This window comes from Rossellomorea sp. QJM3NY_18 (assembly GCF_056173145.1).
The window spans coordinates 2,220,100-2,277,615 of the sequence record NZ_CM149659.1 but is presented as its reverse complement, the minus strand read 5'-3'; the positions used below and the strand labels follow the sequence as shown (position 1 = coordinate 2,277,615).

Below are 57,516 nucleotides of genomic sequence, written 5' to 3'. Positions count from 1 at the left end.
GTACGAATTAAACGGAATACAGATGAAAGGGAAAAAGATCCCCCAAGATTGTGCGTTTGTTTTTCAAAATCCAGAATTACAGTTTGTCACTCATAGCGTTTATGACGAATTGGCCTATAGTTACCGGCTAAAGAACTTGAATGAAGAGAGTGTGGAGAGAAAGGTTTATGAGCTACTCCAGCGATTCAACCTTCGTTCATTTAAGGAACATCATCCTTATTCTTTATCTGTGGGTCAAAAACGCAGGTTAAGTGTTGCAGCATCCATCGTTCCGAATAAGAAGATTCTGTTATTGGATGAACCGACTTTCGGACAGGACGCTCATAATACGTTTGAACTGATCGAATTGCTTCTGGAGTTACAGCGTGAAGGCGTAACCATATTGATGGTGACTCATGATGTTAGAATCATCCGACACTTCGCAACCAGGATATGGACAATTGAAAAAGGAAGACTGGTTCAAGATGTGGATGTAGAAGTAGTGAGGAGTGAAGCATTATGAATATGGAAATGGTTCATAAACACACCTGGCTCCATCAGATTAACCCGAGTATGAAATTGATTGTGATGATCACACTTTTTCTATTTTTATTATTCGTTCATTACCTGAATTGGCTAGTGTATTTGACGTTGTTCACTTTCCTCTTATTGGGGTCATTCTCTGGATATTCAATGAGGTTAGTACTATTGATGGCCCTGCCATTCTTTCTTGTCTTTCTCTCTACGGCATCCTCGATGATCATGTTTGGAAAAGGAGAGACGAAGTGGCTTACTTGGGGGATGATTCAAGTAACGGAGGAAAGTTTTTACAGGGGGATTCATATAGGGTTGAGGGCATTCCTATTCGCTCTTTTAGGTCTCTTATTTGCTCTGACGACAAGACCTGTCCTGCTGTTTTATTCACTTATGCAGCAATTGGGACTTAAGCCGAAGTATGCTTATAGTTTTATGGCCGGGATAAGGCTGATCCCCATCATGCTGGAAGAATTCAATATCATTCGGAATGCACGGAAAGTCAGGGGTACACGGGAACGAAAAGGTATTAAGAGACTAATCCATATCATCCAGTCCTATTCCATCCCCTTAATCGCACAAAGCATCAGAAGGGCTCACAGAATTGCAGTTGCCATGGAAACAAAAGGATTTGAGGGCGATGGGGAGAGAACCTATTTCTACAAAGTAGGATTTTCAAAATGGGATGGCTATTTTATTGGGACTATTATCCTCATGATTTCAGTAAGTTACGTACTTTCTATATATCTACCAATTTTTCCGACGGGAGATGTTCGCTATGGAAATTGAAAAGAGAAGAGTACTACATGTCATTTCCACTGGTCAGCAATCAAGGGAAGAATTGGTGAAAATCTCGAGAACCATCCACCCCTACATCGATATGCTTCATATTCGTGAAAAAAGCTGGACAGGTGCGGAGCTGGCTGAAGCCGTTGATGAATTAACAGCTGCGGGTGTTCCAGTAAGGAAGCTCTACATCAATGACCGGGTAGACATCGCTTATATAAAACACGTGAGAGGGGTCCAACTTGGGCATCATAGTGCTCCTGTTGGCTTAGTGAAGGAAAGCTTTCCATCTTTGCAAATCGGATCATCGGTGCACAGCATGCAGCAAGCACTTCTGGCATATGAACAAGGGGCAGATTTCCTTCTTTTTGGGAATGTTTATGAAACAATGTCGAAACCCGGAAAACAAGGCACAGGGATTGTCAATTTGGAAGACGTTGTTCAGAACATCTCCCTTCCCATTATTGCCATCGGGGGCATTACACCTGGACGAGTGGATGACATTATAAGAACAGGTGTAAAGGGTATAGCGATATTATCAGGTATATTCCTTTCTGAAGACCCTCTTGAAGCAGCAAGGGCTTATTATGAGGCAATCCATAAGGAGGTGAAACAACTTGGTGAAACAATATGATGTGATGATCGTAGGCGGAGGAGTAATCGGCTGCTCCATTCTGTATCAGCTTTCGAAAAGAGGGAAGAAAGTATTGTTGATTGAGAAGAATCAATTGGCATCCAGAGCCTCGGGAGCAGCAGCGGGAATGCTTGGGGTTCAAACGGAATTAAAGGGAGGAAGCCCTCTCTATCGACTCGCGCAGAAAAGCCGCAATATGTACCCGGTTCTTGCACAGGAATTAAAAGAAGTAACCGGTATGGATATAGAGTATGTGGAAAATGGAATGATCAAGTTGGCAAGGACAGAGGAAGAGGCACAGACTTTAGTAAGGGTTGCTTCCCAATCGGATGAGAGTGAAGAAGTAGAGTGGTTATCCCCTCTAAAGCTATCAGCCTTCGAACCTCATCTTTCGAAACAGGCGAGAGGTGGTTTATTCATTCCACGGGATGGGAACGTATCGGCACCCAAGCTGACAGAAGCGTTGGGGCTCGCGTCAGTGAGATTAGGGGCTGATGTCAAGGAGTATACGGATGTATATGACTTTAATGTGGAAGGAAGCAGGATATCGGGAGTTCAAACGTCTGTCGGTCCCATTTATGCATCTGAAATAATCGTTGCAGGCGGTGCGTGGAGTCAATCTCTATTGGAGAGAATCGGTGTGACAATTCACTCTTATCCTGTCAAAGGGGAATGCTTTTCGGTGAAATATTCCCGGAAACTGGTGGAGAGGACCATTTTCACTGAAGGATGCTACATTGTTCCAAAGGTGGGTGGTCGATTTCTAATAGGAGCTACAGAACATGCTTATACCTTCGATGAAACCATTTCCGTAAGTGGAATGATGAATTTGATGAATAAAGCTACAGACATTCTTCCTGACCTGATACATGCTGATTGGGATAAAGCCTGGTCGGGGATACGGCCTCAAACACAAGGAGGACTTCCTATTATCGGAAGGAGCGAAAGGTGGGAAGGTCTCTCCATTGCAACGGGCCACTACCGGAATGGCATTCTCCTTGCTCCCATAACAGGACTCATGATGGCAGAGCTGATGGAAGGCAAAAAGAATCCATTACTACATTCACACATGGGGAGTTTTAGAAAATGGAATTAAGGATAAATGGACAGCTCGTGACAGTGCCGGAAACAATCGCTACAATAGAAGATCTTTTAGATCATTTCAAACTGAAGAAGCGAACGATTATGGTTGAACAGAATCACACTATATTAAGAAAAGAAGAACATGAGAAGGCACCAGTTGAAAATGGAGATTCCATTGAACTGGTCCAATTTGTAGGAGGCGGTTGACATGTTAAAAATCGGAAACTATTCATTTCATTCCAGATTACTGTTAGGAACGGGTAAATATCCTGATTTTGATATTCAGAAGAAAGCGGTCGAGGTTTCTGGTGCAGAAATTCTTACGTTTACGGTAAGGAGAATGAATATATTCGAGCCCTCTCAACCCAACTTTTTAGAAAAACTGGACTTGGAAAGCTACTCGTTATTACCGAACACTGCAGGTGCAAAAACGGCGGGCGAAGCGGTGCGGCATGCTCGGTTAGCCAGAGCCTCAGGACTTTGTGACATGATTAAGGTGGAAGTCATCGGTTGTGATAAAACATTATTGCCCGATCCCGTTGAAACACTTAAGGCAACAGAAGAATTGATCAAAGAAGGATTTACGGTCCTGCCTTATACCTCCGATGATGTGGTTCTTGCAAGGAAATTGGAAGAATTGGGGGCGCATGCCATAATGCCCGGTGCATCACCGATTGGATCGGGCCAGGGAATTGTAAACCCCGTAAACCTCCGTTTCATTATTGAGCAGGCAAACGTACCGGTCATCGTTGATGCTGGCATTGGATCCCCAGCTGATGCAGCATATGCTATGGAACTTGGTGCAGATGCTGTGTTGTTAAACACGGCTGTATCACAAGCGAAAGATCCGGTCAAGATGGCCAATGCCATGAGGTTTGCGATCGAAGGTGGCCGTTTTGGATATGAAGCTGGAAGAATCCCCCAAAAGCGCTATGCTTCAGCCAGCAGCCCGATGGAGGGGATGAGTGTTTGAATGAGGAGAGATATTCAAGACAAATTCTATTTTCACCTATTGGAAGGGAAGGCCAGGAAAGAATAAGGAATAAACATATCCTTATCATTGGAGCTGGAGCGCTCGGAACAGGCAACGCGGAAGTCCTCGTTCGTGCAGGCATTGGAAAGCTGACGATTGCGGACCGTGATTACGTCGAATGGAGCAATCTGCAACGACAGCAGCTCTACAATGAGGAAGATGCAAAAAGCCGGCTCCCTAAGGCGATAGCTGCCAAAAAGAGACTGGAGGAAATTAATTCAACGGTTGAGATCGAAGCACATATTTTGAATGTCATGCCTGAAGAATTATTGAACATGAGCATGGGTGTGGACCTAATCATTGATGCTACAGATAACTTTGAAACGAGGATGATCATGAATGACGTATCCCAAAAATGTTCCGTACCCTGGATCTATGGAGCATGTGTGGGGAGCTATGGAATTTCATTCACTATTCTTCCCGGTGTCACCCCGTGCCTTCACTGTTTAATCGATGAAGTTCCGATAGGAGGGCTGACCTGTGACACAGCAGGAATCATCAGTCCAGCCGTCTCACAGGTGGTGGCAAATCAAACGACAGAAGCACTAAAGATTTTGGTGGAAGACTATGAATCTCTCACCCATAGGGTCGTATCTTTTGATTTATGGAAAAATGAACATACTTCACTTGATGTGAGGAAGTTGAAAAGAGAAGACTGTCCTTCATGTGGTGTTCACAGAACGTACCCAAGTCTTCAATATAAGAATCAAACCAAAACCGCCGTCCTGTGTGGACGGGATACAGTGCAAATTCGGCCTGTTTCAGGGCACTCTGTTAACCTGATGGAAATTTCAAGAACACTTGAGAACCAAGGCAAGCGAGTGGAAAGGAATCCTTATTTAATCAGATTCAAGGTCGATTCCTTCAAGGTCGTCTTATTTTATGATGGCCGGGCGCTTGTTCATGGAACAAAAGAAATTAAGGAAGCAAAATCAATTTATCATCGTTATTTTGGTTGAAAGAGGAGTGAAGATAGATGGTGAATAAAGTGTTGACGATTGCAGGATCGGATAGCGGTGGAGGCGCGGGCATTCAAGCGGATCTAAAAACCTTTCAAGAGTGTCATGTCTATGGTATGTCTGCCATTACAGCCGTGACAGCTCAAAATACAAAAGGTGTGCAGGGTATATTTCCATTGACGGCATCAATAGTGTTGGAACAATTAACCTCAGTAGCGGAAGATTTACCTCCCCAAGCCGTAAAAACCGGAATGTTGGTGAATGATGAGATCATTGCATCTGTTGCGGATTTCGCCAGCTCCTCCGGTTGGGAGAAGCTTATAGTCGATCCTGTGATGATTGCGAAAGGGGGAGCTTCTTTGTTGGAAGACAAATCCATAGACACATTGATCAATCGTCTGATTCCGGTTGCTTACGTCATCACACCCAATTTACCTGAAGCAGAAATATTAACGGGAAGAGAGATACTGAATGTTGATGAATGCAGGAGAGCTGCGGAGGACCTATACAAGATGGGGGCCAAGCATGTAGTCATTAAAGGGGGGCACCAGCCTGATACTTTATATGCTACTGACGCTCTTTATGACGGCAAAGAATTTTATGAGTTTACGAGTCCAAGAGTCTCTACGCCCCATACGCATGGAACAGGCTGTACGTTCTCTGCAGTCCTCACTGCAGAACTGGCAAAAGGGCACACCGTTTATGATTCAGTCCGGACGGCCAAGGAGTTTATTACAGCTGCCATCAGGCATTCACTCGGGATCGGGAGTGGACATGGCCCAACAAATCATTGGGCGTATCATGAAGGAGTGAAAGTATGAATCTTAGAGACTCTTTAAAGCTATATTTGGTGATGGGCAGCCAGGATTGTAAAACGTCTCCTACCCGTGTATTGGAAGAGGCACTCTCAGGCGGAGTCACCATGTTTCAATTTCGCGAAAAGGGGATTCGTTGTCTGAAAGGGAAGCCCATGATAGAACTCGCTCTTGAACTCCAACAATTGTGTCAAAGGCACAGTGTTCCTTTTATCATCAATGACGATGTGGAGCTCGCTTTGTCATTGAACGCAGATGGTGTACATATAGGGCAGGAAGACGAATCCATCGGAGTTGTTCGTAAAAAAATCGGGGATAAAATACTTGGGGTCTCTGCCCATAATGTAAGGGAAGCCAAGCTCGCACTAGAATCAGGTGCGGATTATCTTGGAGTCGGTCCAATGTTTCATACGACAACAAAGGATGATTGTAGAATCGTCCAAGGGCCAAAAGTGATTGAATCAATGAGAGCGGAGGGGATTCGTCTCCCCTTGGTCGGTATTGGAGGAATCCACTACGGGAATCTCCAAGAGATAATGGAAGCAGGTGCAGATGGTGTAGCGATCATCTCAGCAATTTCCAAACAGCCAGAGCAAACCCACAAAATCTTTCAAAACGTCCAAAATAGTCTTTTACAATCAATGTAGATGAACTTTTATCGGACAAAGCAACATATCTTCCCCTCCCCTATCATACTATACAGTAGACCCCGGTCTAACTTGTTTCATCATCAACGATAAGAGGGAGGGTTTTGAATGAATGTCTGGTTTGTTTTATTGAACATTTTGGTGTTTCTTGTTCTCATTGGTGTACTACTTCATATGCAAAGAAAAAATGTTTCATTTTCAAAACGGGTGTTTGCCGCGCTCGGACTGGGAATTGTTTTCGGTCTCGGTTTACAGTGGGTGTATGAGGCGGGGGATGAAAATGTCACCCAATCGATTGAATGGTTCAATATTGTCGGAACAGGCTATATAAAGCTTCTGCAAATGATTGTCATGCCACTCGTGTTTGTGTCAATCCTTTCAGCTTTTACAAAATTGAAACGATCTTCTAACCTTGGAAAGATTTCTGTATTGATCATCGGTTTGCTCGTTGGAACGACTGCGGTTGCGGCTGCAGTCGGAATTGCAACAACCGCAGCATTTGATTTGGAAGCCATCCAAATCGATCAAGGAAATGCCGAAGCGGCCAGGGGTGTCCAGTTAGAGGAAAGGGCAGCGGCATTGGAAGGTCAAAGCTACCCTCAAAAGATCCTGGAGCTCTTACCCCAAAATCCTTTCCTTGATTTGACCGGTGAAAGAGCCACGTCGACAATTGCTGTCGTGATCTTTGCAGCCTTCATCGGAATCGCCTATTTAGGGGTACAGCGAAAGGAACCAGGTACGGCTGAATTCTTCAAAAAAATCGTGGATTCAATCTATGCGGTCGTGATGAGAATCGTGACCCTGGTGTTAAGGCTGACGCCATTCGGTGTGTTAGCCATCATGGCGAAAACAGTGGCACTCAGTGATTTCGATGCCATCATGAAACTTGGTGAATTTGTAGGAGCCTCCTATATTGCATTGATTATCATGTTCTTGATCCATTTGATCTTGTTGACTCTTACGGGACTCAATCCGATTACGTACGTGAAGAAAGCGCTGCCTGTATTGGTGTTTGCCTTTACGTCAAGGTCCAGTGCAGGAACTTTACCGCTTAACATTCAAACTCAGAAAAATAAACTGGGTGTATCAGAAGGGATTGCCAACTTCTCTGGATCTTTCGGATTATCCATCGGGCAAAATGGATGTGCAGGTGTGTACCCGGCAATGCTTGCCGTCATGATTGCTCCGACGGTTGGCATTGACCCATTAACCCCTTCATTTATCTTTACCCTTATTGCTGTTGTTGCCATCAGTTCCTTCGGTGTCGCCGGAGTTGGTGGCGGTGCTACATTTGCCGCTATCCTCGTCCTATCTGCCATGGATCTGCCTATTGCGCTAGCGGGTCTATTGATTTCGATCGAACCTTTAATCGACATGGGGCGGACAGCCGTTAATGTGAGTGGAGCGATGACATCGGGTATCATTACGAGTAAGGTAACGGGAGAACTGGACACGGAGACCTATAATAAAGAAATGATTGAAGCTGAAGCTTAAATGTCAGGCCGGCTCATACTCCAATGAGCCGGTTTTTCAAATGGATAACTTTATCTTTTCAAGAGTTTATGATTGAAAATTCAGACTATATTAATTACTATAGAAGTAACATACCGACCGGTTAGTATCTTTGGTGTGTGAATGACTGTATGACATAAGGAGGCAGGAATATGCATGTAAAGGACTTGTTTGATTTATCTGGTAAGGTGGCACTGGTGACTGGTGGAGGCAGGGGACTTGGGGAACAGATTGCTACCGGTTTTGCTGAAGCAGGAGCAAATATTGTCGTCTGCTCAAGAAATTTAGAAGCATGTGATGAAGTCAAAAAGGATTTAGAGGATTTGGGTGTTCAAGCTCTTTCCTTTCAATGTGATGTCACCAATCCGGAAGACGTCGTTAGGGTTGTGGATGAAACCAAAAAAGCGTTTGGCCGCATTGATATTCTGGTGAATAACAGCGGAGCTTCGTGGGGGGCACCTGCAGAAGAAATGCCACTTGAGGCATGGCATAAAGTCATCAACGTAAATGTGAATGGGACCTTCATTATGTCACAGGCTGTAGGAAAGCTAATGTTAGAACAACAGGCAGGGAAAATCATCAACATCGCGTCTGTAGCGGGTCTTCAAGGAACGGACCCAAGGTATATGGATGCCATCGGCTATAGTACAAGTAAAGCAGCAGTCATCAATTTCACCAAGGATCTTGCCGTGAAATGGGGCTCTCGCGGAGTCCATGTTAACGCGATCGCACCAGGCTTCTTTCCGACAAAAATGTCAAAGGGGATCCTCTCCCATGCCGGGGAAGCCATTTTAGAAGGTACGCCGTTAAATCGATTCGGAAGCGAAGACGATTTAAAAGGAGCGGCTCTTTTCCTTGCTTCCCGTGCCTCTGATTTTGTAACAGGTTCGGTCCTTGTGGTGGATGGCGGCTCATCAGCGATGTAACCAGATTATTTTTAATAAGGAAGGATGGATGTCATGGAGTTCTCCTATTCTCCAAAAGTACAAGAATATCAAAATAAACTCTCCCGCTTCATGGAAGAGTTCGTATACCCGAATGAATCCCTTTATGAACAGCAATTAAACAGGCAAGACACCCGATGGAGTTCAGTCCCGCCCATCATGGAAGAATTAAAAACAGAAGCAAGGAAACAAGGGTTATGGAACTTATTTCTACCAGAAAGTGAATATGGGGCGGGATTAAGTAATGTGGAATATGCACCGCTTTGCGAAATCATGGGCAGGTCTTTGATCGGACCGGAAGTATTCAACTGCAACGCACCGGATACCGGGAATATGGAAGTGTTGGAGCGTTATGGAACCCCTGCCCAAAAGGAGCGATACCTGATCCCCCTCCTGAATGGTGAGATCCGCTCCTGTTTCTCGATGACAGAGCCGGAAGTCGCCTCATCCGATGCTACAAATATCAAGGCAAGTATCGTTCGGGACGGGAATGAATACGTTGTCAATGCCAGGAAATGGTGGTCTTCCGGCGCTGGTGATCCAAGGTGCAGCTTCTCCATCTTAATGGGGAAAACAGACCCTGATGCAAGTCGCCATGAACAGCAATCCATGATCATCGTACCATTGGATGCGGTGGGTGTGAAAATCGAGCGGATGCTTCCTGTCTTTGGATACGATCACGCTCCCCATGGTCATGGAGAAATCACTTTTACCGATGTCCGGGTGCCCCTTGAAAATATGATCTGGGCGGAAGGGAAAGGGTTTGCCATTGCACAAGGGCGATTAGGTCCAGGCAGGATCCATCATTGCATGCGTTTGATCGGTGCAGCGGAAAGAGCGCTTGAAGAATTATGTAAGCGCGTTCAAAACAGGGAAGCATTTGGTAGGACACTTTCAAGTCAGGGGGTCGTCATGGAATGGATCGCAGATTCACGAATTGAAATCGAACAGGCACGCCTTCTGACCATGAAAGCCGCTTACATGATGGATACAGTAGGGAATAAATTGGCCAAACAGGAAATCGCGATGATCAAGGTAGTGGCGCCTTCCATGGCATTACGAGTCATAGACAGGGCGATTCAGGCATTTGGGGCTGCCGGGGTATCAGGGGATCATTCAATGGCTGCACAATGGGCGAATGCCCGGACATTACGTCTTGCCGACGGGCCTGATGAAGTACATCGTGCGCAACTCGCGAAATTAGAACTGAAAAAATATCAAAAAACCTCTCCGGTAGAGAGATAGGAATAGATCATGCAGCGGCATCTGAATAATTAAAACGGAAGGAATGATTTTGTGACAACTAAATCCTGGCACGTTCATTATCCTGAATCGTTCGACACTGATATACCAGCAATTGATTTCTCAATACCCCATATGCTTCAACAAACTGCTTCCAAGTACCCTGGGCATCCTTGTATAAGTTTCTATCAAAAGCGCATGACGTATCGTGACCTTCAAGGTGCCGTCACATTGTTTTCCTCGTCCCTCCAGCAAATAGGAACGAAGAAAGGTGACCGGGTGGCCATCATGCTCCCTAACTGTCCACAATATGTCATTTCTTATTATGGGATCCTTACGACTGGCGGGATTGTTACGCAGGTGAATCCAATGTCTGTTGAAAGGGAACTCATTCATTTACTAAATGACTCCGGGGCGGAGACGATCATTGTATTGGACCGCTTTTATCCCATGATTCAATCCATTCAAAAGGAAACAAAAGTGAAAACAATCATTGTCGTCAGCTTCCAAGGGGAGGACCATGCGACTGATTACACGTTTGATGAATTTTTGAAGCTTGGGGACGGTGGGGTTACTTCCATTAAAATAGAGCCGGAAGATGTTGCGGTCCTTCAATACACAGGTGGAACAACCGGCGTGTCTAAGGGTGTGATGCTCACACATAGCAATATTCTTTCAAATGTCATGCAAAGTCAGCGCTTTTTTAAAGAAAGCATTCAAACAGGGGAAGAAAGAAGTCTGAGTGTGATTCCTTTCTTTCATGTATTCGGAATGAATTCATGCATGAATCTTTCCATCTATTCTGCAAATGAAATGATCCTGCTGCCACGGTTTGAGCTCTCAGAAGTATTATCAACCATTAAGAGGGAGAAACCCACATTATTCCCTGGAGTGCCGACCATGTATGTGGCGATTACGAATCATCCCTCTGCTGAAGAGTATGGGATTCATTCGATCAAGCTTTGTAACAGCGGTAGCGCCCCCATGCCTGTTGAGCTATTAAACCAGTTCGAGAAGAAAACAGGGGCAAAGATATTGGAAGGGTATGGTTTGTCCGAAGCCTCGCCGACGACCCATTGCAACCCTGCCTTCGCAGAAAGAAAGCCTGGAACTGTAGGAATCGGCCTCCCGTCCACGGATTATAAGGTAGTGGATTTAGCGACGGGCATGAAGGAAGTGCCTCCTGGAGACATTGGAGAGCTGATCATCAAAGGTCCCCAAGTCATGAAGGGGTACTGGAATTTACCTGAAGAAACCGCTAATGCCCTTCGTGATGGATGGCTATACACAGGAGACATTGCCAGGATGGATGATGAAGGGTATGTATCAATCGTGGATCGAAAGAAGGATATGATCATTGCTTCAGGATATAACGTGTATCCCCGGGAAGTGGAAGAAGTCATCTATGAACATCCCGGCGTGCAGGAAGCGGTCGTGATCGGGGTCCCTGACTCATATCGGGGAGAAACCGTGAAAGCTGTGGTCGTGTTAAAGGCTGGGGAAAAGGTGTCAGAACAAGAATTGATCAGGTTCTGTCAGGAGAATATGTCTTCATTCAAAGTCCCAAGAATCTTCGAATTCCGGGATGAACTTCCAAAGACGAGTGTAGGGAAGATATTAAGAAGGGCCCTCCGGGAAAATGTGATATAATTCAGGTGATATTTGCAGATTGAGGGGACTTCATATGAAAGAAAAAATGACAGAGCAAGCAGTACGGTTATTTGATCAAAAAGGCTTTACCGTCACATCCATTCAGGATATCGTCGAATCGATCGGGGTGACAAAAGGAACATTCTACTACTATTTTTCCAGTAAAGAAGAGTTATTAAAGGAAATTCATATGAGATATATAGATGGCTTATTGTCCAAGCAGGAAAGAATACTCGAAGATGACAGTAAATCTTTCCGTGAGAAACTTTTTGACATCATTCATCTTTCCATCGTGGACATCAAAGAACAGGGAGCCAGTGCCAAAGTGTTTTTCCGGGAGATGAGACACTTAAGCCATGAAAGCGTGGACCAAATCGAACCTAAACGGGATATGTATCGCTATAATATTGAAAAACTCTTGAAAGAAGGAAGAAATTCTGGTGATTTCCGAAACGACTTTGACGTTTCCGTTGTAGCCTTCGGTATACTCGGCATGATGAACTGGAGCTATCAATGGTATAAGCCTGGCGGGGCGAAGACGGATAAAGAAATAGCAGGTACGTTTGTCGATATGGTCTTGAATGGGATTCAAACTGAATAGTGAGGAAGCGGCTTCAGCATTTCCTCTCTCCCTAACATACCGACTGGTTAGTATTTATAACGAAAGAAGGCGGATAAATGGATTCTATCACCGTAAGAAGTAGATTCTGCGAAACAGATGCACTGGGGCATATTAATAATACCACTTACTTTGTCTATTTAGAGGAAGCACGAATTAAATTCTTTCAAACAATCGGATTCGATATGGACGTGAAGGATTGGCGGTTTATTCTAGCTTCCACCAAATGTGATTTCGTCTCACAGGGTTATTTCAATCAAGAACTCGTGATCACCTCCTATATTTCCAGGATTGGATCAAAAAGTTTTCAGTTAGAGCATGATATTCTGTGTGCCGAGACTCATCAACTGATCGCAAGAGGAAACGCGGTCATTGTGTATTTTGACTTTCAGGAACAACTGAGTAAAGCAATCCCTGATCTGTTAAAAGCCCAGCTAAACACTCATTTCCGTTCCGAGAAAACTGAATATTCTTAAATATAGGAGGGGTAACATGACGGAACGGATGGAATATGAAACGGTTTCAGTCCGAAAAGGAGAAGAATTAAATGAAAGCAAATTACAAGACTTCCTCGTTGAGCATTTTCCTGCTCTAGAGCAAGAAGAGTTGATCATTAAACAGTTTTCTGCAGGTCACTCAAATCTAACGTATCTGCTTTCAATGGGGAAATGGGAAGGGGTTTTGAGGCGCCCGCCTTTAGGGCCCGTCGCACCGAAGGCACATGATATGAAAAGGGAATTCAGGATCCTGTCAGAGATCCACCCTTTATTCGACGTTACACCAAAACCCCATGTATTCTCTGAAGATGAAGGGATAGTCGGAAGCCCATTCTTCATCATGGAACGAAAAAGGGGGCAAGTATTTGATACATCATTTCCCCCGCATCTGGATGTGACACCTGATGTATGCAAGAGAATCTCGGAAGAAATGATTTCAAGATTGGTTGAGCTTCATTCCATTGATCATACCAAAACATCACTTCACGAAATCAGTAGACCCGAACACTTTATGGAGAGACAGGTTCACGGGTGGATCAATCGCTATGAACGTGCCAAGACAAGTGAGATCCTTGATGTAGAACATCTGACACAGTGGCTGATCAAAAATGTTCCGGAAAATGCCGAGTCCACGATCATTCATTATGACTTTAAATTAAACAATAGTATGTTTTCTAAAGACCTGACATCCATGGTGGGATTATTCGATTGGGAGATGGCGACCGTCGGAGACCCCCTGGCAGATTTGGGTGTCGCAATGGGGTATTGGATCCAGCAAGATGATCCTGAATTGTTAAAATACGGTCTCGGGAAGCCTCCAGTGACCATCATGGACGGTTTTTACAGCAGAAGAGAGTTCATCGAAGAATATGCCAATAAAAGCGGCAGGGACGTGAACCACATTCATTTCTATTTGTCTTTTGCCTACTTTAAGCTCGCGGTTATTGTGCAGCAAATTTATTACCGTTTTAAGATGGGTCAAACAAATGATGTCCGTTTTTCCGGTTTCGATCGGTTTGCCGAGTCATTAATTACCCTGGGTAATCAGGCAGCATTTGATTTCAGGGAAAAAATATAAGGGGATGAATAGGATGCAATCGCTATTAGTCGAAAAGAATGACCGGGTGTTGAATGTAACCTTGAATCGACCTGACAGCTTAAACTCATTTGATGAGAACATGCTCACGGGATTGATTGAAGCGATAGAAGAGGCTGAAGGGAATCAGGAGATCAGAGCAATCGTGATCCGAGGTGCCGGAACGTCGTTCTCTGCCGGTGGCGACGTGAAAACGATGGGAAGTGCGACGTCTGCCCAAGTCTATGAACATATCGGAATACTGAATTCATGTATCAAAGCCATCAAGGAAATAGAAAAGCCGGTCATTGCCTCCGTCCATGGTTTCGCGGCAGGTGCCGGATTTAATTTAGCACTGGCGTGTGATTTAATCATTGCATCCGAAACCAGTCAATTTGCACTGAGCTTTTCCAAAGTAGGACTCATTTCTGATGGAGGGGGTTCTTATTTTCTCCCACGGTTGATCGGTCCTCATCTTGCAAAAGAGTTCTTTTTTACGGGAGAACCTGTGACAGCCCGGAGGATGTATGAGTTAGGGGTGATTAATAGACTGGTGCCTGCTGATAGTCTCGAAGAAAAAGCAAATGAGCTGGCTGCTACATTAACTGCGGGTCCAAGCAAAGCCTACGGAATGATGAAGAAAATGATTGATCGTTCATTCACCACTTCTCTGGATGAAATGCTTGAACAGGAACGAATCACTCAAACCCTGATGATCTCAACGGAAGATCATTTCGAAGGAGTTTCAGCGTTCAAAGAAAAAAGAATTCCATCATTTTCAGGGAAGTAAGCGGAGTGTGCGTGCCTCTCCAGTCCATTTTTTCGGGTTTGGAATAAGAAAAGATCCTGCATCCATATATTCATAAATAAGGGGGAAGAAAGATGAACTTACGCTTATCAGATGAACAAAGGATGATCCAGAAAACCATTCGACGATTTGTAGAGAAAGAATTGATTCCTTTAGAAAATGAAGTGCTGCGAAATGAAAGGGAAGGAAAGCCCAGTCTTTCTCCGAAAAAAAAGGATGAGCTGCAAATGAAGGCTAAGGATGCCGGATTCTGGGGCATCAATACTCCGGAGGAATACGGAGGAGCGGATCTCGGTCAAATGATGATGGCCATCGTCTATATGGAAATCTTCAAGACCTTTGTTCCATTCTCTTTTGGTGGATATGCCGATAACATACTTTATTACGCCAACGAGGAACAGAAGAAAAATTATTTGATCCCCACTATTAATGGAGAAAAGAAATCGTGTTTTGCCATGACGGAACCCGGAGCGGGATCTGATACCCGTAATATCCAGACCACAGCCGTGAAAGACGGAAATGAATGGATTTTAAATGGTGAGAAAACGTTCATTACAGGTGGTAATGAAGCAGATTTTGTCATGGTCATGGCCGTTACGGATAAAGAAAAACATCGCCGGACCGGTCGGGAAGGAGTCACCTGCTTCATCGCTGATCGAAGCATGGGCTGGAAATCCGAATATATTCATACGATGGGCGAATGGGGACCGGCGAGTTTGATTTTTGATGATGTAAGGGTTCCCGAAGAGAATATCCTTGGTGAAATCGATGGCGGCTACGATCTCGGCCTGGAATGGATCGGCTTCGCACGCTGGATCGTAGGGGCCCAGGCGGTCGGAGCAGCCGAACGCCTTCTTCAAATGGCCATCGACTATTCGAAGGAAAGGGAAACCTTTGGAAAGCCTATCGCGGACCGGCAGGCGATTCAATGGCAGATTGCGGATTCTGCCGTGGAGATTGAAGCGGCCCGTTGGCTTGTGTTAAATGCAGCATTCACACTCGATCAAGGAGAGGACAATCGTCACGTTGCGTCGATGGCCAAGCTCTATGGGTCCAATATGGGTAATCGGGTCGTTGATCGCGTCCTCCAGATCCATGGTGGGATGGGTTATACAAGAGAGCTGCCGATCGAACGATGGTACCGGGAGGCAAGGTTATGGCGGATTTATGATGGAACCGATGAAATCCAAAAACTGATTATTTCAAGGAATTTATTAAAAGGTCATGTGAAACTTGGGCAATTTGTTTAATCAAATAAAGGAGGCAGACGAAATGGGAGAGCGATTCAGAGGAAAAGTGGCTTTGGTTACAGGTGGAAGCAGAGGGATCGGCAGGGCGATTGCGGGATTACTGGCTGAAGAAGGGGCCAAGGTGGCCATCATCGATGTGATTGAAGATGCTTTGAATGAAGCAAGTGAGGTGTTTAAACAATATGAATTGTATACAAAAGTGGCAAATGTCGTAGAATCCCAGGAAATTGAAAATGTGATGAAGGAAGTATATGAATCCTTTGGCTCCCTCGACATTGTAGTGAATAATGCAGGGGTCATCAGGGATAATCTGTTATTTAAAATGACCGAGCCTGATTGGCAGACGGTCATGGATGTGCATTTGAAGGGTTCATTCAATGTAGTGAAGGCAGCTCAACAATACATGGTCAAACAAAGGTATGGACGCATCATCAATATCTCATCCACCTCCGCACTGGGAAATCGCGGGCAGGCGAACTACGCAACGGCTAAAGCAGGTCTTCAAGGATTGACGAAAACCCTTGCTATAGAACTTGGTCCATTTGGAATCACAACAAATGCTGTAGCACCGGGTTTTATCGAAACCGACATGACGAAAGAAACGGCGAAACGGATCGGAATAACTTTCGAGCAATTGGTCGAAGCGAGTCTCCAGGGAATCCCTGTTGGAAGAAGCGGGCTTCCTGAAGATATTGCAAATGCAGTCGCTTTTTTTGCAGACGAAAAATCTTCATTCGTCAATGGGCAGGTTCTCTACGTTGCAGGAGGGCCGAAAGCCTGAATAAAGGAGAAAGGGGTGAAGAATATGTTTGAATCCTATATCGGAAAGAGGTCTATTCCCACCAGAAATACAGTGGAAAGAGGAGCGGTTCGGAAATTTGCCGAAGCCATTGGCGATCCCCATCCCCTTTTTGTGGATGAAGATACGGGGAAATCTTCCTCTTACAGGGGGAACATTGCCCCTCCCACCTTCCCGAGAGTGTTCGACTATGGTTCGATCGAAGGCTTTCATTTACCGAATGTTGGGTTGATTCACGGTGAACAATCCTTTCATTATGAAAGACCTTTGATGGTAGGAGAAAGGATTCAATGTTTCACGGTAATAAAAGACTATTATGAACGGGAAGGTACCGGGGGAAAACTGGGTTTCCTTGTCATCGAAGACGTCGGGGAAGATTCCCGTGGGGAAAGAATCTTCACTTCCCAGGCGATTGTCATTATTACAGAAGAAGTCAGAAAGAGGTTGAGTAAATGACAACACTACAATCATTCGGAGTAGGTGATACACTTCCCCCGGTTGAATTGGCTCCGGTTGTGAGGTTGGACCTGATCAAATACGCAGGTGCTTCCGGAGACTATAATCCAATACACACCATCGATGATGAAGCCTCAAAGCTGGGTCTTCCAGGAATCATCGCTCATGGAATGTGGACAATGGGCAATGTGTCCAAACTTTTCAGACCATACTATGAGGAAGGCTTTATCCAGGATTACTCGGTACGTTTTAGAGAGATGGTCATGTTACAAGATGTGGTTACTTTACGGGCAGAATTAGTGGACAATCAGGGTAACCTCCTTCATTTTAAGGTTTTAGCCACAAATCAAGCCGGGAAGAAAGTAATTGAGGGTAAGGTGGTTTTTAGGGTCCATGAATAGTTACGTAATGCCTTATGAAAAATTGTCGTAGATCTACCCCCAATCGAATAAACATGTATAGAATGATCGTTTATTAAAATAAGCCAAAAGATATAAATCCGATAGAAAAACTCGGGTTGACTTCTTCCGTAATTGTGATATTATTTAGAATATTAAAATGAATAACTCTTATCCAGAGTGGTGGAGGGATCTGGCCCTGCGAAGCCCAGCAACCTACGTATTGTAAGGTGCTAATTCCAGCAAAATGTGAAGTCATTTTGGAAGATAAGGTAACCTTACCTGAACAACTTTCCAAAATGGGAAGTTGTTTTTTTTGATCTGGATAAGATGAAAATTGGGGGTATCATGTGAAAAAAGAGAAGAATCAGCAAGTACAGTTTGACTTGGTAGCAGAGAAGATTCAGTCCATGCTTGAAACCATGAGTTTTGGTTCGATCACGATTATCGTACAGGATGGAAAAGTCATTCAATTAGAGAAAAATGAGAAAGTCCGAATTAAATAAGCTGACTAGACAACCTAGAGGCGCATAACAGAGATTAAGGTACTTCCTTTATCTTGTTATCGCCTCTTTTTTATTGGAAAAGAAAGGGGTGTATCATGCTAACCTATCAGACTTGGAAACAACCAGCCGTGAATTTTGAAGTAGATCCAGTCTACAAAGGAGCCTTGAATGTCTTGAAATGGACATATGAGCAGTATGGTGAAACGGTCGTTTATGCCTGCAGTTTCGGAATTGAAGGCATTGTGCTGATCGATCTCATTTCCAAAGTACACCCGCAGGCAGCCATCGTCTTCCTGGATACGGGTGTCCATTTTAAAGAAACCTATGAAACCATTGAAAAGGTGAAGGAAGCCTATCCGGGTCTGACCATTCATATGAAAATGCCAGAACTGACACTGAAGGAGCAGGCAGAAGCATATGGGGATAGGCTTTGGGAGAAAAATCCAAATCAATGCTGTCAAATTCGAAAGCTTGACCCTTTAAAGGAATCCTTATCCAAAGGGAATGCGTGGATATCTGGGTTAAGAAGGGAGCAATCGCCTACAAGGAGTCACATTGAGTTCATTAATAAGGATGATAAATTTCAGTCGGTTAAGATTTGTCCATTGATCCACTGGACCTGGAAAGAAATATGGCGGTATGTCCATAAGCATAATCTTACTTATAATCCCCTTCACGACCAGGGATATCCGAGTATAGGCTGTTTTCACTGCACGACACCAGCCATTGATATCAATGATCTCCGCTCCGGAAGATGGAAAGGAAAAGGGAAAACGGAATGCGGCCTTCATTAAAGCTGGTGACGATCTTTGTTTGAGCTGACGGCCCTTCTTATTAGCCTGTTTTTCGCCATGAACATCGGTGCCAGTGGAGCGGCGGCATCTATGGGGGTTGCCTATGGTGCGGGAGCGATAAACAACATCAGGGCAGCATTATGGATTTGTGCAGCAGGTGTCCTCTGTGGAGCGGTACTCGGTGGTGGAGAAGTAGTTAAAACGATCAGTTCCGGAATCATACCCCCACATCTATTGTCAATCAAAATCGTCATCATCATTTTGTTGTCTGCGACGATTTCATTATTTGTGGCCAATGTAATCGGGATCCCCCTATCAACGAGTGAAGTAACGGTAGGAGCGGTAGTAGGAGTCGGGGTGGCCTATCAGGTTCTTTACGTGAAGTCACTGGTCACCATCATGTCATTCTGGGTCATTGTCCCGGTGATTGCCTTCTGTGTTACGTGGGTTTTCGGCTTGGGATTAGTACGATTGGAAAAGCGGGGATACCACTTTGAGAAAAGGTGGCTGGCATATCTGTTGATCATCGCCGGGTTCTTTGAAGCTTTCTCGGCGGGGATGAATAACGTAGCAAACGCTGTCGGCCCATTGGTCGGTGCAGGCTTGCTCACACCTTTACGGGGGATTTGGCTGGGTGGTTTATTTGTAGCGCTGGGTGCCGTGTTACTAGGGAAAAGAGTCGTTGAAACAAACGGGAAGAAAATAACCCAGTATTCCAAAGCAGAAGGAATTCTCATCTCCTCCACTGGAGCCCTGCTTGTGATGGTAAGCTCCCTGTATGGGTTGCCAATCCCTCTCACACAGGTTACATCTTCTTCCATCATCGGACTCGGGATGTCAAAAAACGGGAAGCACATGCTGCAAAAAAAAATAGTCAAAAAAATCGTTAAAATCTGGGTCGTTTCACCCCTTATTTCACTCAGTATTTCATACTTTTTGGTAAAACTCTTGATCGACAGCGATCTGTATTCGATTGTCGTCCCTATAAGTGTCATCATTTCGACAGTGGGAGCCTTGTCCCTTATGCGGGTCATTAATGAAGAAAGAAGGTCTGTCCACGAGGATGGAGGCGGAATATAATCTTAATTCCGATTAAAACTATATGTTAAGGAGGATTTTATTAAATGAGTTTACTGCCACACGGAGGAAAATTGGTTCAATCACATCTACCACAAACAGGATATGAAAATATTCAACAAGAAATCCAATTGGATGATATCGCTTTAAGTGATTTGGAGCTCATTGCCATAGGAGCATATAGTCCAATAGATGGATTTTTGTCAGAGAAGGATTATCAGAATGTAGTTGAATCATTGCGGTTGAAGAATGGATGTGTTTGGAGCATTCCCATCACCCTGCCCATTGAGAAAGATAAGGCTGGTTACTTGAGGAAAGGGATAACGAGCAGGCTCGTATACAAAGGAGAAACATATGGCCTCATTGATGTAGAGGATATATATGAACCTGATAAACAAAAAGAGGCCCTCCTCGTTTATGGAACGACCGATACGGACCATCCCGGCGTGAAAAAATTATTCCAGCGGGGAGAGGTGTATGTGGGGGGCATGATTACCCTCCTTAAAAGAACCCCAAAAGCATTCAATGAATTTACCTTTGATCCAAGTGAAACGAGAACAAGGTTCAAAAATAAAGGCTGGAAGACAATCGTCGGTTTCCAGACAAGAAACCCGGTTCATCGGGCACACGAATATATTCAGAAGACGGCACTTGAAACGGTAGATGCCCTCTTTTTGAATCCATTGGTCGGTGAAACGAAAGCAGATGATATTTCAGCTGAAATCCGGATGAAAAGCTATGATGTTTTATTAAAGAACTATTACCCTAAAAACCGTGTATTTCTGGGGGTCTTTCCCGCAGCCATGAGATATGCGGGGCCAAGGGAAGCCATCTTCCATGCGTTAGTACGAAAAAACTATGGCTGTACTCATTTCATCGTCGGCCGTGATCATGCAGGCGTTGGTGATTATTACGGGACCTATGATGCCCAGAAGATCTTTGATCAGTTCAGCGAAGAAGAAATAGGGATCATCCCTCTCCGCTTCGAGCATAGCTTTTATTGTAAAAGGTGCGAAGGGATGGCGACCACCAAGACGTGCCCACATGAAAAAGAACAGCATGTCATTCTTTCCGGAACAAAAGTCAGGGGGATGCTTCGGAAGGGGGAAGTCCCTCCATCCACCTTCAGTCGACCGGAAGTGATTGAAGTATTGATCAATGGTCTGAAACAAGAATCCAAACCATCGTCATGAGGAGGCGCATAGATTGAGTGAACACAATCAAAACATCGTTTGGCATGATACCTCAGTAACGAAACGGGAGAGGCGGAAGCAAAATGGTCATCAAAGTTTCATCCTCTGGTTCACGGGATTATCTGCATCAGGTAAATCCACTTTAGCCAATGCAGTGGCTACTTCCCTTTTTCAACAGGGGAAGCAGGTGTATGTCCTTGATGGGGACAATATCCGTCACGGATTGAATAATGATCTGGGCTTCAATGAAGATGATCGCAAAGAAAATATCAGACGGATCGGAGAAGTTTCTAAACTTTTTATCGATAGCGGTCAAATCGTCCTCACAGCCTTTATTTCTCCCTACAGGGAAGACCGGGAACTCGTGCGTAAATTAGTCAGACCGGAAGAATTTCTGGAAGTGTTCGTCCAATGTTCTTTAGAGGAATGTGAGAAGCGCGATCCAAAAGGCCTGTACAAAAAAGCCCGTAATCAAGAGATCACTCAATTCACGGGAATCAGTGCACCATACGAAGAACCTGAAAATCCGGAGATCATTCTCAATACAGAGAAACAATCCATAGAAGGATGTGTCGAGTCTTTACTGCTTGAATTAAAACAAAAACAACTTATTTAAGGAGAGAAAATTATGGCGTATACAAAATCTTGGGAGTCAAATGAGAAACTCAATAAAACGGAAAAATGGAAGCTTGAGAAAGACGGATTGGCCATTTTTAAAGATATCCCCTATTATGCCGAAAACGGGTTCTCATCCATCCCGAAAGAAGAGTGGGATAAGTTCAAATGGGCGGGTCTTTATCTGCAAAGACCTAAGGAAGACGGGTATTTCATGATGAGGGTGAATGTCCCGTCCGGCATACTGAATTATGATCAAGCGAGGGAGCTTGCTGCCATTTGTAAAGAATACGGCAGGGACGTCTATGATATCACGACCCGTCAGGCCATCCAGTTCCACTGGTTGAAGATTGAACAAATCCCGGATATCTTCAAACGCCTTGAAAAAGTCGGATTGTCTTCTGCAGGGGCGTGCGGGGATATTACACGTAACATCGTCGGAAATCCTCTGGCAGGCATCGATCCGGATGAACTCTTTGATACAAGAGCCGTTGTGAAGGAAGTCTATGACTTTTTCCAGCATAACGAAGACTTTTCAAATTTACCGAGAAAGTATAAAGTCGCAATTTCTGCCAATCTGAATAATGCAGCAAATGCAGAAATCAACTGTGTATCGTTCCTTCCGGCGAAAAAGGAGATAGACGGGAAAGAGGAGTTCGGATTTCACCTGAAGGTCGGGGGTGGATTGTCATCAAGACCTCTACTGGCACAAGAGTTGAATGTATTCGTTCTCCCACATCAAGTGAAAGACGTAACGGTTGCCCTTACGACCATTTTCCGTGACTTCGGTTATCGGGAGAAACGGCATTTAGCCCGTTTGAAATTCCTCATGGCCGACTGGGGACCCGAGAAGTTCAAAGAAAAGCTGCTGGAATATGTGGAGCTTCCACCGGCGGGAGTCAACGCAGTACAAGGCTGGAATGCAGGATATTTCTACGGGGTCCATCCCCAGAAACAGGAAGGCCTGAATTATGTGGGACTGAATGTTCCTGTTGGCAGATTGAATTCCGATGAAGTATATGAACTTGCAAGAATTTCCAAGAAATATGGAAATGGTGAACTCAGAAACTGTAATTCTCAGAATCTCATCATTCCGAATATACCGGATGAGCAGGTAGCTGCTTTACTCTCCGAAAAAATCTTTGACCGGATTTCGACGAGTCCGTTATCTTTCATCGGGTACTCTGTATCATGCACAGGAATTGAATATTGCAATCTTGCTTTGGTAGAGACAAAGGAGCGGATGAGACTGATCGCAAATGAATTGGACCAGGAATTGACGTTGGATGTCCCGGTCAGAATCCATATGGTCGGTTGCCCCAATTCCTGCGGTCAGCGACAAATTGCAGACATCGGTCTCCAGGGAATCAAAATGAGGACGAAAGATAAGAAAATGATCGAAGCCTTTGAAATCTATGTAGGGGGTACCCTTCAGGATGGCGGGAAACTGAATGAAAAGCTAAAAGGGAAAGTGGAAGCTTCCAATCTGTCCGAGGTCGTCAAGCAACTCTTGATTCATTTCAAACAAACGAAGGAACAGGGAGAAACCTTCTTTGACTATATCAACCGTGTCGGTACCGCTCCCTTTCAGGAATCGCTTGATCAACTGTTACAGGAAGCGTAAGGAGGCAACGATAATGAATTTGTATCGATTTGAAGTCACTGCCCGGGACTTTGTCACGATTGTCGTAGTGGCAGCTGATACGGATGAGAAAGCTTTTGACCTGGTTGAGATCGAACTTGAGAAGTATTTCTTGAAAAAGCCGGATGTCCGGGATATCTCCCTTTATGAAAAAAAGAGAATCCGGGGAAATGGTGCAGGATTTGTCCTGCACGAACAGGAAACCATCATTACATCCTGAGGAGGGAAACAATGGGAAAGGTATATTTAGTCGGAGCGGGACCCGGAGATCCGGAACTGATCACGGTAAAAGCGCTGAAATCCATCCAAAAAGCAGACGTCATTCTTTATGACCGCCTGGTGAACAAGGAACTTCTCACACACGCGAAGAAAGGGGCAGATTTGATCTACTGTGGAAAACTGCCAAACTATCATACGATGAAACAAGATACAATCAATCATTTTCTAGTGCGCTACGCGGCAAGCGGAAAAGTGGTGGTCAGATTAAAAGGGGGAGATCCCTTTGTATTCGGAAGAGGAGGTGAAGAAGCGGAAGCGTGCGCGAAAAAAGGGATTCCTTTTGAAATCATTCCGGGTATCACATCAGGAATCGCGGCAGCCGCCTACGCCGGAATCCCGGTCACGCACAGGGATGCAAGTTCAAGCGTTGCCTTTGTAACAGGACATAAGCAAAACAATCAACTCGAAGATGAAAAATGGGAAAGCTTATCGAAAGGAATCGATACCCTGGCCATTTATATGGGAGTCAGCAACCTCCCATATATAAAACAAAAGCTTATCCAATATGGCAAATGCAAAGATACACCAGTGGCCCTTATTCATTGGGGAACGACAGAAGTGCAAAAAACCGTCACAGGGACGCTGGAGACGATCATCGATATTGTTAAGAACGAGAAAATTGAAAATCCAAGCATGATCATCGTAGGTGAAGTGGTACGATATCGCGAGAAGATTCAATGGTTTGAAAAGAACATGATCATGAGCGAGGCTTTATAGATGAAACGTGCAGTATTGTATGTGTGCCATGGCAGTCGTTTGGTGAAAGCCCGTGAAGAAGCTGTTGAATTCATCAAGCGATGTCAGGAACATGTCGAGGCGGATATTCAGGAAATAAGCTTCCTTGAACTTGCCAGCCCTTCCATTGAAGAAGGATTCCGTTCCTGCGTGGACAGAGGGGCCACTCACCTGACTGTCGTACCACTCCTCCTTCTGACGGCGGTCCATGCCAAGAAGGATATTCCCGATGAAATTCACAAGTGCAGGGGGTTATACCCTCATATTAAGGTGAAATACGGACGTCCAATCGGCGTACACGATCGGATGGTCGAAAGTGTCATCAATAAGATGGAGGAGGCCGCCCCACTTCATTCTTCTACAATCGCCATTTTAATCGGAAGGGGGAGTTCGGATCCAGATATCAAGAGGGACCTCGGTGCTCTAGCTGAGCTTGTCCACAGAAAAACAGCGATTAGCGAGGTAAGAACATGCTATTTAACGGCAGCCTCACCGAGCTTTACAGAGACTCTGGAATCCTTGAAAAATACAGAGGGAAACGTCGTCTTCCTGCCTTATCTCCTATTCACCGGCTTGTTGATGAAAGGGATCGAGAAAGAAATCCGCAGAACGAATAATAAACATATCCTCCTGGCGAACTATTTAGGGTATGACCCTCTTGTGGAGCAGGCATTCCTGGACCGGGTAAATGAATCACTGTGGGTCAAAGGAGAAGCCTATGCTGCCGATCATGATTGATGTGAAGGATAAGCAAGTAATGATTATAGGTGGAGGAAAAGTGGCACGTCGTAAGCTCTCTGTATTTCTTGAGCAGGGAGCAAGAATTACAATCATCAGCCCTGAGGTGGTCGATGAGATCAGAGTATTACATGATGAGAAGAAAATAGTATGGATCAAGAGAGAAGTGTTGCCGGATGATGTAAGTAAAGCGTTCATCGTCATCGCTGCCACGAATAAACGATCGGTGAACGAGCAGGTGAAAAAGTATTCGGAGGAAAACCAGCTATTATGTGTTGTGGACGATGGGGATTGCGGAAATATGCAGATGGTCTCCTTTAAGCAAAAAGGAAAGCTGACAATCGCTGTTTCTACTGGTGGAGCAAGTCCATTCTTGGCAAAGAAGCTTACGAATCAACTGTCTCAACCGTTTGATGATTCTTTTATCGAGAAGCTTGCAATCATTTCTTCTAAGAGAAAAGAAATCAAAGCATCGGATTTATCTGAGAGGGAGAAAAGAAAGCTGTTAAAAGAAATTTCTTATAAGCTTGATGATTATAGTTCTGACTATTGAAGGTATGACTTTTTATCTATTTTATCAATGAGATATTTTCTGGTCCTATTTACCTTTGTAATGGGTGATAATTAGATAATGTTTCTTATTTCACGAACATTTAGCTTTGAATTTGTATAAATGTTAGGAAGTGAGTCTTTACAAAAGGCTGAGTTGCCGGTATACTAACCAATATCAAATTCATATTTATTTTTCACTCATATAATAGCGGGGATATGGCCCGCGAGTTTCTACCGGATTACCGTAAATGGTCCGACTATGGGTGAGCAATGAATGGTGCGTCTTTATGGACGTTCTTTGCCTAACCCAAAGGTCATTGTCTCACTCTGATGTGAGCACAATATCCTTTGGGTTTTTTAGTATCTACTACAGGTAAAGGAGCGGTTCATTCATGAATTTATTAAAACAGAAGATCAAAGCGGAGGGTGTCGTCCTTTCAGAAACGGTATTGAAGGTCGATTCATTCCTTAATCATCAAATTGATCCGGAACTGATGATGCAAATAGGGAAAGAATTTGGACATCGTTTCAAAGGGGAAGGAATCACAAAGATACTGACCATTGAATCATCAGGGATCGCGCCAGGTGTGATGGCTGCCCTTCATATGAATGTCCCACTTGTCTTTGCACGAAAAAAGAAATCGTTGACGCTTACAGAAGGAGTGATTACATCAAAGGTGTATTCATTCACCAAGCAAGAAGAAAATACCATTTCAATCTCACGGGAGTACATACAAAAAAATGATCGAGTCTTATTGATCGATGATTTCCTGGCAAATGGGCAGGCAGCATTGGGTTTGATCGACTTAGTGAAACAAGCTGAAGCGGGTGTCGCCGGAATCGGAATTGTCATTGAAAAATCATTTCAAAATGGCGGGAAAATCGTTCGAGATACGGGCTATAGAGTAGAATCTTTAGCTGAAATCGAGTCCCTTGAAAATGGAGAAGTACAATTTAAGCAAGAGGAGGCGACTGTATCATGAAGAACCTGCCTCTTAAACTGGCTTCACTGGGTATCCAGCATGTTCTTGCCATGTATGCGGGAGCGGTCATTGTCCCCTTGATCGTCGGAGGGGCCCTTGGACTTTCGGGAGAACAGCTCACGTACCTTGTTTCCATCGATATCTTTATGTGTGGAATCGCAACCCTGCTGCAAGTGTGGAGTAATCGATTCTTCGGGATCGGACTACCCGTTGTACTTGGATGTACGTTCACAGCAGTCGGACCCATGATCGCGATTGGAGGTCAGTATGGGATTTCGGCCATCTACGGATCGATTCTCGTTTCAGGTTTATTCGTCATTGCAATCAGTAAATATTTTGGGAAGCTTGTTCGCTTCTTCCCGCCTGTCGTGACGGGTTCTGTCGTTACGATCATTGGAATCACACTGATCCCTGTTGCCATGAACAATATGGCAGGCGGTCAGGGAAGTGCCGATTTTGGATCAATGGAAAACCTGGCTTTGGCGTTTGGAACGTTGTTATTCATATTATTCTTATATAAATTCTTTACAGGTTTTATCCGTTCAGTGTCCATTTTACTCGGACTGATGGCAGGAACGGCTGTCGCTTTCGTTCTTGGAAAAGTCGATTTCAGTGCGGTTGGTGATGCTTCGTGGTTTCATATGGCTAAACCATTCTACTTCGGGATGCCGACCTTTGAAATAACAGCCATCCTTACGATGATTCTTGTTGCCATTGTCAGCCTTGTAGAGTCAACAGGTGTCTATTTCGCCCTTGGCGATATCACTGATAAAAAGATTTCAGAAGAAGATTTAGCAAGAGGGTATCGTGCAGAAGGATTGGCCATTGTCCTCGGTGGATTATTCAACGCATTTCCGTATACGGCGTATTCCCAGAACGTCGGATTGGTTCAGCTTTCAGGTGTGAAGCGAAATAATGTGATATATGCAACTGGTGCTTTCCTTGTGATCCTTGGTTTGGTCCCGAAAATCGGTGCTCTCACCACGGTGATTCCCGCTTCCGTATTGGGAGGTGCGATGGTCGCCATGTTCGGTATGGTGGTGGCGTACGGCATTAAAATGCTGAGTCACGTGAATTTTGCTTCACAAGAGAATTTATTGATCATCGCATGTTCTGTAGGAATGGGACTTGGTGTAACGGCTGTCCCTGAATTGTTTGCTCAAATGCCAACAAGCGTCCGCATCTTGACGGATAATGGAATTGTTGCAGGCAGTTTAACCGCGATTGGGCTGAATATCTTTTTTAATGTGTTATCTAAACGTAAGTTGAATGTTATCGTGAGCGAGCAAAAAGCTTCATGATATATATACAACCGTCATTTCTATTCCATTTAGAGATGACGGTTTTTTCTTGATGGTATATTTCTGAATTATCTGATAGTAAGGAGGGGAAACGGACTCCCGTCACGAACAATATGGATAGGGAATGTGGCAGAATGGAAGATCTCACTTATAAGGAGGAAAAAAATGTACGCAACCACTGGATCAATTTTTGACCAAACGGTAATGAAATTCCGTAATAAGGAGGCCATTGTAGAAGAGAAGACTGGTAAACGGTTAACCTTTGGAGAGTGGCAGGATGAAGTCCATCGTGTGGCCAATGCCCTATTGGAAGCAGGCGTGAGGAAAGGGGACCGGGTTTCTACGTATCTATTGAATACATTGGAGTTGGCCAATGTCTATTTTGCATGCGGGAAAATCGGTGCCGTGATCAATCCGATAAACTTCCGTCTGAAAGGAAAAGAAATCCACTTTATTTTAGAAGATGCAGAACCTAAGGTCGTACTGTTTGAAGAAGCTCTTTCCCAACCAATTGAAGGGATATCCAAGAACTTTCCTCAGACCCTTTTTTGGTATGTGGGCGACAAAACGCCAGAATTTGCACAAAGCTATAATCAGGTAGTGAGTCCTTGTTCCACGGCACTTGCTGATTTTTCAGTAGAAGAAACGGACATTTATGCCATCATGTACACGAGCGGGACCACCGGCAGACCAAAGGGGGTACTCCACAGACACCGAGATATGGCGGAGCAGAGCTTGATCTGTACATCGGTTATGGGGCTTACACCAAATGATATCGGACTTGTGACAGCGCCCATGTTCCATTGTGCCGAGCTTCATTGCTGTTTCCTTCCACGGGTGCAAGCGGGAGCGAAAAATATCATCGTTCATCAGTTCGAGCCTCAGACGGTATTGAATGTGATACAACGTGAGAAAGTCACCAACCTTTTTGCGGCACCTACCATGTGGAATATGCTTCTCCAGCATGGGGTGGGTGAGTATGATACTTCATCACTCCGGGTTGGTCTCTACGGGGCTGCCCCAATGGCACCCGTTCTTGTCAGGGCACTACAGGAAACGATGAATATCGACCTGATCCAGGCGTATGGTCAGACGGAGATGGGGCCAGCGGTTACGTTCCTGCTTCAGGATGAACAGTTAACGAAGGCGGGTTCCGCCGGTCGTGCCGCTTATAACCATGAAATACGAGTGGTAAGACCCAATGAGAATGGTCCTTCTGATCCTGAAGATATGTGTAAACCAGGGGAAGTCGGGGAGATCATCGTCAGGGGCTCATGCACGATGCTTGAATACTTTAAACGGAAAGAAGCGACAGATCAAGCGTTGTATAAAGGCTGGTACCACTCCAGTGACTTAGGTTACATGGATGAAGATGGATATTTGTATGTGGCTGACAGGGTGGATGATATGGTGATTACAGGAGGGGAGAACGTCTATCCGCGTGAGGTAGAGGACGCCCTGCATGTTCATGAAGATGTATTGGATGTCGCCGTCCTCGGTCAACCGGATGAAACATGGGGAGAGCAGGTATTAGCAGTAGTGGTATCGAAAAATCCTTCTCTTTCATCAGGGGACCTTGATTTATTTTTGAAGGATGGTGATCTGTTGGCAGATTATAAGCGGCCACGGGAATATGTATTTGTGAATGAGCTTCCCCGTAATGCAAGTGGTAAAATTCAAAAGTTTCTGCTGAGGGAGAACTTTAAACACCAGGAAAAACAATGATAAAGTGCTGTTGAACCAAAAAAGAACACATGTTCCGGTTCGGAAAAATAAGCATATAAGGTAGAAAACAAGAGATATATGAAGAGATTTAAAGATAATGAAATTCAAAGCGCCTGGAAATACTTTTTCAGGCGCTTTGTTATGAGGGTTTGAAGAAGTGAGGGAGGATAGATGGCTCATTTTGTATAACGGTTGGCGTAGCTCGAAGCCACGAAGGCATCAGGCTTAATTTTCGGTTCTACGCCTATGGCTTCCATCCTTGAAACCATTTCCTTTACAAACTTACTCGTTTTATTCAGCTTCCCATTTCCGATATCAATATGCCCCTCCATACTAAACGTTGCTCCGGCATAAATGTAGGGAAGGACGATATCGATTAACTGATTTTTTCTTTCTTCAGTAAACAACGAAACAATTTCTTCGGATAATGATAACTCGTAGGAGATCCGCTCATGCAATTGCAACATTCTTCTTGGGATTACTATTTTTCTTATACATGCCCACACACCATTTCCTTCGTTTAAGATCACAATTCCTGTTATGAAGGTCGTATGCCCTTGATGAACTTGAGAATCAGTCCCAACCATTAATCGATAGTGGCCGTTTGGATCTGATTGCATGAATGTCACAATATGTTCAAAGACCTGGTCAAATGACATCCCGATTACCTGTAGATTTTGAAATGAAAAGTGATGATCCTTATTATTTTTCATCTTGTCAATCACAGCTTTCTTAACCAATTTGTGAATGTAAGGTGTAGATTTTATCTATATTCTATGATGAGAATTTATTTAGTGTGAAATGAAATGATGGTCAATCTGTTATAGGTTCGAACTTGTTAGCGTTTGTGTTCATCACACTTTGAATGATGTAAAAAGGGGAAGGAAAGCTAAAATAATTTTTTTAGAGGCTATGCGTAGCAAGAGGCTTTATTAACTAACTAATGGGGGAGTCTTGGATTTAGATATGACGGATCTGCAGATATTCTATTTTATTTTTCAAGTTTACATAATGTAAATTATAGGAACCTGAATAAAATCGTTCATTTCAGTCTCGTATCACAAGTATACTGTTTATAATGAGACAGAAGAAAAAATAAGGATGATCCATCATGATTATCTGTAATTTGTTATATGGTGATCAAATGTTTCAATCCTATCAATAGTTATCTGGCTGCTTATTCATAGCAAGTTAAGTTATAAAGAATCAATTCTTATGATCATTCAAATGCTATTATCTGACTCTATAAGTTCCCAATTGAAATATATAGACATCTTTATTATCTTAGCTGTGTTCCTTTCCTAATTACTGGATTTTGGCTATACATCTACTTTAGTTTACATAATATTGAAGTAACAATTCATATTCCCTATTTGATTTTCCTCCCAAGGTCGATCACATTTCCTGATCGTCTGGTAAATCGCACAATAAAAAAGCATAAAGAGTCCCTCGGTTCTCTCTATGCTTTAGCATTATTTAATGAGATATTGTCTTGGTGTTCCGAAATAAAGCGTTTGCTGATATTCAGGGAAAATGGATTCAAAACAGATGATAATGGGCGCATCAAGAAGCCATGGATAATACGTGTAAAAGCCTTTGTCCCCGTTCACCATTGCTGCGAGCGCCAGTGGCAGCTCCTTTTTGAAGATCATGAATCGTACGTTGGAAAGCTGCTGATCGAATTCTCCCCCACTGACAAATACAATCCCGGTCAGCGTATATTGACCCAGGTTCCGTCTCCATTCTCCCAACACTTCGTCCCTCATGGTCAAATTGATCTTTTCAAGATCATAACGGCACCCGATACTTAAATATAGTTCGCCTGTCGTATCAGAATGGGTTAACGTGTACTTCCTGTTATCAATCGGATTGAAAATGGATGCAGGCGGCATATATTGAACCGTTAACCTTTCAGGCTTAAATTCACTCATGTATAAGCCTCCTTTACAAAAATGGGCTTACAACAGAGTATGACACCTGCCTAGAAACGGTTCCCTTTCAATTTTCTCTCCATATAATTTTAATCAACTTCCATTTACCATCTTCATAATACCAATAAGAAGTGGATGTACCGATCCCATCAGCATGGTAGGCACCACTGATTTGCTGATATCCCTTCAGCCCTTTTCCCCGTTTCCCAAAGATTTTGACCGGTTCGAAAAAGGCATACGGTCCCACCATCAATTCCATAGGTTCATTTAGATTCCCGTCGGTATATATCCCCAGTCTTTCGTAATCCTCTTTCCGATCGCTTAAATCCACTGTATAGGATTGATTTGTATCCACAAATGTAATGGATGCCTTATATTGATCTTCAAATTGAGCTTGAATCGTAAGGGCCTCAGGCAGTCCGATATCAACGAGTTTATTATCGGCCAATGTATGGAGAGCCATATTGTATAAACCGCCGCTGCCACCCGTTGCAGATGAATACAACATATCCTTAATACCATCATGATTTAAATCGACGAATTGAATTTTCGGTTCATAGCCGCCCTCATAATCAATCCGGATGTCGCTCCCCTTGGACGTTTTGATATCCGCCCAGATTTGCTTGAGAAACAGTGCATCAGGAGAAAAAGGAATCGCCTTGAGTGTGATCGTATCTTTCTTACCATCACCGGTCACATCTTTTTTATATACTGTTACAGTCATTTCATTTACCGGTTGTTCTTTCGTCGGTTCAGCGGAATAGTTCCCGGCAATGGCATGGAGCGACATAATAAAAAAAGCACCGAATGCAAATAGTAATTCTTTTCTCATGATTCTCTCTCCTCAGTGGAAAATTATTCGTTATTATTTTCACCAGAGAAGGTAATTCTATGTAATCATTATCCATCTTTTTATTCTCTATAAAGAAAAAAGACCAGCCCATCTTCAGGCTGGTCCATTCATGCTATTGTTGTTCTCTTGTTTCAGGCTTTGCTTCCCAGCTTTCAATTCCTTTTAACCCATTAATTGAGTCAGAGTAGAAAACTGGATCTTTCCCCTGTCTTTTTTGCTCTCGATAGTCCTTTAATGCAGCAATGGCAATTTTGGCTAGTAACGTAATAGCTATCAAGTTGATAATGGCCATCAGACCCATGAATAGATCGGCTAAGCTCCATACGATATCCAGTTTCACAACTGCTCCGAATATCACCATGCCTAGAACCGCGATTCGATAGATAAATAGGGAGACCGGACTGTACTTAATGAATTCGATATTGGTTTCCCCGTAATAATAGTTTCCGATGATTGAACTGAAAGCGAACAGGAATATGGCGACAGCTACAAAGGTATCCGCCCATGCACCGACGTGGAAGCTCAATGCTGCCTGAGTCAGTTGAATTCCATCGATTCCGGTTGTATATTGATCGGATAAGATGATCATGAAGGCAGTTGCCGTACAGATGAGCAATGTATCGGTGAAAACACCAAGCGTTTGAATGAGACCTTGTTTAACCGGATGCGTGACCCCGGCAGACGCCGCTGCGTTAGGTGCACTACCCATACCCGCTTCATTCGAGAATAATCCACGCTTGATTCCCATCATGATGGCTGCACCGACACCGCCGCTTGCTACTTCCCGAATACCGAATGCATTCTCAAAGATGACGACAAACATATCTGGAAGCATGGTAATATTGGTGACTAGAATATAGAAAGCAAGAATTAGATAAAGGACGGCCATGATCGGAACAACGAGTTGAGTGACACTGGCGATCCGCTTGACTCCGCCGAAGATTACGAGTGCAGTTAGCACTGCCAGAATGATACCGACTGTCATACGGTCGAATGAATAGGCTTCTTCCATAGCAAGTGAAATTGTATTGGATTGGACCGAGTTAAATACAAGACCAAAACAGAATGTGATGATGACGGCAAATAGAATCCCCATCCAACGGGCATTTAATCCTTTTTCCATGTAGTAAGCAGGACCACCCCGATAACCGTCCTTTCCGTCTTTCACTTTGTAGATTTGAGCGAGTGTACTTTCCACAAAACTGGTTGCTCCACCCAGTAAGGCGATGAGCCACATCCAGAACACAGCTCCAGGCCCTCCGCCTGCGATCGCTGTTGCCACACCGGCAAGGTTACCGGTACCGACACGTGAAGCCGTACTGATCGTGAAGGCCTGGAAAGAAGAAATCCCCCGTTTTCCTTCTGAAGAAATGGTCGTTTTATCAGTTAATAGTCTTCCCATTTCTCCTAAATAACGGAACTGTGCGAATCTTGTTCGTATTGAGAAGTATAATCCCAGTCCGATTAATGACACGATCAGAATATATGACCACATATAATCATTCAAGGTGCCTACGATACTTGTTAATAACTCCATAAATGTACCCCCAAGTTGTTTAGTTTTTTACAAATAATGTATGAACCTATGTATGTTTACCCAATCAGACACTGTTTTAATCTATCAAAAAAATGATTTTCCTTCAATAGATAAATTCATATTGGTGAAAGAATATGAATTGTAGTACAATCAACTTCCGGTATTGTCCTACAATGATGAATGAATATACATTTTCCATACTTTCGTACCTCTATAATGGAAAAAACGACCAGAAATGTTTCTGGTCGTTTTGAAAATTTCTATTCTATTCCTTCGGGTGTCCGGGATTCTGCCCAGGTATCACAGACAGAACCGCTCTCCCCTTCGTCAATCACAAATGAACCATTTGAATAGCGATCATTTGGTCTAAGGTCTGAGACATTTACCTCTTCTATTTTCCCTTTAGTTGTTAACAGTCCTACTTTATCCGTATCTTTTACTACTTCTATGCTCATCACTCGATGAGGATTGGATTTCAATTCCCGGAGCATGATGACTCCACGTTTAGCGCGTGACGTTTTTTCAAATTCAGCCAGTTTCATTTTCTTCACGGCTCCACGCTGAGTAGCAAGGAAAATGAAGTTTTTCGCTGAGTCTCTTATCATCTTACCGGATACGACAAAGTCGTCTTCCTTAAGGTTTACCCCTTTCACTCCCGCCGCCCTTGGTCCGACGATGTTCACATCTTCTTCTGCGAACCATAGGCCGTAGCTTAAGTGTGTGGCAATGAAAACATCATTCGATCCATCTGTAATATGGACATCCACAAGCTCATCGTCACCTTTAAGGTTGATTCCTACAAGTGGACGGGAATAGCGTTGTGCTTTGAATTGAGGCAGCTCGGTCCTCTTAATCATACCGTTCTTTGTGACAAACAGTAAGTAGTGGGACGGATTAAATTCTTTAATCGGAATCGCTTTGAGAACCTGTTCATCCCGGTCGATTGGGACAATATTCCCTACATGCTGACCAAGATCCTTCCACCTGATATCAGGAAGCTCGTGGACAGGACAATAAATATAGTTCCCTTTGTTTGTAAATACAAGGAGTACATCTGTTGTATTCATTTCAAATTGTCCCAGGAGCCTGTCTGTTTCTTTCATGGCAAGATCCTGACCATTTGATGCAGAATATGAACGAAGGCTGGTTCGTTTCATATACCCGTCACGGGTCACGGTGACCATAACATCTTCACTGGCGATCAGGACTTCCAGGTTGATTTTGATTTCTTCGATCTTTTCCTCGATTTGAGTACGTCTCGCGTCAGCAAATTGCTTTTTGATTGCTTTTAGTTCTTTTTTGATTACACTATAAAGTTTGCTTTCACTTTCCAGTATAGCTGTAAGTTCTTCAATCGTTTTCGCCAATTCTTCCGCTTCTGCCTGTAGGGCAGTAATGTCCGTATTCGTCAAACGATAAAGCTGCAAGCTGACAATCGCTTCAGACTGTGCTTCCGTAAACTGGAACTTCTGAATTAAGTTATCCTTTGCATCACGTTTATCCTTCGAAGCACGGATGGTTGCAATTACCTGATCTAATATAGACAATGCTTTCATAAGACCTTCAACGATATGCTGACGGTCCTTTGCTTTATTTAGATCATGCCTGGTTCGGTTGGTCACCACTTCCTTTTGGTGCTGTATGTATGCATCCAGCAGTTCACGAAGTCCCATCAATTTTGGACGTCTTTTATGTATGGCAACCATATTGAAGTTATAGGTGATTTGAAGATCACTGTTTTTATAGAGATAGTTTAAGACGCCTGATGCATCCGCATCTTTCTTCAGTTCAATGACGATGCGCATCCCATCGCGATCCGTTTCATCCCGAACTTCTGCAATCCCCTCCACTTTCCGGTCCACGCGGAATTCATCCATTTTTTTGACGAGGTTTGCTTTATTGATTTCATAAGGGATTTCCGTAATGACAATCTGTTGTTTGCTTCCACGGATGTTTTCAATATCTGCTTTCCCTCTTACGACAATCTTTCCTTTTCCGGTTTCGTAGGCTTTCCGGATGCCATCCACCCCTTGGATGATGCCTCCTGTCGGGAAGTCAGGGCCATTTAAGACCGTCATGAGGTCATCGACTGTACTGTCCGGCTTGTCCATCCGCATGATCGCTGCATCAATCACTTCACCGAGGTGATGTGGAGGGATATCGGTTGCATAACCTGCCGAAATACCGGTGGAGCCGTTGACGAGTAAGTTCGGGAATCGTGACGGCAATACAGTCGGTTCACTTGATGTGTCATCGAAGTTCGGAACAAACTCCACGGTTTTTTTATCGATATCACGAAGAAGTTCCATGGATATCGCAGAAAGACGGGCTTCGGTGTAACGCATGGCAGCAGGCGGATCTCCGTCGACGCTTCCGTTGTTACCGTGCATTTCAACCAGGTAGTTGCGGACCTTCCACGTTTGACTCATACGTACCATGGCATCATACACAGATGTATCACCATGGGGATGATAATTACCAATGACATTACCGACGGTTTTTGCCGATTTCCGGAATCCTTTTTCCTGAGTGTTGCCATCCACATACATGGCGTATAGAATACGCCGTTGTACAGGTTTCAAACCATCACGTGCATCCGGTAATGCCCGCTCCTGGATGATGTATTTACTATAACGTCCAAATCGGTCACCAAGCACCTCTTCCAGAGGTAAATCCTGATATCGTTCTACAGTTGTCATCTATTACCCCTCCTCTGGCAACGTAATGTTTTCGTTTTCGAGAATGCTTCCGTCTTCTTCTAATCCAAAGGCTACATTGCTTTCAATCCATTTACGCCGCGGTTCTACTTTGTCACCCATAAGTGTGGTCACCCGGCGTTCGGCTCGTGCAGCGTCATCAATGCGTACCCGGATCAATGCGCGTGTTTCAGGATCCATCGTCGTCTCCCACAGTTGATCGGCGTTCATCTCTCCAAGACCTTTGTAACGCTGAATCATATATCCTTTCCCCACTTTGGAGATGGCCCCTTGAAGCTCATCATCGGTCCATGCATATTCAAGTTTCTGCTTCTTTCCAGTCCCCTTGCTGACTTTGTACAGTGGTGGAAGTGCAATATACACCTTTCCCGCTTCTAACAAGGGTTTCATATATCGGTAAAAGAATGTCAGTAAGAGAACCTGGATATGGGCTCCATCCGTGTCAGCATCAGTCATGATGACAATTTTGTCATAATTGATGTCGTCCACATTGAATTCAGGACCGACTCCGCCGCCTATGGCATGAATGATCGTATTGATTTCTTCGTTTTTGAAGATGTCCTGAAGTTTGGCTTTTTCCGTATTGATGACTTTTCCCCGAAGTGGAAGAATCGCCTGGAATTTTCGGTCACGTCCTTGCTTCGCAGAACCTCCTGCTGAATCTCCTTCCACCAGATAAAGCTCGTTACGCTGAGGGTTTCTTGATTGAGCCGGTGTTAATTTACCGGATAGAACGGTTTCAGAACGCTTACGCTTCTTTCCATTACGTGCATCTTCTCTTGCTTTACGTGCGGCTTCACGGGCCTGGGCCGCTTTAATGGATTTCTTGATAAGAAGGGAACTCGTATCAGGATTTTCTTCTAAGAAATAGAGAAGATGTTCTGATACGACAGCATCAACGGCTGATCGTGCTTCGCTTGTCCCGAGTTTCCCTTTTGTTTGCCCTTCGAATTGAAGAAGATGTTCTGGTATACGTACAGAAACGATACTCGCCAGTCCTTCACGAATATCAGTCCCTTCAAGGTTTTTATCCCTGTCTTTTAGAATCCCCGCTTTACGGGCGTACTCATTAAAGACTCGGGTCATCGCCGTCTTCGCTCCGGCTTCATGTGTTCCGCCGTCTTTTGTACGTACATTATTTACGAAGGATAATATGTTTTCTGAGAATCCATCATTGAATTGAAAAGAAAATTCAACTTCAATGGTATGATGCTCTCCTTCAAAGAAGGCTACGTTATGAAGAACGTCTTTTTCTTCATTCAGATATTGAACAAATGCCTGGATACCGCTTTCGAAATGAAAGACTTCTTTCTGATCATGACGTTCATCGATGATTTCAATCTTTAACCCTTTAAGCAGGAATGCAGATTCTCTAAGACGCTCACAAATAGTTTCATAATTATAGGTGATATTACTGAAGATCTCAGGATCGGGTTTGAAATGGATACACGTTCCGGATTTTTTTGTTTTCCCAATCTTCTCCAAGGTGGTATCGGGCTTACCACCATTCGTGAAACGTTGTTCATATTTCATGCCATCCCGTTCAATTGTGACGATAAGCCATTCAGAGAGGGCGTTTACAACAGACGCCCCTACACCATGGAGTCCGCCGCTTGTTTTATAGCCGCCCTGGCCAAATTTCCCTCCAGCATGAAGTACGGTCAAGATGACCTCGGGAGTCGGCTTCCCCATTTTATGCATTCCTGTTGGCATCCCCCGGCCTTTGTCCTGAACTGAGATACTATTGTCTTTATGTATCGTAACGATAATCTCATTCCCGAAGCCTGCTAATGCTTCATCAACTGAGTTATCGACTATTTCGTATACTAAATGATGCAAACCTCTTGAATCGGTAGAGCCTATATACATACCAGGTCTCTTACGGACGGCTTCTAAGCCTTCTAATACTTGTATGGCATCATCATTGTAATCCATGGTCTTATTCTGGTTGGCCACGAACATTCCCCTTTCAAAACTTCTCTAACCGTATTAGCGTGGTTTTGTAAACTATTATCGGTTATGTCTCTATTAACTATAACACAAGAACATCTGTTCGTTTACCTGTTTTGAGCATTCTTTAAGGTAAACCACTATTGCTTATTGTAGCGTTTTATTTGATTTTCGCAAATGGAATTTCCGTGAACCTCTTAAAATATGCCCTTTTGTCCCCAGGATTATTCCAATTGTCAACGTGAGGTCTGGACGAAAAAAACAAGCGGTCAGAGCCGCTTGTTACGAGTGAGAATTATTTGGTTAAAGCATGTTCAACCTTAATACAGCGATCCATAATAACTGTATACCCACGTTCCTTTAAAAAGCGATAAGCCTCTTCATTCATTACACCAAGCTGCGCCCAAAATACGTTTGAATCGATTTGATCAAATTCTTCCGCAATCTGAGGTAAAAATTCTGAGCGGCGAAATACATTGACGATATCAACTGGTCCCTCTATCTCCTGCAGGGAGGATACAGCCTTTACCCCTAAAGCCGACTCGATGGTAGGGTTTACAGGGATGATCTCATATCCCTGATCCTGCATAGCCTTAGATACCATATAGGATGTACGTTCAGGATTATCACTTAAACCAATCACTGCAATACGTTTAGATTGTTTTAGAATATTTCCGATTTCTTGTCGTGATGGATTTTCCATTGTTGTTTACCACTCCTTCAATGATCCTCGGATAAAGTCTTGAACTGTTTCTTAAGTCCTATTCTTCTTTTATACCATATTTCCCTTTAATTTTTCAAAATTTCATAAAATTATCTAAATGAAAGGAAGTATCAAAAGAAAAGTCAGGGAGCGTTCTTGCATTCCGCTGCCCTCCTTCCCGTTGACACTCCCTCCCATACTTACTTTTTGATCAACCCTTTAGATATAAGGAATTCACGTGCGACATCTTTGGGATCTTCTTTATCCATATCGACTTTAGCATTCAATTCGCTCATTTCTTCTTCCGAGATTTTGCCTGCTAATTCATTCAACACTTTCTTTACTTCAGGATGCTCTTTCACTACTTCTTGACGAATGACCGGTGCAGCATCGTATGGTGGGAAGAATCCCTTGTCATCCTTTGTCGTTTTCAAATTGTAACGCTGGATCCGTCCATCTGTTGTAAAAGCAGGAATAATATCTACATCCCCGTTCTTAACCGCTTCATACATAATATTCGGGTCAAAGCTTTTCTGGTCTTTGAATTTGAATCCATAAGCTTCACTGAAGGCATCATATCCGTCCCCTTCCCGTTCATAGAATTGGTGGGGTGCACCGAAGCTCAAGTCTTTGGATAGTGGCACAATGTCTGAGAAAGTCTTTGCATCAAAGTCCTGATCCTGGGTATAGGCAAGCGTATACGTATTTTCAAAGCCAAGTGGCTTCAACCAGGTGACATCGAACTTTTTCTCATAGCCTTTACGCACTTGTGAAAGGATTTCATCTGCTGAAGCGCCTTCTTTAGCTTGTTCTTTCAAGACCGCTTCAAGGCCTGTACCTGTATATTCTACATAGACATCGATGTCGCCTTTTTCAAGAGCGGGTGTGAGGATGGAGACTTCCCCCAATCCTTCCTCGACTTTTACATCAAGGTCTGTCTTTTCTTTTAGAAGTTCAGCCATCATTTGTGTAAGGATGAATTGCTCCGTCCACATCTTTCCTGAAACGGTGATGGTATCTTTATCCCCGCCATTTCCGCAACCTGCGATCAGGAGGGATAATACAGTGAGTATGATAAAACCTTGTAATTTCTTTTTCATTCTTACTCTCCTTTGGATTTTGCTTTTATTTTCTTGCTTTCAGCCCTTTAGGTGTGGTCAGTTTCTCCAGGATCTTTAATAAGAAATCAAAACTTAATGCGAGTAGTGCTGCGGGAATGGCCCCGGCAAGGACCAGGGCATTATTCCATGTGGATAGTCCCCGGTAGATGAGATCACCAAGTCCTCCCGCTCCAACAAAGGTGGCAAGTGTGGCCACACCTACTGTCAGCACTGTAGCGGTCCGTATCCCCGCCATGATGAACGGCAGGGCCAGCGGAAGCTCCACTTTGAATAATAGCTGTGAGTTGGTCATCCCCATGCCCCTTCCCGCTTCGATAACGCCTTCATCCACTCCGATTATACCTGTGTAAGTGTTCCTTAGGATCGGAAGAAGTGCGTATACCGTCAGGGCAATGATAGCCGTAATGCTGCCTGTACCCAAAAGGGGAATAAGAAATCCGAATAGGGCCAGACTTGGTATCGTTTGAAAGACGGCAGTGATCCCGATGAAAAATTCGGCCGATTGCTTTTTTCGTGATATGTATATACCTAATGGCAGGGAAATCGCAATCGCAATGAAAATGGATACAAAAGATAAATAAAGATGTTCAAATAATCCTGTTAATATGGCATCGGACCGGTTTGATATGGTTTGGACGAACAGGATGGAAAATGCATTCATACAGAACCCGCCTCCTTATTTCCTTCTGAGGCCACAGTTTTAAGAATATCACTTGATGTGACGATCCCGATCTTCCTGTCGTCTTTTGTCACCATAAGATAAGGTTTACCGGATGACAGGAGCATGCTCGCCGCCACGTGGATGGATGCATCAAATGGGATCAAGGAGTATTCCGGTTCCTCAAGCAGGTTGTGAAAATTGGTTTCATCGTCTCTCATGATGTCTGATACCTGCTTGTGCCGCCTATGAACGTTCAATCGGTTTTCACCGATGAAGGCACGGACAAATCCATTGGCTGGTTCTGATAGAAGGTCAGCAGGGGCTGCAATCTGTTCGATTTTACCATTGCGCATGACAGCAATCACATCTGCGATTTTTAACGCTTCATCAATGTCATGAGTGACAAACACAATGGTCTTATGTATCGAATTTTGGATGCTTTTCAGCTCATCCTGAAGTTGTTCCCTGCTAATCGGGTCCAGGGCGCTGAATGGTTCATCCATCAGAATGATCGGTGGTTCCGCTGCAAGGGCGCGTATCACCCCGACCCGCTGCTGTTGTCCTCCGCTCAATTCGAGGGGATACCTTTTCTTGTATACGTCCGGTTCCAGTCCTACCAGATTGAGGAGCTCATCGACGCGTCCCTCATATTTTTCCTTCTTCCATCCCTTTAAACGTGGGATGAGGCTGATGTTTTCTTCAATCGTCATATGAGGGAGAAGTCCGATCCGCTGAATGACATACCCGATGTTCCGCCTGAGCTCCACTTCATCCGTTTCTGAAGTGTCTCTTCCATCAATCAGAATGGTCCCCCCTGATGGAGCGATTAGTTTATTGATCATCTTCATCGTAGTCGTTTTCCCGCATCCGCTCGGACCGATCAAGGCAACAAGCTTCCCTTTTGGGATAGTCAGGTTGATACCCTTTATGGCTTCTGTCCCATCCTCGTAGACTTTCGTGACATTTTGGAATTCAATCATTTTTACACCTGCTTTATGTACTGAGAAATTTTACTAAACATAGACGGGATACCCTCATTATACAAAAGGTAAACATGTTGTAAAAGAAAATGCCTTTGTTCCATTAGTTTATGATGAATGTGGGATGGGCATACGGTTTACTTCGTTTTTCGACAGATAAAAAGACCAGCACCCTACTGGTTGCTGGTCTTTTTGATGATATATTGTTCCGCTATGATGGCTGTTATCGTACCCAGTATCAATCCATTATTCAAAATGGAAGCAACGACGACCGGCATGTCCGTAAAGGCAGAGGCCGGAACAAACATGGCTCCGACCCCGACAATGAGTGAGATCCCCGCCACAAAGTGAATTCTTTCTACGTCTTCCTCTTTACGATATTCGGATAATGCGAGTCCGACCATCTTGATAAAGATGACCGTCGTCACTGCATACCCGACAGGTGCAGGAAGACTGGCGAATAGGTTCATGATCTTTGGAATCAGGCTGATGACTATAATGATCCCGCTGCCTATGATGAAGGGGATGATGGAATACATTCCCGTCGCAGCAACAAAACCTGCTGATCCTGAAATGGGAACTGAGCCAATGGCAGAAAACACTCCCCCGAACAGCTGATTCAGTCCTGAGGCGAAGCCGCTCTTCGTATACCGTTCATATGTAGGCTTCCCCTTTGCTCTCATCACCTCTTCCATCACCCGTATGGAAGCAATCATATTGGTCATTAACAGGAAAGTGATGAATATGGAAGTCACGATGACACCCATATCAAATACAGGTGCTCCGAATACGAACACATGAGGTAAAGAAAACCAGCTGTCTGAAACGGAAGTACTCTCAGAAAGCCCCATGATGATGAATATGAGCCATCCAGCGAGCAGGGCAAGGATAATGGAATATTGCTGAATCCACTTAACCTTATGACTTGAAAAGTATAACGCTGCAAGGATCGTCAGAATACTTCCCAGTAGGACGAGCGGTTCCATGGATTGTCCTTCATGCTGGATTCCGAACATCCCTTTAATAAAGGATCCGCTTAATTGCAGAATTAACAGCATCAAATAAATGAACGTAATGGTCGGAGTGAACAAAGAAGATAACCTCTTTAGAAGTCCTGTGGAAGACAGAATGAAAAAAATCGCTCCACTGACAATCATCCCCCCCTGCAGTACGGTCAGGACTTCTTCGTGACTGCTATAAAGAGTTCCGGAAAACCCTGCATAAATGGCAAAAACGCCCCACCACAGTCCTGCCGGTCCTTCATTGATCGGAAGTTTATGACCAAAGAGTGCCTGGATCAGGCTCGCGAATCCCAAAACGAATATGGTCCGCTGAATGAATCCGGCTGTATCGGCTGGAGACAATTGGAACAAGTCAGCAATCGCGATGGGTGCGGCAATGGATCCCGCTACCATGAAGGCCACCCATTGAAAAGCTGATAAAAGTATTTGCATCTGTGTACACCTTCATTTCAACTATGTAAAGTGTGTTCATTTTAACATATTTCGTTCATAAGATGACGGTGGAGGTGGAAATTTAAGTTATAATATCTACTTTTAAGAACAGGTACTAATTTTTTCGCTTATTTTCTCCCCTTTGGAGGGAAAACATGTTAAAATAAGAACGGATTAGTTATTTTTAAAGGAGCAGTGATGATGATTTTTGCCCTTATACTCATACTTTCTTATTTACTGGGTTCCATTCCATCAGGTTTACTGATCGGTAAGACGTTTTACGGTAAAGATATCCGTGAACATGGGAGCGGAAATCTTGGGGGAACGAATACCTTCAGAACCCTGGGTGTGAAAGCCGGAATGATTGTGACGATCATGGATATTCTAAAAGGAACCCTCGCCACCTTGCTGCCATTGATGTTTGCAAGCGACGTACATATGCTGCTTGCAGGGGTGTTTGCCGTAATCGGTCATATGTATCCCGTTTTCGCAAACTTCAGGGGAGGAAAGGCAGTGGCAACCTCGGCTGGTGTACTTCTAGGGTACAATTACATCTTATTCTTAATCTTACTGGCTGTCTTTTTTATTTGCTTGTACGCAACGAAATATGTGTCCCTTTCTTCTATGATTGCAGCGATACTTGCCTTTACGTACTCGGTCTTCACTGGAGATATTCCACTCATCATTGTTGTTGGCATTCTGACCATTTTTGTCATTTACAGACACAGGGCTAATATTGTCCGGATCAAAAATAAAACAGAACCCAAAATTAAATGGCTTTAGTGAAAAAGCGACCTGTGCACGGGGTACCGGACTCTCGGGTACCTTCGCAAAGGTGGCTTTTTTTATTGGACTCACCCAGGTATAGGCATTCTCACATTTGAGAAAGATGATGAATAATAATCGGGTCCAATAAAATGATAATATTCTTCAGAATTCTCTAAATTTCTCCCCGTTCCCTCTTCTTTTTTCGTAAAATGGAAGTAGTGCATAATAAAGGATGATGAATATGAATAAAAAGCGAATGATAACAGGGGTGGTTCTCTGTATTCCGTTCCTACTGGTGATTGGCTTCCTGCTAAACGGGCAATATGCCGACTGGAACACCTCTTCGAAAGAAGTTGAATTTAATTCCCTCCTCCATACGACAAGGGAGGTGCAGGCATCGGGCAAATCGATCAAAGCCAGTGCTTCCATCGCTGCAATCGGGGATATCCTCATACACGATACCGTCTATAATGATGCAAAAAAACAAAATGGATATGATTTTACACCGATGTTCTCTCCCGTTAAAGATATGCTTACTGCACCCGATTTTTTGATTGCCAATCAGGAATCAACCCCGGGTGGTGTGGAACTGGGCGTTTCGAGCTACCCCCTATTCAACAGTCCGCAGGAAGTGGTTAAATCACTGCAGGAGGTTGGAGTGGATGTTGTGACCACTGCCAATAATCATTCGTTGGATCAGGGCGAGGCAGGTCTACTGAATGCGATTGATTATTATGGGGAGATATCGATGCCGTATGTCGGGGCATTTAAAAGCCCGGAAGACCAAAGCAGGATACGTACATTTAATGTGAATGGAATTAAATTTGCCCTACTCTCTTATACCTATGGTACAAATGGGATTCCTGTCCCTGAAGGAAAAGAGTATTTAGTTAATGTAATAGATGAACAAAACATGATCGGGGAAATCCAGAAAGCTAAAAATATGGACGTTGATTTGGTGATCATGAGCCTTCATTGGGGAAATGAATATCAACGTTTCCCTACTGAGGAACAGCAGAGACTTGCCAAGGTGTTGACGAATAATGGGGTCGACATCATTTTCGGACACCATCCACATGTCCTGCAGCCGATTCAGACCTATAAGACGAGTGATGGTCGGGAAGCCGTTGTCATTTATTCACTTGGGAATTTCCTTTCTGGCCAGAAGGATGATTTTAAGGATATCGGTGGCATAGTGACGGTTCAGGTTGAGAAAACGAAGAATCCGGCGGGTTCCAAAATCATCTTTCCGTCCATTGGATTCCAGCCTACTTTTGTGTCAGAGAATCATTACAAAAACTATCGGATCTACCCCCTCGATTTTGCCAGAAAGAATGGTATGATTGTATACACGGAAGAAGAGATGGTTTCCCATATGGTGAACGGGGTACCGGAATAGATAGCATGGTTATCGTATGAACGGAAAGAACGAGCTTTCCTTATGCTCATAAGGAAAGCTCGTTCTTTTAATGTCCCCCGAATATCATTGAATTGAAGAATATGCCAGCTAAAGCTACAATAGCCAAAAAGGTATTGGCCAACAAGAAAGTTTTACGGGTGCCCTTAAAGTACAGAGTCACCATCCCATAATAAATGCCTGCTGCGATTACAATGAAACTCCCTGCCTCGATCTGGTATTTGGCTTCATGCAATTGTAATAGAGTTAATATACTTAATCCGGCAAAGATAAAGGCACCAATGTAATAAAATAATGCTTGTGTTTTCATCATTCTCACCCTTTATACGTATTAGTAGAAGTTCCTGCTTTATTATGTTTATAATAGGAAATGAAACTTTCTTTGTCCAGGATCACTCTGGAAAAATACCTAGTAGAGAAAGGAGTCTCACCAATGAACATACATATTTCAGAAGATGCTCTTACGTGGTTTAAAGACGAGATGCTTGTGGAGGAAGGCGAACAAGTCCGTTTTTATGTGCGATATGGAGGTTCCAGTCCTCTCCACGATGGTTTTTCATTAGGAGTGAACAAAGACGAACCAGTGGATGCTGGTGAACGGATCGAGATCGACAAACGGGAATTTTTTATAGAAGAAGGAGATTTATGGTTCTTTGATGGCCATGATTTATTTGTTGAGTTTGATGAAAAGCTTCAAGAACCATCATATGAGTACAAGAAATAACGGAATGATCATAGGCTGGCGTATGCCAGCCTGTTTACTTTTATGACTGACCCTTACTTTTTTACAAAACGGGAAATATGCTCCTGAAGGCCTTCTTTCATCAGAATTTCATATTGTATATCCCCTACCAAATCAAAATGTGGAAAGCCGTCTTTCCTTTGATGGATCCATTCCTTTTTCAAACCATATTTCTCTCCCCAACTGGATAATACCTCAATGTTACAGCAGCCCACTTTCGTTACAGAGCGAACATCGGGAAATCGGTCATCCAGCCAGTAGTGGGTAAGGAAGGCAATCTGTCCATTACTCACCTGATGTTTCCATCCGTTTAGCTCTTGTTTGGTTAATCCGAATGCCATGACCCTCTTCCTTTCCAATCCCCTTTTTATGAAAAGATCCCGGCACCCCCTATGTAAGGTTTATTTTTTTGCCTTTTCATAGGCTACGTGCCAATCGGGGAACATCTTTCGGATTGAAATCGGACGGAAGTTCTCTTGCTTCACGCACACATGTTTCGACTGCCCGGTAATGGCCAACTGGTTCTGTCCGTTATAAATTTCGTATGCATATGTAATCCGGAGTCCATCATATTCTTCTACCCATGTTTTAATAAATGCTTTTTCGCCGTAGCGAACAGGTGACTTATAGCTTACATTCAGGTCAATGACCGGGGAAAGAATTCCTTCTTTTTCGATATCAGCATATCTGAAGCCCAGGTCTTCAATCAATTGTGTACGACCAAGCTCCATCCAAACAAGGTAGTTTGCATGATAGACAACCCCCATTTGATCCGTCTCTGCGTAACGCACTTCAATGGTTTTTTCTGCAATTTGCATCCTTTACACCCTCTTCATCTAATCAGTATCCTATCCCATTTTATCATACAAGCACCAGGCATAGAATTAATCGGCTTGAACTGACATCGAATATGATTTCTTTCTCGGAGAGGACAAAATTGCCAATAACATCATGACCCGAACAGAAAGGCTAATTAATAAAACCTTTCTGTCCGGGTCACTGAAATCTTTATCCTTTATTGCTTTGTCTGATTTGCTTCATCTTTTATTTCATTGCGGAAAGCCTCTAGACTCTCGCGGCGGCGTTCATTCTTTGCCTGGATGGACTGAAGCTGTTCTTCACTGTCCGTGCAGGCCATCGACTCCTCGGCCCGGTCCATATTCTCAATCGTATGCTGAACCATACCCTGAAGCTTCTCTACATTATCACTGCGATCATCCGGATTCGGTTTATCCCATGCCATCCTGCATTCCTCCTGTGTCAATAGTATGAGGGACGGACCTCAAGGGCTGCTCCCTCTTCAAACGAATGAATTATTCACCCTTGGTTTGAATCACTTGCGCATGCTTGCCTGATTTATCCTGCATTTGTTTCCCTTTGTTGCCTCCTGCGGACCTCGATTGTGTCCCGATATGGTTAGGTGCGAAGTGATTCGGACTTCCCTTTGAGTTACTCATGAATATCCCCCCTTACTAGTATGATTACCAAAATAACAAGGAAGAATAGGCGTAATAATTGGTAGTAATATTTTCAGGGCAAAAAAAATAAGCCTCGTAATTACTTACTCGGCTTTGCTTACTGGACGCTTTATTTCAAGTCTTGCATCAATTCGCTCTTCTATGGCGTCAATGGCATCCTGATCCAACAGAAGCTGTTGTTTGTTTTCTTTCACCAGATCTGCAAATGATTTTTTGCGTGGTCTCCGCATTTCAATCCCCTCGCTCTCTATTGTGGTTTGTATAAATAGTATATCCAAATGTCAGATATTTTAAACAAAGGTCACAATTGATGATGGGGAGTGATTTAGGACTCGCTGTAGAAAAGCGGTTCCCATGTTTTAAGGTCCGTCCCTCACTTAACCAGTGCTTTGAGGGAGTCCATATTGGTGATCGCTCCGATTTGTTTGTGGGTGATGATGCCTTGTTCGTTGATGATGAACGTGGTGGGGACGGTCAGGATGTCATAGGCATTATTGATCTTGTCATCAGTGTCCAACAGAATCGGGAATGAGAGTCCCAGTGATTTCTGGTATTCTTTGACGTTGTATTGTGGATCGATGTTAATAGCGAGTAGTTCAACATCTTTCCCGTATTTCGTATAAAACTCCTGCATGACAGGCATTTCTTCTTTGCAGGGAGGGCACCACGTAGCCCAGAAGTTTACGATCACTTTCTTTCCTTTTAGTTCAGTTAAGGTAATGGATTTGCCATCCAGGGTATCCAGTTTAAAATCAAGGGCCCGGTCCCCGACATTCGGTCCTGGTGAATTTTCCACTGGAGTGATTTCAGAAACCTCTCCTTCTTCTATATCAATCAATTGATTGTAGTCATCAGCTTGTTGAAACGTATTTTCTGAAAAGGAAGAAGGATCGGATTTATTCTCAATATAGAATGAGAAGACTAATAAGGTGACAAGTAAAACGCCAAATACAGATTTCAAAGGAGTGCTCTCCTCTCAAGTAAATGATTTTACTATCATCATATGTAGGCTTGTCTCTGTTTAGTCATGGATTTTTTTTAGATTTCAATAATGAGGAATTAAAAGCCCCGGGGAAATCCCCCGGGGCTTTGAACACATATTATGCTTTTAATTTATTACGAAGAACCATTTGTAGGATACCACCATGACGGTAGTAGTCTACTTCTACGTCGGAATCAAAACGAGCAAGTACTTCGAATTCAGTTGTAGAACCGTCTTCAGCCACAGCTGTTACCGTAAGGATATCACGAGGTTTTACATCGTTTGTTACATTTACGGAAATCGTTTCTCTACCCGTCAATCCTAATGACTCAGCGCTGTCACCCTTCTTGAATTGAAGGGGAAGAACACCCATCATCACAAGGTTCGAACGGTGAATACGCTCATAGCTTTCAGCGATGACAGTCTTGATACCAAGTAGATTCGTACCTTTCGCTGCCCAGTCACGAGAAGATCCCATACCGTAATCTTTTCCTGCAAGAACAACTAATCCAGTTCCATCTTGTTGATACTTCATGCATGCATCATACATCGGCATCACTTCATCTTCCGGCCAGTAAGTGGTGAATCCACCTTCAGTACCAGGAGCAATTTGGTTACGGATACGAATATTTGCAAATGTACCGCGCATCATCACTTCATGGTTACCACGACGGGAACCGTAAGAGTTGAAGTCACGTGGCTCTACATTATTCGCACGAAGATATTTACCTGCCGGTGTATCTTTGCCGATTGCACCTGCGGGTGAAATATGGTCAGTCGTGACAGAATCCCCAAATTTACCGACGACGCGTAGTCCGTTCAAGCCTTGAATGTCTTCAGGCGTTGTCGCAAGTCCTGTAAAGAACGTTGGATTTTGGATGTAAGTCGAATTTTCGTCGAAGCTGTAAAGTGGTTCGTTACTTGTCTTGATTTCATTCCAGCGCTCGTTTTCAGAGAAAACGTGCTCATATTCTCTACGGAATAATTCAGGGGTAACGGTTGATTTCACAGCATCCTTCACTTCATCCTGTGAAGGCCAGATATCTTTGAAGAACACGTCATTACCATCTTTGTCCTTACCCAGAGAATCTTTTTGAAGATCGATGTCCACAGTACCCGCCAGTGCATATGCAACAACAAGTGGTGGTGAAGCCAGGTAGTTTGCTTTCACAAGTGGATGGATACGACCTTCAAAGTTACGGTTACCTGATAGGACGGATGTTAACAATAAATCAGCATCTGAAACAGCCTTTTCGATTTCAGGACGAAGTGGGCCGGAGTTACCGATACAAGTCGTACAACCATACCCGACAAGGTTGAATCCGATATCTTCCAAATAAGATAATAGACCTGAATCTCTCAAGTAACCAGTTACAACTTTAGAGCCTGGTGCAAGAGATGTTTTGACATAATCAGGAACATTCATTCCAAGTTCCACTGCTTTTTTCGCAACTAAACCGGCACCTAACATAACATATGGGTTTGATGTGTTTGTGCAAGATGTGATGGCAGCGATTCCGATTGCACCAGTTGGCATCTCGACATCTTTACCATCTTCTGTTGTGTATTTGGCCGTTTTGTTAATTTCAGACGCATCCAGCCCAAAGCCTTGAACGCCTTCTTTAGCTGTGATGGACTTATGGAAAGCTTCTTTCATATCAGTAAGAGGAATTAAATCCTGTGGACGTTTTGGTCCTGAAAGGTTTGGTTCCACTGCTGAAAGATCGATTTCCACTACATCTGTGTACGTTGGTTCTTCTTTCTCTGGAGTGAAGAACATTTCATTTTTCTTTAAGTATTCTTCAACCATTTTGATATGTGTTTCGTCACGGCCAGTCAGACGCAGATAATCCAATGATTCTGAATCCACTGGGAAGAAGCCGCAAGTCGCGCCGTACTCAGGAGCCATGTTGGCAATCGTTGCACGGTCGGCAAGTGGAAGAGTCGCAACACCCGTACCGAAGTACTCGACAAATTTCCCTACTACCCCTTTTTGACGAAGTACTTGTGTCACTTTAAGGGCTAAATCTGTAGCAGTAGCTCCATTTGGTAGCTCACCAGTCATTTTGACCCCGATAACTTCAGGGATCGGGAAGTATGAAGGCTGACCAAGCATTCCAGCTTCCGCTTCAATACCGCCAACACCCCATCCAAGTACACCGATACCATTGATCATGGTAGTATGAGAGTCAGTACCAACCAATGTATCAGGGTATGCTTCAAAATCGCCTTCTGTTGTTTCAACAGCATGAACGACATTTGCTAAATATTCTAAGTTCACCTGGTGAACGATACCTGTTGCTGGTGGAACAGCACGATAGTTTTCAAATGCTTTTTGAGCCCAGCTAAGGAATTGGTAACGTTCAGCATTCCGTTCAAATTCAAGGTCCATATTGGCCTGCAGTGCGTTAGCTGTACCGTATTTATCAACCTGTACAGAGTGGTCGATGACAAGGTCAACCGGGATCTCAGGATTGATCTTTTGTGGATCTCCACCGATATCTGCCATTGCTTTACGTAGAGACGCTAAATCAACTACTGCCGGCACACCGGTGAAATCCTGAAGGATGACACGTGATGGTTTAAAAGGAACTTCTGCATCCTTGACTTCAGTTGATCCCCAGTTTGCCAGGTTTTCAACATGATCTTTGTTAATCACACGTCCGTCAAATTGACGAAGTACAGACTCCAAGAGTACCTTCACACTGTAAGGTAAGCGGTTAATTTTTGTTACTCCTGCTTCTTCAAGCGCTTTTAAACGATAATAATGATAACGTTTTCCTTCTAGTTCGAAAGAAGATCGTGCATTAAATACATCGTTCTTTGCCATTTCGATTCCCCCTCTAAACTGCATCAAACAATAAGTCGAAAAGTTTTCGTTCTAAACGAACTTTTCTCACATTTACATCTTAATACAAGCGATTACATAAGTAAATAACAATAAAGTTATTGTTTTTGATAAGTTTTACTTATCTAAATGATTAAACTCCTAAAGGTTTCTAGATAAATATTGGTATAACAACATTTCTGCCCTTGTCAAATCGTGTCAGCTCGTCCAAAACATTATTTTAAAAAAATGAATCTGTTAGCGATTCCCTTTCATAGATCGTCACAGATGGTGGCATTCTATCCTTATGGAGGTGTTCTACATTGGCAAATCGTAAAGCAAACCATGTAATAAATGGAATGAATGCAGCAAAAGGTCAAGGCCAAGGTACAGGTTACAATGAAGAATATTCGAATGAACCATTGACTCCAGCACAACGTCAATTCAATAAGAAAAGAAAAACCAATCAGTAAAAAATAAAAGGGTGGCTATTAAAGTTCTGCAAAGAATTTGTTAGATATGGTCACCCTCTCTCCCTGGAACTATTTTCATCTGTTTTCCCCTACCCTCTTCGTCCCAAAATAAAACCCACCCTTCAAGCAGGGTGGGTTTTATTTTGGGACGAACCAACAGGTTGATTCCGTTATTGTTCATTCACTTCATTCACTATGGATGACAAATCGGATTTGAATTGTTGAAGTTGTGCCCGTTGAGTATCCGATGCGACTTCAAGTGCATTTTCTATTTGTTGATACGCCTCATTCACTTCATTTTTGAGATGTGCGAGTTGTGAGCCGTAGCTTGCTCCATCCAGTACCAGTTCGTTAATGGTATGCTGTACTTCCGTCACGCTTTGTTCAGCAGCTTGAAAGGCTTGTTGTTTATTTTTATTGTAAGGCATTGATGATCTCTCCTTATTCAGAAATTAGCTTCTTTAGTTTAACCAAAACACCAGGAACCTATACATCTGAATAAACAGTTCTCTAACTTAGCATGCTAAAGAGTAGGAGGGATGATACATGAACAAAAATGATGGCAAAGATATGCGTAAAAATGCTCCAAAACAATCAGGACAGCCGGAGCCCTTAAGTGGTTCACATAAGGTGAAGAACCATAATCATACCCGTCAAAAAAATAATAGTCACCACGATATGTAAGAGATTTTAGGGAGTGCCGGCGCTTTATGCCTGCACTCCCTTTCGGTCTGTCCCTTGTATGGTCTTAAAAGCGTGGAGGACTTCTATCTGTTCGTCCATGGAAACGGTCCGTAGATCAAAGAGGACGACACCATCCTGAATCCTTGTAAGAATGGAGGGATTCCCCTTTCTAAGCTTCTCATGAATGTTCTGTGATGAATCAAGAGCGTGGGATACTGCGACAATATAGGTGTCTAATTCAACATCCGGCATCGTTCCTCCCCCGATCTGGCTATGTCCTTCAACGATTGTGGATGTGTAACCGCTCCCGAGTCCCTGTATATCCCGGACGAACTTCCGGGACTGATGCAGGATTTCTTCTTTGGTCCGCGTGATGGCCGCAATGGTTGGATTTTTCTCTTGTTCCTCCCCCTTTATATAGTGTAAGAGGGTCATTTCCAGGGCTGCCAGTGTCATTTTGTCGACCCTGAGGACGCGGGCAAGCTGATGTTTCTTTAATTGATCGATCAAAGCCTTTTGCCCTGCTATGATTCCCGCCTGAGGTCCCCCTAATAATTTGTCTCCACTGAATGAGACGATGTCTGCCCCTTTATCCAGCACTGATTTAACCAGAGGCTCATTTCCGATTCCCAATCGGGTGAAATCGTAAAGAGCACCGCTTCCTAAGTCTTCATAATAAAGGACTTTGGCATGCAGGCGTGATAATTCAGCCAGTTCTTCTGTCGGTACAGAAGCTGTAAATCCTTTTATGATAAAATTACTTTGATGAACCTTCATGATCATTCTTGTTTCATCGTTCACCGCTTCGTCATAATCTCTTAAATGGGTCTTGTTCGTGGTCCCCACCTCGTGAAGGAGAGCACCGCTTTCTTCCATGATAGAAGAAATCCGAAATGACCCGCCGATTTCCACCAGTTCGCCCCTTGAAACAATCACTTCCTTATTCTTGGCAAGAGCAGTAAGGATAAGAAAAATGGCTGCTGCATTATTATTGACAACCATGGCTGCTTCAGCCCCGGTCAATTCACATACGAGCCCCTCTGCATGACTATGCCTTGAACCCCGGACACCTTCCTCGATGTCATATTCCAGATTGCTGTAATGACAAGATGCACCCATGACATGGTTCATCGTTTCCTTGCCTAACCGTGCCCGCCCTAGATTCGTATGTAAAATGGTTCCCGTTGCGTTTATGATCCTTCTGAGAGACAGGGAATGAGATGTGCGTGCCATAGCTTCAGTTTGGCCAAAGACTTCCTCAATGAATTCTGTGGACGATGGATGAGGCCCGCTCCACTCTTCTTTCAAGATGAAGGCCCTGCAATTCGAGATCACCTCTTTCAAGAGGTCCGTCCCTCTTTCCATCGAAAGGTTGTGATGGTGGAGGAAAGTATGGAATTGGTTGGTTTGCTGCAGTTCGTGAATGGATGGAATGTGTCTGACAAGATGGTTCATGACTTTTGCCCCTTCTTTCTTTTCCCTCATTATAACACCCTCACCATTTATAGTAGAAAGAATACAATATGTAAAAGATGTTGTTGGGGGTCAGGTGTAAATGAGTAAGGATAAGGAGGATTTCTATTTAGAGAATTGGGAGGAGAGTATGAAGGATTGGTTATTGGATCCTGCTACGGTTCAATTGGATGAACAAGAATTCCGTGTGGATTTTCTTGATACGACGGAATCGTTCATAGTGGAGATCGAGACAGAAAATATTTGTCCCGAAGAATTGATTATTAAGAAGAAGGACACTCAATTGTTGGTATTGATCATGCTGAAAGACGAAAGTAAAGTCAGAAAACGCTCCATTCGTTTTCCTTTTTGCTTAAAGCAGCGGGCGATTACCTATTCCATTGAGCATCATACAATCGAAATCAATGTGCCTAAAAAGGCATGTTCCACCCCCTCATCCATCGTGATTCGAGTTCAGGGATTGTCGAATGAATAATCGTCATTCTTTAAATAGAAGAAAAGGTCATCAGCATGGGCTGATGACCTTTTCTATGTGTTTTATTGAGATTCAATGATTGAAATGGTTTCGTTGATATCAGGAAAAACGCCTGTATCGAGTTTGGAGTAAATCTTTTTCCCGTCTACTGTAATTTCGAATGCCCCTCCGGAAGACGGTATCAACGCCAGTTCCTTTATATCGGATCTGAAATGGTTGAATAACTGTTCCGCGAAACTCGCGGCTTTAGGCGCATAGTTTCACATCATACAGAATTCAATCTTCACAGCTTTCATCAAAATCATCCTCCCTCCGCCTTAGGTCATTTTCAACGTGTATGTTCATTTTATTACAGGGGAAATACTTGTGCAAATATTCAAATCTCTTCCTTATTTCTGTATCTCCTTCCTTCTCCTTTGCTCAATTGTATTTTTATCCTGTACAATGAATTTATTCATACATAAAGGGGTGAATAAAATGAGCAAGGAAGAGATCATCCGCTTAACAGAACTTTCTTCAAAAGCTGGCTGAGGCTGTAAACTTAGTCCTAGTGACTTGACGCAAGTTTTGCGTCAACTACCTCCTCAACCCTTTACGAAAGAATTATTAGTAGGGAATGAATCATCCGATGACGGCGGCATCTTTCAGCTGACAGATGACCTCGCCATGGTTCAAACGGTTGATTATTTCACTCCGATTGTGGACGACCCTTACCAATTCGGTCAAATTGCTGCTGCAAATGCTCTAAGTGATGTATATGCGATGGGTGGAACGCCGAAAACCGTTTTAAACATTGTAGGCTTCCCGATTAAGAAGCTTGGAAGCGAGATGCTTGCCGCTATCCTTAAAGGGGCACAAAGCAAAGTGATAGAAGCCGGTGCCGTAACCGTGGGAGGTCATTCCATTGACGATCAAGAACCTAAATTTGGTCTTAGTGTGACCGGAATCGTTCATCCGAAAAAGTATTGGACCAATACCGGTGCACAAGAAGGAGACGTCATTGTATTGACAAAACCATTGGGTGTAGGGATCTTGACAACCGGGATCAAGCGAAGGGCTGTGACTCCCGCTCAGGAAGCGACTGTAATCGAGGTTATGAGCATGCTGAATAAAACGGCTGCAGAATTGCTGCGAAAATTTCATCCGAATGCTGTGACCGATGTGACGGGATTTGGATTGATGGGGCATGCGTATGAAATGGCGAAAGGCAGTAACGTATCAATTGAAGTCTCTTATTCCTCCATCCCACTTTTAGATGGGACGAGAGAATTAGCAGATCAGGGAGTGATTCCTGGGGGATCGAAAGCGAACGCTACTTGGCTTCAAGACATGGTGCATTATGATGCGTGTCTTACCCAGGAAGAACGATGGATCCTCTCAGATGCCATCACTTCCGGAGGTTTACTCGTCAGCATGCCTCTTTCCGAAGGGGAAAAATATGTAGAAGAACTTCAGCGTCACTCCATCTCTGCCAGTGTCATTGGCCATGTCCGACCGCAACAAACACGGAGTATATATGTAGAAAAATAAAAAACGGTGATCCCTTTGAGGAAGTAAACAGCTCAAAGGGGCACCGTTTTTTGTTCTTCAATCATTTTGAAGAATTGGCGGGTTATTTTTTTGGATAAGATTCTCACCTGGAAAGGAAATCGATTTGTTTCCTTTGTAAAAGAATTGAACCAGATTACTTTTTCATCGAAAGCGATGAATGGTATCGAAGTGGTGGATTTTTTCATTTTGACGCTTGAATAGGACTGTGAACCACTGCCTGTTTGACTGAAAATCGTCACCTGTTTATCCTTTGCTGCCATTTGTAAGGCCCGCATCATATCGTTTGGGATCTCTTTTAAATCCTGGACATTCACCACGATCTGAGCTTTTGCAGCTGCCATATCTTTACCCAGCTTATGGTGGTCATCGGTTCTGAACCACTTCATTTTCTTTGTGGAAGTTGGAATGAGTGAAGCGCTCGATTCATTATGGACTTCCTGCTGAAGGTGAGAAATGAATTGATGGACAGGTTTAGAAGGATGAGTCTTTTCCTGTATGAATCGATCATTCCCCACTAAAATAAACTTCCCTTTGGCTCGGGTGACGGCTACATTGATCAACCTCTCGCTACCTTTCCGGGTAATCAACGTACCCGGACTGCCATGGGACTCCCCATCGACTAAATCGAAAAGAATCATATCATTTTCCGACCCTTGAAAGCCATGAACCGTGGCAGCGTATAGGTCGGCTGAAGGAGCAATACTCCTTACCAGTTCATCGAGTAAGAGGTTATACCATTTGGCCTGGGCCCGATACGGGGTCACAATCCCAATGGAAAGTAACCCATCACGTATGGATTGGAGCGTCAGCTGAATAGTGACTAAGCTGGACAACAGATTCCATCGTGATCCTTTTTGGGTTTCTGCCCACTCCGTCCCT

The 57,516-nt window shown here is 43.7% G+C and carries 63 protein-coding genes, 1 pseudogene and 2 riboswitches (2 of these 66 cut by a window edge); of the genes and pseudogenes, 41 read left to right on the top strand and 23 right to left on the bottom strand.

What is annotated here, in order from left to right; all coding sequences use genetic code 11:
* The 34 genes from AC0VXY_RS11640 to AC0VXY_RS11475 form a co-directional block, all read left to right on the top strand.
* Positions 1-502: the 3' end of an ABC transporter ATP-binding protein gene (locus AC0VXY_RS11640; protein WP_475525339.1), read on the top strand. The gene continues 926 nt to the left of window position 1, outside the view; only the last 502 of its 1,428 coding nucleotides appear in the window; the start codon falls outside the window, past its left edge; it ends in the stop codon at positions 500-502.
* Positions 499-1,302 (top strand): energy-coupling factor transporter transmembrane component T family protein, encoded by an 804-nt coding sequence (locus AC0VXY_RS11635; protein WP_475525338.1) that lies wholly within the window; start codon positions 499-501, stop codon positions 1,300-1,302. The genes AC0VXY_RS11640 and AC0VXY_RS11635 overlap by 4 nt, the downstream gene beginning before the upstream one ends.
* Entirely contained in the window at positions 1,292-1,933 is a 642-nt protein-coding gene (gene tenI, locus AC0VXY_RS11630; protein WP_475525337.1) for a thiazole tautomerase TenI, read from the top strand. Before AC0VXY_RS11635 ends, tenI begins: the two co-directional genes overlap by 11 nt.
* Complete coding sequence (gene thiO, locus AC0VXY_RS11625; protein WP_475527859.1) at positions 1,920-3,029, top strand: glycine oxidase ThiO; 1,110 nt, start codon at positions 1,920-1,922, stop codon at positions 3,027-3,029. The genes tenI and thiO overlap by 14 nt, the downstream gene beginning before the upstream one ends.
* Positions 3,020-3,223: a sulfur carrier protein ThiS gene (gene thiS / locus AC0VXY_RS11620; protein ID WP_435990629.1), complete on the top strand. Its 204-nt coding sequence runs from the start codon at positions 3,020-3,022 to the stop codon at positions 3,221-3,223. The genes thiO and thiS overlap by 10 nt, the downstream gene beginning before the upstream one ends.
* A 1-nt stretch (position 3,224) precedes the next feature.
* Complete coding sequence (locus AC0VXY_RS11615) at positions 3,225-3,989, top strand: thiazole synthase (protein WP_435990630.1); 765 nt, start codon at positions 3,225-3,227, stop codon at positions 3,987-3,989.
* Positions 3,986-5,008: a thiazole biosynthesis adenylyltransferase ThiF gene (locus AC0VXY_RS11610; protein ID WP_475525336.1), complete on the top strand. Its 1,023-nt coding sequence runs from the start codon at positions 3,986-3,988 to the stop codon at positions 5,006-5,008. The genes AC0VXY_RS11615 and AC0VXY_RS11610 overlap by 4 nt, the downstream gene beginning before the upstream one ends.
* Positions 5,009-5,025: 17 nt before the next feature.
* Positions 5,026-5,829 carry a bifunctional hydroxymethylpyrimidine kinase/phosphomethylpyrimidine kinase gene (thiD, locus tag AC0VXY_RS11605; protein ID WP_475525335.1) on the top strand — a complete coding sequence of 268 codons (804 nt, stop codon included), beginning with the start codon at positions 5,026-5,028 and terminating at the stop codon, positions 5,827-5,829.
* Complete coding sequence (thiE, locus tag AC0VXY_RS11600) at positions 5,826-6,470, top strand: thiamine phosphate synthase (RefSeq protein ID WP_475525334.1); 645 nt, start codon at positions 5,826-5,828, stop codon at positions 6,468-6,470. Before thiD ends, thiE begins: the two co-directional genes overlap by 4 nt.
* Positions 6,471-6,578: 108 nt before the next feature.
* Positions 6,579-7,964 (top strand): L-cystine transporter, encoded by a 1,386-nt coding sequence (locus AC0VXY_RS11595; protein ID WP_475525333.1) that lies wholly within the window; start codon positions 6,579-6,581, stop codon positions 7,962-7,964.
* Between the two features lie 170 nt (positions 7,965-8,134).
* Complete coding sequence (locus AC0VXY_RS11590; RefSeq protein WP_475525332.1) at positions 8,135-8,908, top strand: SDR family oxidoreductase; 774 nt, start codon at positions 8,135-8,137, stop codon at positions 8,906-8,908.
* A 33-nt stretch (positions 8,909-8,941) separates the two neighbouring features.
* Positions 8,942-10,171: an acyl-CoA dehydrogenase family protein gene (locus AC0VXY_RS11585; RefSeq protein WP_435990636.1), complete on the top strand. Its 1,230-nt coding sequence runs from the start codon at positions 8,942-8,944 to the stop codon at positions 10,169-10,171.
* 51 nt (positions 10,172-10,222) lie between these two features.
* Positions 10,223-11,818, top strand: coding sequence for a long-chain-fatty-acid--CoA ligase (locus tag AC0VXY_RS11580; protein ID WP_435990637.1), 1,596 nt, complete (start codon positions 10,223-10,225; stop codon positions 11,816-11,818).
* A gap of 34 nt (positions 11,819-11,852) precedes the next feature.
* Positions 11,853-12,419, top strand: a complete 567-nt coding sequence (locus AC0VXY_RS11575; protein WP_098440301.1) for a TetR/AcrR family transcriptional regulator — start codon at positions 11,853-11,855, stop codon at positions 12,417-12,419.
* A 77-nt stretch (positions 12,420-12,496) separates the two neighbouring features.
* Complete coding sequence (locus AC0VXY_RS11570) at positions 12,497-12,913, top strand: acyl-CoA thioesterase (protein WP_435990638.1); 417 nt, start codon at positions 12,497-12,499, stop codon at positions 12,911-12,913.
* A 16-nt stretch (positions 12,914-12,929) separates the two neighbouring features.
* Positions 12,930-14,012, top strand: a complete 1,083-nt coding sequence (locus AC0VXY_RS11565; RefSeq protein ID WP_475525331.1) for a phosphotransferase family protein — start codon at positions 12,930-12,932, stop codon at positions 14,010-14,012.
* 13 nt (positions 14,013-14,025) lie between these two features.
* Complete coding sequence (locus AC0VXY_RS11560; protein WP_475525330.1) at positions 14,026-14,799, top strand: enoyl-CoA hydratase/isomerase family protein; 774 nt, start codon at positions 14,026-14,028, stop codon at positions 14,797-14,799.
* Between the two features lie 92 nt (positions 14,800-14,891).
* Positions 14,892-16,067, top strand: coding sequence for an acyl-CoA dehydrogenase family protein (locus tag AC0VXY_RS11555; RefSeq protein WP_475525329.1), 1,176 nt, complete (start codon positions 14,892-14,894; stop codon positions 16,065-16,067).
* A gap of 22 nt (positions 16,068-16,089) precedes the next feature.
* On the top strand, positions 16,090-16,848 hold the full coding sequence (gene fabG, locus AC0VXY_RS11550; protein WP_475525328.1) for a 3-oxoacyl-ACP reductase FabG: 759 nt from the start codon (positions 16,090-16,092) through the stop codon (positions 16,846-16,848).
* Positions 16,849-16,872: 24 nt separating this feature from the next.
* The gene (locus tag AC0VXY_RS11545) at positions 16,873-17,322 is read left to right on the top strand and encodes a MaoC family dehydratase N-terminal domain-containing protein (RefSeq protein ID WP_475527858.1); all 450 of its coding nucleotides are present in this window, start codon (positions 16,873-16,875) and stop codon (positions 17,320-17,322) included.
* The gene (locus tag AC0VXY_RS11540; protein ID WP_475525327.1) at positions 17,319-17,723 is read left to right on the top strand and encodes a MaoC/PaaZ C-terminal domain-containing protein; all 405 of its coding nucleotides are present in this window, start codon (positions 17,319-17,321) and stop codon (positions 17,721-17,723) included. Before AC0VXY_RS11545 ends, AC0VXY_RS11540 begins: the two co-directional genes overlap by 4 nt.
* A 165-nt stretch (positions 17,724-17,888) precedes the next feature.
* Positions 17,889-17,994: riboswitch (SAM riboswitch) on the top strand.
* Between the two features lie 76 nt (positions 17,995-18,070).
* Complete coding sequence (locus tag AC0VXY_RS11535; protein WP_286163025.1) at positions 18,071-18,226, top strand: YezD family protein; 156 nt, start codon at positions 18,071-18,073, stop codon at positions 18,224-18,226.
* 95 nt (positions 18,227-18,321) lie between these two features.
* Positions 18,322-19,020, top strand: coding sequence for a phosphoadenylyl-sulfate reductase (locus AC0VXY_RS11530; RefSeq protein ID WP_475525326.1), 699 nt, complete (start codon positions 18,322-18,324; stop codon positions 19,018-19,020).
* A gap of 57 nt (positions 19,021-19,077) precedes the next feature.
* Entirely contained in the window at positions 19,078-20,100 is a 1,023-nt protein-coding gene (locus AC0VXY_RS11525; RefSeq protein ID WP_475527857.1) for an inorganic phosphate transporter, read from the top strand.
* A gap of 44 nt (positions 20,101-20,144) precedes the next feature.
* Positions 20,145-21,290 carry a sulfate adenylyltransferase gene (gene sat / locus AC0VXY_RS11520; RefSeq protein WP_475525325.1) on the top strand — a complete coding sequence of 382 codons (1,146 nt, stop codon included), beginning with the start codon at positions 20,145-20,147 and terminating at the stop codon, positions 21,288-21,290.
* Positions 21,291-21,303: 13 nt separating this feature from the next.
* The gene (gene cysC, locus AC0VXY_RS11515; protein ID WP_475525324.1) at positions 21,304-21,906 is read left to right on the top strand and encodes an adenylyl-sulfate kinase; all 603 of its coding nucleotides are present in this window, start codon (positions 21,304-21,306) and stop codon (positions 21,904-21,906) included.
* A 12-nt stretch (positions 21,907-21,918) separates the two neighbouring features.
* Entirely contained in the window at positions 21,919-23,529 is a 1,611-nt protein-coding gene (locus AC0VXY_RS11510; protein WP_475525323.1) for a nitrite/sulfite reductase, read from the top strand.
* A 13-nt stretch (positions 23,530-23,542) separates the two neighbouring features.
* A complete protein-coding gene (locus AC0VXY_RS11505; RefSeq protein ID WP_435990649.1) occupies positions 23,543-23,767 on the top strand; it encodes a DUF3906 family protein in 225 nt (74 codons plus the stop codon).
* Positions 23,768-23,778: 11 nt separating this feature from the next.
* On the top strand, positions 23,779-24,543 hold the full coding sequence (gene cobA, locus AC0VXY_RS11500) for a uroporphyrinogen-III C-methyltransferase (protein WP_435990650.1): 765 nt from the start codon (positions 23,779-23,781) through the stop codon (positions 24,541-24,543).
* The gene (locus AC0VXY_RS11495) at positions 24,544-25,299 is read left to right on the top strand and encodes a sirohydrochlorin chelatase (RefSeq protein ID WP_475525322.1); all 756 of its coding nucleotides are present in this window, start codon (positions 24,544-24,546) and stop codon (positions 25,297-25,299) included. It abuts the gene before it with no gap.
* Positions 25,280-25,852, top strand: coding sequence for a precorrin-2 dehydrogenase/sirohydrochlorin ferrochelatase family protein (locus tag AC0VXY_RS11490; protein WP_475525321.1), 573 nt, complete (start codon positions 25,280-25,282; stop codon positions 25,850-25,852). Before AC0VXY_RS11495 ends, AC0VXY_RS11490 begins: the two co-directional genes overlap by 20 nt.
* 177 nt (positions 25,853-26,029) lie before the next feature.
* Positions 26,030-26,131: riboswitch (purine riboswitch) on the top strand.
* 112 nt (positions 26,132-26,243) lie between these two features.
* Entirely contained in the window at positions 26,244-26,834 is a 591-nt protein-coding gene (locus tag AC0VXY_RS11485; RefSeq protein ID WP_475525320.1) for a xanthine phosphoribosyltransferase, read from the top strand.
* Positions 26,831-28,135: a nucleobase:cation symporter-2 family protein gene (locus tag AC0VXY_RS11480; protein WP_475525319.1), complete on the top strand. Its 1,305-nt coding sequence runs from the start codon at positions 26,831-26,833 to the stop codon at positions 28,133-28,135. Before AC0VXY_RS11485 ends, AC0VXY_RS11480 begins: the two co-directional genes overlap by 4 nt.
* Before the next feature lie 165 nt (positions 28,136-28,300).
* Positions 28,301-29,860 carry a long-chain-fatty-acid--CoA ligase gene (locus AC0VXY_RS11475; RefSeq protein WP_475525318.1) on the top strand — a complete coding sequence of 520 codons (1,560 nt, stop codon included), beginning with the start codon at positions 28,301-28,303 and terminating at the stop codon, positions 29,858-29,860.
* A 176-nt stretch (positions 29,861-30,036) separates the two neighbouring features.
* Here AC0VXY_RS11475 and AC0VXY_RS11470 read toward each other — a convergent pair whose 3' ends face one another.
* From AC0VXY_RS11470 to AC0VXY_RS11420, 11 genes are all read right to left on the bottom strand, one after another.
* On the bottom strand, positions 30,037-30,573 hold the full coding sequence (locus AC0VXY_RS11470) for a ribonuclease H-like YkuK family protein (RefSeq protein ID WP_475525317.1): 537 nt from the start codon (positions 30,571-30,573) through the stop codon (positions 30,037-30,039).
* Between the two features lie 759 nt (positions 30,574-31,332).
* Positions 31,333-31,791 (bottom strand): staygreen family protein, encoded by a 459-nt coding sequence (locus AC0VXY_RS11465; RefSeq protein ID WP_475525316.1) that lies wholly within the window; start codon positions 31,789-31,791, stop codon positions 31,333-31,335.
* Positions 31,792-31,858: 67 nt separating this feature from the next.
* Positions 31,859-32,623: a hypothetical protein gene (locus AC0VXY_RS11460; protein WP_475525315.1), complete on the bottom strand. Its 765-nt coding sequence runs from the start codon at positions 32,621-32,623 to the stop codon at positions 31,859-31,861.
* A gap of 133 nt (positions 32,624-32,756) precedes the next feature.
* On the bottom strand, positions 32,757-34,181 hold the full coding sequence (locus AC0VXY_RS11455) for an alanine/glycine:cation symporter family protein (RefSeq protein WP_435990659.1): 1,425 nt from the start codon (positions 34,179-34,181) through the stop codon (positions 32,757-32,759).
* A gap of 260 nt (positions 34,182-34,441) precedes the next feature.
* Entirely contained in the window at positions 34,442-36,880 is a 2,439-nt protein-coding gene (gene parC, locus AC0VXY_RS11450) for a DNA topoisomerase IV subunit A (protein ID WP_475525314.1), read from the bottom strand.
* A gap of 3 nt (positions 36,881-36,883) precedes the next feature.
* The gene (gene parE / locus AC0VXY_RS11445; RefSeq protein ID WP_475525313.1) at positions 36,884-38,854 is read right to left on the bottom strand and encodes a DNA topoisomerase IV subunit B; all 1,971 of its coding nucleotides are present in this window, start codon (positions 38,852-38,854) and stop codon (positions 36,884-36,886) included.
* 289 nt (positions 38,855-39,143) lie between these two features.
* A complete protein-coding gene (locus tag AC0VXY_RS11440) occupies positions 39,144-39,551 on the bottom strand; it encodes a CoA-binding protein (RefSeq protein WP_475525312.1) in 408 nt (135 codons plus the stop codon).
* A 200-nt stretch (positions 39,552-39,751) separates the two neighbouring features.
* Positions 39,752-40,651, bottom strand: coding sequence for an ABC transporter substrate-binding protein (locus AC0VXY_RS11435; protein ID WP_475525311.1), 900 nt, complete (start codon positions 40,649-40,651; stop codon positions 39,752-39,754).
* 25 nt (positions 40,652-40,676) lie between these two features.
* On the bottom strand, positions 40,677-41,333 hold the full coding sequence (locus AC0VXY_RS11430; protein WP_475525310.1) for an ABC transporter permease: 657 nt from the start codon (positions 41,331-41,333) through the stop codon (positions 40,677-40,679).
* Positions 41,330-42,313: an ABC transporter ATP-binding protein gene (locus AC0VXY_RS11425; protein ID WP_475525309.1), complete on the bottom strand. Its 984-nt coding sequence runs from the start codon at positions 42,311-42,313 to the stop codon at positions 41,330-41,332. Before AC0VXY_RS11425 ends, AC0VXY_RS11430 begins: the two co-directional genes overlap by 4 nt.
* 173 nt (positions 42,314-42,486) lie before the next feature.
* Positions 42,487-43,767, bottom strand: a complete 1,281-nt coding sequence (locus tag AC0VXY_RS11420) for a purine/pyrimidine permease (RefSeq protein ID WP_475525308.1) — start codon at positions 43,765-43,767, stop codon at positions 42,487-42,489.
* A gap of 198 nt (positions 43,768-43,965) precedes the next feature.
* Here AC0VXY_RS11420 and plsY point away from each other — a divergent pair, with 198 nt between their 5' ends.
* Positions 43,966-44,550 carry a glycerol-3-phosphate 1-O-acyltransferase PlsY gene (gene plsY, locus AC0VXY_RS11415; RefSeq protein ID WP_435990667.1) on the top strand — a complete coding sequence of 195 codons (585 nt, stop codon included), beginning with the start codon at positions 43,966-43,968 and terminating at the stop codon, positions 44,548-44,550.
* Between the two features lie 226 nt (positions 44,551-44,776).
* The gene (locus AC0VXY_RS11410) at positions 44,777-45,934 is read left to right on the top strand and encodes a CapA family protein (RefSeq protein WP_475525307.1); all 1,158 of its coding nucleotides are present in this window, start codon (positions 44,777-44,779) and stop codon (positions 45,932-45,934) included.
* A 67-nt stretch (positions 45,935-46,001) separates the two neighbouring features.
* Here AC0VXY_RS11410 and AC0VXY_RS11405 read toward each other — a convergent pair whose 3' ends face one another.
* Complete coding sequence (locus AC0VXY_RS11405) at positions 46,002-46,265, bottom strand: hypothetical protein (RefSeq protein ID WP_475525306.1); 264 nt, start codon at positions 46,263-46,265, stop codon at positions 46,002-46,004.
* Positions 46,266-46,385: 120 nt separating this feature from the next.
* On the opposite strand from AC0VXY_RS11405, the gene AC0VXY_RS11400 reads away from it, so the two are divergent.
* Positions 46,386-46,676: a HesB/YadR/YfhF family protein gene (locus AC0VXY_RS11400; protein ID WP_475525305.1), complete on the top strand. Its 291-nt coding sequence runs from the start codon at positions 46,386-46,388 to the stop codon at positions 46,674-46,676.
* 53 nt (positions 46,677-46,729) lie between these two features.
* Here the strand turns inward: AC0VXY_RS11400 and AC0VXY_RS11395 are convergent, their stop codons facing one another.
* The 7 genes from AC0VXY_RS11395 to acnA all read right to left on the bottom strand — a co-directional run bounded on the left by AC0VXY_RS11395 (position 46,730) and on the right by acnA (position 51,984).
* Positions 46,730-47,035, bottom strand: a complete 306-nt coding sequence (locus AC0VXY_RS11395) for a hypothetical protein (RefSeq protein ID WP_475525304.1) — start codon at positions 47,033-47,035, stop codon at positions 46,730-46,732.
* Between the two features lie 60 nt (positions 47,036-47,095).
* On the bottom strand, positions 47,096-47,512 hold the full coding sequence (locus AC0VXY_RS11390; RefSeq protein ID WP_435990672.1) for an acyl-CoA thioesterase: 417 nt from the start codon (positions 47,510-47,512) through the stop codon (positions 47,096-47,098).
* A gap of 197 nt (positions 47,513-47,709) precedes the next feature.
* Positions 47,710-47,937: a small acid-soluble spore protein Tlp gene (tlp, locus tag AC0VXY_RS11385; RefSeq protein ID WP_034759293.1), complete on the bottom strand. Its 228-nt coding sequence runs from the start codon at positions 47,935-47,937 to the stop codon at positions 47,710-47,712.
* Between the two features lie 70 nt (positions 47,938-48,007).
* Entirely contained in the window at positions 48,008-48,151 is a 144-nt protein-coding gene (locus AC0VXY_RS11380; RefSeq protein WP_034759295.1) for an acid-soluble spore protein N, read from the bottom strand.
* 104 nt (positions 48,152-48,255) lie between these two features.
* Positions 48,256-48,402 (bottom strand): FbpB family small basic protein, encoded by a 147-nt coding sequence (locus tag AC0VXY_RS11375; RefSeq protein ID WP_079532604.1) that lies wholly within the window; start codon positions 48,400-48,402, stop codon positions 48,256-48,258.
* A 143-nt stretch (positions 48,403-48,545) separates the two neighbouring features.
* A complete protein-coding gene (locus AC0VXY_RS11370; RefSeq protein WP_475525303.1) occupies positions 48,546-49,133 on the bottom strand; it encodes a peroxiredoxin family protein in 588 nt (195 codons plus the stop codon).
* 139 nt (positions 49,134-49,272) lie between these two features.
* Positions 49,273-51,984, bottom strand: coding sequence for an aconitate hydratase AcnA (acnA, locus tag AC0VXY_RS11365; protein WP_435990674.1), 2,712 nt, complete (start codon positions 51,982-51,984; stop codon positions 49,273-49,275).
* Positions 51,985-52,304: 320 nt separating this feature from the next.
* Here acnA and sspO point away from each other — a divergent pair, with 320 nt between their 5' ends.
* Positions 52,305-52,454, top strand: a complete 150-nt coding sequence (gene sspO, locus AC0VXY_RS11360; protein ID WP_475525302.1) for a small acid-soluble spore protein O — start codon at positions 52,305-52,307, stop codon at positions 52,452-52,454.
* Positions 52,455-52,624: 170 nt separating this feature from the next.
* On the opposite strand, the gene AC0VXY_RS11355 is transcribed toward sspO, so the two are convergent.
* The gene (locus AC0VXY_RS11355) at positions 52,625-52,882 is read right to left on the bottom strand and encodes a hypothetical protein (RefSeq protein WP_034759302.1); all 258 of its coding nucleotides are present in this window, start codon (positions 52,880-52,882) and stop codon (positions 52,625-52,627) included.
* 118 nt (positions 52,883-53,000) lie between these two features.
* On the opposite strand from AC0VXY_RS11355, the gene AC0VXY_RS11350 reads away from it, so the two are divergent.
* Positions 53,001-53,138 (top strand): small acid-soluble spore protein P, encoded by a 138-nt coding sequence (locus tag AC0VXY_RS11350; protein WP_201714973.1) that lies wholly within the window; start codon positions 53,001-53,003, stop codon positions 53,136-53,138.
* A 24-nt stretch (positions 53,139-53,162) separates the two neighbouring features.
* Here the strand turns inward: AC0VXY_RS11350 and selA are convergent, their stop codons facing one another.
* Positions 53,163-54,623 carry an L-seryl-tRNA(Sec) selenium transferase gene (gene selA, locus AC0VXY_RS11345; RefSeq protein ID WP_435990677.1) on the bottom strand — a complete coding sequence of 487 codons (1,461 nt, stop codon included), beginning with the start codon at positions 54,621-54,623 and terminating at the stop codon, positions 53,163-53,165.
* Between the two features lie 70 nt (positions 54,624-54,693).
* On the opposite strand from selA, the gene AC0VXY_RS11340 reads away from it, so the two are divergent.
* Positions 54,694-55,086 (top strand): Hsp20/alpha crystallin family protein, encoded by a 393-nt coding sequence (locus AC0VXY_RS11340; RefSeq protein WP_435990678.1) that lies wholly within the window; start codon positions 54,694-54,696, stop codon positions 55,084-55,086.
* A 62-nt stretch (positions 55,087-55,148) separates the two neighbouring features.
* Here the strand turns inward: AC0VXY_RS11340 and AC0VXY_RS11335 are convergent.
* A pseudogene (locus AC0VXY_RS11335) lies at positions 55,149-55,334 on the bottom strand (Rdx family protein); the annotation flags it as partial.
* Between the two features lie 229 nt (positions 55,335-55,563).
* Here AC0VXY_RS11335 and selD point away from each other — a divergent pair.
* On the top strand, positions 55,564-56,616 hold the full coding sequence (selD, locus tag AC0VXY_RS11330; protein ID WP_475525301.1) for a selenide, water dikinase SelD: 1,053 nt from the start codon (positions 55,564-55,566) through the stop codon (positions 56,614-56,616).
* Positions 56,617-56,648: 32 nt separating this feature from the next.
* Here selD and AC0VXY_RS11325 read toward each other — a convergent pair whose 3' ends face one another.
* On the bottom strand, positions 56,649-57,516 hold the 3' portion of the coding sequence (locus AC0VXY_RS11325) for a DEAD/DEAH box helicase (protein WP_475527856.1). Its footprint extends 446 nt past the window's final position; the window shows 868 of its 1,314 coding nt (coding positions 447-1,314); its start codon lies beyond the right edge, outside the window — the gene reads right to left on this strand; its stop codon occupies positions 56,649-56,651.

Bases quoted from the DNA above. Each gene is read 5' to 3' on its own strand.
- AC0VXY_RS11635 (WP_475525338.1), top strand. From the start codon at position 499: ATGAATATGGAAATGGTTCATAAACACACCTGGCTCCATCAGATTAAC.
- tenI (WP_475525337.1), top strand. From the start codon at position 1,292: ATGGAAATTGAAAAGAGAAGAGTACTACATGTCATTTCCACTGGTCAG.
- thiS (WP_435990629.1), top strand. From the start codon at position 3,020: ATGGAATTAAGGATAAATGGACAGCTCGTGACAGTGCCGGAAACAATC.
- AC0VXY_RS11615 (WP_435990630.1), top strand. From the start codon at position 3,225: ATGTTAAAAATCGGAAACTATTCATTTCATTCCAGATTACTGTTAGGA.
- thiD (WP_475525335.1), top strand. From the start codon at position 5,026: ATGGTGAATAAAGTGTTGACGATTGCAGGATCGGATAGCGGTGGAGGC.
- thiE (WP_475525334.1), top strand. From the start codon at position 5,826: ATGAATCTTAGAGACTCTTTAAAGCTATATTTGGTGATGGGCAGCCAG.
- AC0VXY_RS11595 (WP_475525333.1), top strand. From the start codon at position 6,579: ATGAATGTCTGGTTTGTTTTATTGAACATTTTGGTGTTTCTTGTTCTC.
- AC0VXY_RS11590 (WP_475525332.1), top strand. From the start codon at position 8,135: ATGCATGTAAAGGACTTGTTTGATTTATCTGGTAAGGTGGCACTGGTG.
- AC0VXY_RS11585 (WP_435990636.1), top strand. From the start codon at position 8,942: ATGGAGTTCTCCTATTCTCCAAAAGTACAAGAATATCAAAATAAACTC.
- AC0VXY_RS11575 (WP_098440301.1), top strand. From the start codon at position 11,853: ATGAAAGAAAAAATGACAGAGCAAGCAGTACGGTTATTTGATCAAAAA.
- AC0VXY_RS11570 (WP_435990638.1), top strand. From the start codon at position 12,497: ATGGATTCTATCACCGTAAGAAGTAGATTCTGCGAAACAGATGCACTG.
- AC0VXY_RS11565 (WP_475525331.1), top strand. From the start codon at position 12,930: ATGACGGAACGGATGGAATATGAAACGGTTTCAGTCCGAAAAGGAGAA.
- AC0VXY_RS11560 (WP_475525330.1), top strand. From the start codon at position 14,026: ATGCAATCGCTATTAGTCGAAAAGAATGACCGGGTGTTGAATGTAACC.
- AC0VXY_RS11555 (WP_475525329.1), top strand. From the start codon at position 14,892: ATGAACTTACGCTTATCAGATGAACAAAGGATGATCCAGAAAACCATT.
- fabG (WP_475525328.1), top strand. From the start codon at position 16,090: ATGGGAGAGCGATTCAGAGGAAAAGTGGCTTTGGTTACAGGTGGAAGC.
- AC0VXY_RS11545 (WP_475527858.1), top strand. From the start codon at position 16,873: ATGTTTGAATCCTATATCGGAAAGAGGTCTATTCCCACCAGAAATACA.
- AC0VXY_RS11540 (WP_475525327.1), top strand. From the start codon at position 17,319: ATGACAACACTACAATCATTCGGAGTAGGTGATACACTTCCCCCGGTT.
- AC0VXY_RS11530 (WP_475525326.1), top strand. From the start codon at position 18,322: ATGCTAACCTATCAGACTTGGAAACAACCAGCCGTGAATTTTGAAGTA.
- AC0VXY_RS11525 (WP_475527857.1), top strand. From the start codon at position 19,078: ATGAACATCGGTGCCAGTGGAGCGGCGGCATCTATGGGGGTTGCCTAT.
- sat (WP_475525325.1), top strand. From the start codon at position 20,145: ATGAGTTTACTGCCACACGGAGGAAAATTGGTTCAATCACATCTACCA.
- AC0VXY_RS11510 (WP_475525323.1), top strand. From the start codon at position 21,919: ATGGCGTATACAAAATCTTGGGAGTCAAATGAGAAACTCAATAAAACG.
- AC0VXY_RS11505 (WP_435990649.1), top strand. From the start codon at position 23,543: ATGAATTTGTATCGATTTGAAGTCACTGCCCGGGACTTTGTCACGATT.
- cobA (WP_435990650.1), top strand. From the start codon at position 23,779: ATGGGAAAGGTATATTTAGTCGGAGCGGGACCCGGAGATCCGGAACTG.
- AC0VXY_RS11495 (WP_475525322.1), top strand. From the start codon at position 24,544: ATGAAACGTGCAGTATTGTATGTGTGCCATGGCAGTCGTTTGGTGAAA.
- AC0VXY_RS11490 (WP_475525321.1), top strand. From the start codon at position 25,280: ATGCTGCCGATCATGATTGATGTGAAGGATAAGCAAGTAATGATTATA.
- AC0VXY_RS11485 (WP_475525320.1), top strand. From the start codon at position 26,244: ATGAATTTATTAAAACAGAAGATCAAAGCGGAGGGTGTCGTCCTTTCA.
- AC0VXY_RS11480 (WP_475525319.1), top strand. From the start codon at position 26,831: ATGAAGAACCTGCCTCTTAAACTGGCTTCACTGGGTATCCAGCATGTT.
- AC0VXY_RS11475 (WP_475525318.1), top strand. From the start codon at position 28,301: ATGTACGCAACCACTGGATCAATTTTTGACCAAACGGTAATGAAATTC.
- AC0VXY_RS11470 (WP_475525317.1), bottom strand. From the start codon at position 30,573: ATGAAAAATAATAAGGATCATCACTTTTCATTTCAAAATCTACAGGTA.
- AC0VXY_RS11465 (WP_475525316.1), bottom strand. From the start codon at position 31,791: ATGAGTGAATTTAAGCCTGAAAGGTTAACGGTTCAATATATGCCGCCT.
- AC0VXY_RS11460 (WP_475525315.1), bottom strand. From the start codon at position 32,623: ATGAGAAAAGAATTACTATTTGCATTCGGTGCTTTTTTTATTATGTCG.
- AC0VXY_RS11455 (WP_435990659.1), bottom strand. From the start codon at position 34,181: ATGGAGTTATTAACAAGTATCGTAGGCACCTTGAATGATTATATGTGG.
- parC (WP_475525314.1), bottom strand. From the start codon at position 36,880: ATGACAACTGTAGAACGATATCAGGATTTACCTCTGGAAGAGGTGCTT.
- AC0VXY_RS11440 (WP_475525312.1), bottom strand. From the start codon at position 39,551: ATGGAAAATCCATCACGACAAGAAATCGGAAATATTCTAAAACAATCT.
- AC0VXY_RS11435 (WP_475525311.1), bottom strand. From the start codon at position 40,651: ATGAAAAAGAAATTACAAGGTTTTATCATACTCACTGTATTATCCCTC.
- AC0VXY_RS11430 (WP_475525310.1), bottom strand. From the start codon at position 41,333: ATGAATGCATTTTCCATCCTGTTCGTCCAAACCATATCAAACCGGTCC.
- AC0VXY_RS11425 (WP_475525309.1), bottom strand. From the start codon at position 42,313: ATGATTGAATTCCAAAATGTCACGAAAGTCTACGAGGATGGGACAGAA.
- AC0VXY_RS11420 (WP_475525308.1), bottom strand. From the start codon at position 43,767: ATGCAAATACTTTTATCAGCTTTTCAATGGGTGGCCTTCATGGTAGCG.
- plsY (WP_435990667.1), top strand. From the start codon at position 43,966: ATGATGATTTTTGCCCTTATACTCATACTTTCTTATTTACTGGGTTCC.
- AC0VXY_RS11410 (WP_475525307.1), top strand. From the start codon at position 44,777: ATGAATAAAAAGCGAATGATAACAGGGGTGGTTCTCTGTATTCCGTTC.
- AC0VXY_RS11405 (WP_475525306.1), bottom strand. From the start codon at position 46,265: ATGATGAAAACACAAGCATTATTTTATTACATTGGTGCCTTTATCTTT.
- AC0VXY_RS11400 (WP_475525305.1), top strand. From the start codon at position 46,386: ATGAACATACATATTTCAGAAGATGCTCTTACGTGGTTTAAAGACGAG.
- AC0VXY_RS11395 (WP_475525304.1), bottom strand. From the start codon at position 47,035: ATGGCATTCGGATTAACCAAACAAGAGCTAAACGGATGGAAACATCAG.
- AC0VXY_RS11390 (WP_435990672.1), bottom strand. From the start codon at position 47,512: ATGCAAATTGCAGAAAAAACCATTGAAGTGCGTTACGCAGAGACGGAT.
- tlp (WP_034759293.1), bottom strand. From the start codon at position 47,937: ATGGCATGGGATAAACCGAATCCGGATGATCGCAGTGATAATGTAGAG.
- AC0VXY_RS11380 (WP_034759295.1), bottom strand. From the start codon at position 48,151: ATGAGTAACTCAAAGGGAAGTCCGAATCACTTCGCACCTAACCATATC.
- AC0VXY_RS11375 (WP_079532604.1), bottom strand. From the start codon at position 48,402: ATGCGGAGACCACGCAAAAAATCATTTGCAGATCTGGTGAAAGAAAAC.
- acnA (WP_435990674.1), bottom strand. From the start codon at position 51,984: ATGGCAAAGAACGATGTATTTAATGCACGATCTTCTTTCGAACTAGAA.
- AC0VXY_RS11355 (WP_034759302.1), bottom strand. From the start codon at position 52,882: ATGCCTTACAATAAAAATAAACAACAAGCCTTTCAAGCTGCTGAACAA.
- AC0VXY_RS11350 (WP_201714973.1), top strand. From the start codon at position 53,001: ATGAACAAAAATGATGGCAAAGATATGCGTAAAAATGCTCCAAAACAA.
- selA (WP_435990677.1), bottom strand. From the start codon at position 54,623: ATGAGGGAAAAGAAAGAAGGGGCAAAAGTCATGAACCATCTTGTCAGA.
- AC0VXY_RS11340 (WP_435990678.1), top strand. From the start codon at position 54,694: ATGAGTAAGGATAAGGAGGATTTCTATTTAGAGAATTGGGAGGAGAGT.